Source organism: Helicobacter pylori NQ4053, assembly GCF_000274605.1.
Taxonomy (GTDB): domain Bacteria; phylum Campylobacterota; class Campylobacteria; order Campylobacterales; family Helicobacteraceae; genus Helicobacter; species Helicobacter pylori_CV.
The window spans coordinates 57,672-115,342 of sequence record NZ_AKNV01000004.1 but is presented as its reverse complement, the minus strand read 5'-3'; the positions used below and the strand labels follow the sequence as shown (position 1 = coordinate 115,342).

The following is a 57,671-nucleotide window of genomic DNA, read 5'->3' as shown; positions in this document are numbered from 1 at the left end:
ATGGGTGAATTGTAAAAGAAAACAAGACAAATCGTTAGAAAACTCGTTAAAAAGCTTGATTTAATGAGTTTTTAAAACTTAATTGCTACAATTAAGGAAATTTTCAATAAGGCTTAGAGAAACTTTTTCATGGAACACAGAGTATTTACTATTGCTAATTTTTTTAGCTCCAATCATGATTTTATCACCGGGTTTTTTGTCGTTTTGACAGCGGTTTTGATGTTTTTCATTTCGCTTGGCGCGTCGCGCAAAATGCAGATGGTGCCTATGGGTTTGCAGAATGTGTATGAGAGCATCATTAGCGCGATTTTGAGCGTGGCTAAGGATATTATAGGCGAAGAATTAGCCCGCAAATACTTCCCACTAGCTGGCACGATCGCTTTGTATGTCTTTTTTTCTAACATGATAGGCATCATTCCTGGTTTTGAATCCCCTACAGCTAGCTGGAGTTTTACGCTGGTTTTAGCGCTGATTGTGTTTTTTTATTACCATTTTGAAGGCATTAGAGTGCAGGGCTTTTTTAAGTATTTCGCTCATTTTGCAGGCCCTGTGAAATGGCTCGCCCCTTTCATGTTCCCTATTGAGATCATCTCGCATTTTTCTAGGATCGTGTCTTTATCGTTTCGTTTGTTTGGGAATATCAAGGGCGATGACATGTTCTTACTCATCATGCTTTTATTAGTGCCTTGGGCGGTTCCTGTAGCACCCTTTATGGTTTTGTTTTTTATGGGGATTTTACAAGCTTTTGTTTTTATGATTCTCACTTATGTGTATCTGGCAGGGGCTGTTTTAACCGATGAAGGGCATTAAATAAAGCGTTCTTGTTTGGCTTTGATATGGTGTTTTAAACTTTGTTTTATGGTAAAGCTTTTAAAAGGATAGGGGGGTGGTTTTGAAACCATGTTCCCCTTATTCTTTGATAACGCTTTTTAAAATTTGCTTGTGTAAGTTCTATTTTATTATCAATACCCAATTTTAATAGCTTTTATAATTTTTTAAGCAATCATTAGATAAAATCCACCATACTTCTGTTTTGGATGTGTTTGGGTTTTAGAAGTGTTACTTTTTTATAACTTTTTCATATTCTTATGGGTATGTTGTCATTTTTTTACCGGAGAATTTTATCTTGAAAAACATTTATGTAGGGAATTTGGTTTATAGCGCTACCAGCGAGCAAGTCAAGGAGCTTTTCAGTCAATTTGGCAAAGTTTTTAATGTCAAGCTGATTTATGACAGAGAAACGAAGAAACCTAAAGGTTTTGGCTTTGTAGAGATGCAAGAAGAGGGCGTTAGTGAAGCGATTGCTAAATTGGATAATACGGATTTTATGGGCAGAACGATTAGGGTAACCGAAGCTAATCCTAAAAAGTCTTAATCTTAAAGCATTAGAAAATTAGAAAATAATTTTCTAATGCGTTTCATTCTTTTAATGCGTCTTATTTAGATTGCGCATAGAAGCTAAAAGAGGCTACAAACTCTTTTGAAATCCATTTAAAGATTGTAATCCATTTTTAAAAGCGATTAAAAATCAGTCTTATTTTAATTAAATTATTCCAATCAAATAGGGACAACTAAAGCTTTAAAACGCTCTTTAGTATTTTTTACAATTTTATTATGAGTCATACAAACTACCAATATTTCAAATATTTAAAATGGAGTTCTCTCATTAAGGCGATTTTAGGGCTATAAGGTTCTTCTTTTCGCGCTATCGTAGAGATTTGCTCATCATCAGCGATCACAAAAGGTTGCAACACCAGATTTTTCACGCCATGGATAAAAGTAGCGTCCATTATCGTATCCACAGGAACAACCCATTTTCGGCTGTGTTTCAAAAAAACTTTGGCAATCTTGGGCGTGATCACATAGCCTTGAGTCCCCACCCCATGACTATAAGCTTTAATGATCCCCACACGCTCTTGTATCTCGTAGTTTTTATGGCTCAATGGCTCACTTTTCACACTGGCATCATACAATAAATGCATCAAGCGGATATAACCTAACTCTTGGATGTGTTTTTCTAAAAAATCTAAGCCCTCTTTAAAATCCTCTTTCAAGGTTATATCGTCTTCTAAAATACAGATCGCTTCATTGAGTTCTATGCATTTTTCCCACAAGGAATAATGACTCGCATAGCACCCAAGCTCCCCCAAGCTCATAAACTTCGCATGGTATTTTAAAGCGTAATAAAACTTAGAAACCTCACTGATGAGATTGGTTGTAATCCCCATGTCTTTGATATTTTTCGTGATGAAATAAGGGTGTAAATGCTTTTTCACTAAGGGGTGCAACCCGCCTTCAAAAGTTTTAGAATAAATCGCATCAAAAATTTGCGCTTGGTGGTGGGTGGCATTGATGCTATTGAGTAAAGTCGTGGTGTCTCTAAAAACCAAACCAAATGTATCGCACACTTTTTGATTTAAAGAAATGATAAAAACATGCAAAGCTTAAACTCCCATAATTTTTAATAGAGTATATCGTTTTAAGCTCTGTTTTACAATAAAACTTTTAAGAGAATAGGGGGTATTAAAATAGTTCTCCTCCCTACAACCCCCAACTAAATCCCCACAACCCCCTAAGGAGCGCTTTTCTGATCAAACAAGTTCTTTTATTATATTGATTGTAAAAAATGTTTTGAGCGTTTTTAAATTTTGTGATCAATATTTAATTAAAACAAAGCAAGAGAACGAAATGACATTGTGGCTAAAATAAGATTAAAATAACAAAACCTAAAATACCTTACAAGTTTTGAAGATCCAATGAATGTTTGAAGCGAGAACTTATAACCCTAAAATCTAGGGTTATAAGCTATAATTTTAATGGTGTTCTAAATAAGAAATCACACTTAAGGCTGCCGTAGCGCCATCGCTTGCAGCACAAACCACTTGTTTAGGGGCAAAAATGCGAATATCTCCTGCCGCAAACAAGCCTTGAACGTTCGTTTTCATGGAAAAATCCACGACAATAGATCCGTATTCATCGCATTTGCATAGCATGGAGTTATCTTCTTGTTTCAACACGGCGTTATTCACATCATAACCCACAAAAATAAAAAACCCCGGCACGACCAATTCTCTTGTTTCATTAGTGGCTGTGTTTTTAATGCTTAAAGAAGACACGCCAGAAGCATCGCCCTTGATTTCTTCTACCACATAAGGGGTTAAAAACTCAATCTTATCATTGTTTTTAGCATGCTCTAAAGTGATAGGTGCACACCTAAAACCATCTCTTCTGTGGATAAGATAGACTTTTTTGCAGATGTTGGCTAAATAAATCGCCTCTTCTACGGCGGTATCGCCCCCGCCAAGCACCGCTACTTCCTTATTTTTGTAAAAGAAGCCATCGCATGTCGCGCAAGTGCTAACGCCTTTACCCCAATATTCTGACTCGCCCTTGATTCCTGTGCGTTTAGGACTACCACCGGTAGCGATAATCACGCTCTTAGCTTCAAAAGTCTTGCCATCTTCTGCCAAAATAACAAAATGAGAGTCTTTTTTAGAAACCCTTTGAACAGCGGTCATCTCATGCTTTAAGCCAAAGCGGAAACACTGCTCCTGCCATGGTTGCATGAAATCCAACCCGCTCACCACTTCCTTAACGCCCGGATAGTTTTCAATCTCACTACTGCCAGTGATTTGCCCTCCAGGCATTCCTTTCTCAAATAAAACGGCGTTTTTAACACCGCCTCTAGTGGCATAAAGCCCCGCACTCAAACCTGCAGGACCACCTCCAATAATCGCGCAATCTATCATGCTATTAGCCTAAAAGTTTGTTCAATTGCTCTTTTAAAGCAACTTTAGTTTGCACGCCCACCAACTGATGAACGACTTCGCCATCTTTTGTGAATAAAAGCGTAGGAATGCTTCTAATACCAAATTTCGCGCTCAATTCTTCTTGCTCATCGGTATTGACTTTACAAATCTTAGCCTTACCTTCATATTCGCTAGCTAATTCATCAATCACAGGGGATAGCATCTTACAAGGACCACACCATGGCGCCCAAAAATCCACTAACGCAACCCCTTTTTTAATGGTGCTTTCAAAATTTTCTTCAGTTAATTCAATATAGTGACTCATTAGTTACTCCTAAATATATGATTTTGATTAACGAGAATTATATTAGCTTAAGAATGTTAATGAAAACGCATGGGTTTTGGATAAAAATCTAAAAAGTGATATTTTCTAAAAGCTCAAATTTACCATTTTTCACAATAATAGCGTCAATGCAAAAATCGCTATTGGGATCTTTTTGGGAAAAATAACAGCGGATCGTTTTAATCATCTTTTTTAATTTGCTCGGCGTGATCGCATAAATGGGATCAAAATTTTCCCCGCTTTTGACTTCAATGAAATGCAAAACCCCTTTTTTCAAAGCGATAATATCAATTTCGCCAAATTGTGAAAAGAAGTTCCTTTCCACCATTTCAAAGCCCAGCGTTTTTAAAAATTCGCAAGCCTCTTCTTCAGCCTTCAAGCCCTTTTCTCTATGTTTATTATTGAAAAAACGCATTCAATTTTCCAAACGGATCATTTTAGGGGTATCCAACACGCTTTGTAGATTTTCAAGCTCTTTAAGGGCGTTTAACATAGATTTTTCGTTGGTGGTGTGCGTGGAAAATAAGATTTTAGCCTTGTTGGAATGCGGGATTTCTTTTTGCAAGACATTGTTGAGTGAAATATCATTTTTAGCTAAAATCGCGCTGATTTGAGAAAAAACCCCTTTTTCATCGCTCACTAACAAGCGTGCATAATAAGCACATTGGATTTCTTCTTTGGGTTTTAGGGGGAGTTTTTGAGGGGTTTCAAAGCCTAGCATTAAAGAGCTTTTTTTCCTTGCGATTTCTATAATATCGCTAATGACCGCGCTTGCGGTAGGCTCTCCCCCAGCCCCAGCCCCATAATACAAAGTCTCGCCCACCTTATCCCCTATAACGCTGATAGCGTTCATCACCCCATCCACTTTAGAGAGCATGCATTCATTTTTAATCATGCTTGGATGCACTCTTAATTCAATGCAATCCTGGTGTTTTTTAGCGATGCCTAAAAGTTTAATGCTATAACCAAACTCTTTAGCAAACTCCATGTCGTCTGGCTCTATTTTTTCAATGCCTTCAATCAAGATTTCTTCTAATTTCGCATCAATGCCATACGCTAAAGACGCTAAAATCAACAATTTGTGCGCCGCATCAATGCCCTTAATGTCAAATTCAGGGTTCAATTCCGCATAGCCTAAATGCTGCGCGTCTTTCAGGGCGTCCTTAAAGCTCGCTTGATTTTTAAACATCTGGCTTAAAATGTAATTGCTCGTGCCGTTTAAAATCCCTTTAAAAGAAAGGATGTGATTGGCGCTCAAGCCGTCTTTTAAAGCCTTGATAATAGGGATACCTCCACACACGCTCGCTTCAAAGCCTATGGGGGTGTTTTTAGCGATTTGCTCTAATTCATAGCGGTGGTACGCTAACATGGCTTTATTGGCTGTAACGAAGGCTTTTTGTTTGGCTAAAGTTTTTTTAGCTAAAAGATAAGGCGCTTCCACCCCACCCATAAGCTCCACGATAATATCAATTTCTTCATCTTCTATCAAGCTTTCTAAATCATCACTGATTTCAAAAGCATAGCCTTCGTGCTTTTTCACGTCTCGCACCACCGCTTTTTTAATTTTAATTTCCACGCCGGCCCTGTCTTTAATGATTTCTTGATTTTCTTGTAAGATTTTAGCGACCGCGCTCCCCACACACCCTAAACCCACAAGCCCTATATTCAATCTTTTTTTCATGCCTTTTCCTTTAAATTCGTTTTTTTAAAACGGCGTTTTTTTCCTGCTCGCTCGCTTTTTCTATCGCTTCAAAACTCCCAAAATAATCCAACAATTTTTTCACGCTGGCTTCTCCTATACCCTTTTCTTTTAAAAGAGCGATTTGTTTCATGTTTTTAAGTTTAGTGGATCTATGGAAGTTTATCGCATACCGGTGGCTTTCATCGCGCAATTTTTGCACCCATTGCAAGCGTTTGTCGCTAGGGAGCAATTTAAAAGTATTGCTAGGCGTATGGATGATGTCTTTAGCGCCCCCTTTAGAGCGATAAGCTTTAGAATCCCTTTTTTCTTTAGAAATAGCGATCACTTCTACAAAACTCCCGCTGCTTTTTAAAATTTCTAAAGCGATGTTTAATTGCGCCCTCCCTCCATCTATTACCCACAAATTAGGCGGTGGCTCTTTGGCAAAGTCTAAAGCCCTTCTAGTGAGCAATTCGCTCATTTGATCGTATTCGTTAGAGCCTTTTAAATGGTAGCGCCGATAAGAGTCTTTTTGAAATGCATTGTTTTCATACACGACCATTCCCCCCACGCATTGGCTATTTGAATGGTGGCTTGTGTCAAAGATTTCCACCCTATAAGGCACGCATTCTAAATTGAAAAGCGATCGCGCTTCTTCTAAAATCAGATCTTCATTAGAGGTTTTTTCTTGGCTAAAAATCTCTTGAGCGTTTTTCATAGCGATTTCTATTAAAGCGAGCTTGTCGCCTTTTTTAGGAATGCTAAGAGCGATTTTTTTAGAGTATTGATGGGAGATAAATTCTTGCAATTCTTTAAGCGTTTCATTAGAGCAAGCACTCAATAAGATCTGTTCAGGCATCAAAGGCAAATGCGATTGGTAATGGTTGATAATGGCTTGTTTCATCGCTTCATCGGTGTCAAACCCATTAAGGGAGTGGATTTTTTCAAACGCAGAAGAAATGATTTTACCCCCACGCATAAACATTTTCACTAACACCGCCTTATTGCTTGCGCCATAAAAAGCAAAAATATCCAAATCGTAGAGTTTGGCTAAATCCATGCAAGTGAAGGGGGCGATTTTTTGGATTTTTGCAATTCTGTCTCTGTAAATTAGGGCTTCTTCAAAACGCAAATTGTTAGAAAGGCACTCCATTTTCAATTCAAGCTCTTTGATGAGCCTGTCTTTATTTTCAATCATTTCTAAACATTCTTTAGCGATTTTTGAATACTCTTCTTTGGTGATTTTATCCTCGCATGGGGCTTTGCAACGCTCTATTTGATAAAACATGCATGCCTTTTTATCTTTGATGCAATTTTTCTTTTGAACCAACGGGAGCAATTCATACAAGCTGTCTAAAATATCCTTAGCCCCGCTCGTAAAAGGGCCAAAATATTTAACGCCAGGCTGTTTTAAAATTTTTCGTGTGATTAAAGGGATAGGGAAATCAGTAGAAAAATCCATGTAAATATAAGGGTAAGTTTTATCGTCTCTTAAAAGAATGTTGTATTTGGGCTTGAGCTGCTTGATTAAAGAATTTTCCAAAATCAAAGCGTCTTGCTCGTTTTCCACTAAAATGGTTTCTAAAAAAGCGATTTGTTTGACCATCATTTGGATGCGTAAGCTTGCACGAGGATTGGGCGTGATTTCATTATTACGGATGGAAAAATAGCTTTTGATGCGCTTTTTTAAGTTTTTCGCTTTACCGATATAGAGTAATTGGCGGTTTTTATCAAAATATTGATACACGCCACTGCTATTAGGAAGGTTTTTCAAACTGGACAATAAATCAGCCATTCATTTCTCAAAAAAACTTCGTTGGTAGTGGATCAAAGCGCGCGCTTTTTCAAAACATTCATGCAAACGAGCGTCTTTAATGGGGTTATGGAACAACCCTAAAGCACTAGGGCGAAAAAAACGGGCTTGTTTTTTAATGGGGGCATAAAAATTGGCTTTTTTTAGCGCGTCTTTAGGCACATAACCTAAAATTTCTAACCCATTCAACCCGTCAAACCCATAAGCATGCCCTTGCGTGTTCAAAAAATGGCTGATTTCTTTAGCGAATCGCTGGTTAAATTCTTTAGAAGCCCAAAGATCTTTAAACGCAAAAAGCAATTTAGAGTCTTTTATAAAGATAAAAAGCAAATTTTCTTGTAAACTTAAAGGCATAAAAACCTTAAGCTTTTTGAGTTTCAAAAGAGTTTCAAGCTTTTTATAAGACTTTTTTTGAATGAGTAAGGAGAAAATATTTTGTTCCATAAACTGATCTTAACATGCTTTTTAACGCTTGTGGCGCTAACGATTCAAGCTTGTGGCTATAAAGCCCCTCCATTCAACGAAAAACCCGCTAAAAAAACTTCAAACAGCTCTAATTCTTCTATGCAAACGCCCACCAACAACACCACGCCAGAATTTTTAAATCAGCCTTAAAATCATTGCCCTTATTTAAGGGCTTTGATTTCTAGGGTTTTTGTGGCTAACTTTTGCGCCTCTTCCTCATCATGCGTTACCATAATGAAAGTAGCGCAAGAATTTTGGTGTATCTCTTTGATGAGATCTTGCAAATTCTTACGATTAAAACTATCTAAAGCGCTAAAAGGCTCGTCTAATAAAATGAGTTCTGGCCTGTGGATAATCCCCCTAATAATGCCCACTCTTTGGGCTTGCCCCCCACTCAATTCATTGGGGAATTTATCCATAAGGCTCTCCTCTAACCCCATTTTTAACGCTAAGGCTTTGGCCTCTTTTTGAGCGGCTTGTTTGTTTATGCCTTGTAAATTAAGGCAAAAAGTCATGTTCTGTAGAGCGTTTAAATGAGAAAATAAGGAATTGCCTTGAGCGATATAGCCTATTTTTTGGCGTAAAAAAGCGTTGTTTGAAAGGGTCTCATTAAAGATTTTAACGCTCCCAAGATTAGGTTTTAAAAGCCCTAAAATCAAGCCTAAAAGCGTGCTTTTACCGCTCCCGCTCTCCCCTAAAACGCATAAAAAATCCCCTTTTTCAATGCTTAAATTAAAATCCTTAAAAATAGTGCGATTGTGGTAGTTAAAAGACACATTCTCTATTGTAACGATTTCTTTCATGCTTTATAACCCTAATCTTTCTAAAAAATCTTTAGCTACGATTTTAGGGCTTTTTTTCAACACTTCCACCTGATAGTTTAAATCCTGCATCGTCTCATCGCTAATTTTTGAATCCAATTTTTCTAAGATTTCTAGTGCTTCAGGATACTTTTTTATAGTTTCTTTTCTTATAACAATACCGGCCTGATAATTAGGGAAAAACCCTTTATCGTCCCTAAGCACCTTTAAATCCAATTCTTTGATTTGAGCGTCTGTGGTGAAGACATCTAAAGCGTTGATTTTATGGGATTCAAAACTTTTATAACGCAAATTAATATCCATTTCATGCAAACTTCTAAAATGAAAGCGGTAAGCTTTCACTAAGCCCTTAAAAGCGTCCTCTCTTTCAAAAAAGTCAAACTCCGCTCCAAAATCAAAATTGGGGCTATGAAAGGCTAAATCGCTGAAAGTTTCAATCGCGTATTTTTGAGCGTCTTCTTTAGAAATCGCTAAAGAATAGGTGTTATTAAAGCCCAAAAGCCCCACCCACAAAAGATTAAATTCCTTCTCATAACGCTTTTTAATCGTTTCAAAATCCACTTTTTGAGTCAAAGGGTTTTTGAGCGTGTTCACCCAAGCGGTGCCGGTATATTCCACATACAAATCAAAATCGCCCCTAATCAATGCCGGATGGATATTCATCGTCCCCCCACCAATGCCAAACGCCCGCTTGATAGGAATGTGGTGTTTTTCTAACAAAAGGCTTAAAATTTCGCCCAAAATATACTGCTCGCTGTTAGGTTTTGTCGCCACGACTAAGGGCTTTTCTTCTATGGCGTTTCTAGGAATGAGCCATAAAGCGCTCGCTAGCAATAAAAAAAGAAACACCGCTAAATTAAGATAAACTCTTCTTTTTTGTTTTTGGGTGGCGTTTTGAGAAAATAGGCGTTGCAAGGCGTTTTCATGCTGAAAGACGCTCACAAATTTATCCGCTAAAACACTAAAAAGAGCTATGATCAAACTGCCCGCCACTAAAAGCGTGGTGTTTTGCGTGTTTAGCCCTCTAAAAATCGCCTGCCCCAAACCCCCAGCCCCAATGAGCGCCCCAATCCCAGCCATCGCCACTAACATCACCACCGCAATCCTTAAGCCCGCTAAAATTTGGGGGATAGCGAGCAAGAAGTGCACCCTAAAAAACAACTCTTTGGGGTTACACCCTAGCCCAATAGCGGCCTTAATGACCTCTTCTCGCACTTCTTTTAAAGCGTTATAAGTGCTATGGACAATGGGTAATAAGCCGTATAAGACCAACACTAAAAGCGCGTTTTTTAACCCCACCCCAATCACAGGAATGAATAACGCGAATAACGCCAGCGATGGGATGGTGTAGAGAAAATTCACCACAGGGAGCAAAAAAGCCCTAGCCTTTGAGTTATAAAACACAAAAACCCCAATCAAAACCCCAAACACCAACACGAGAAAACTAGAAAGCGCAACGATGATAAAATGCTGCGCGATCAAGTCTATAAAATAAATGAAGCGATCATGAAATTCTTTTATCAAATATTTTACCACGCTTATTTTTAATACTATGGCAACTAAATGCTGCGTAGCCACATCTACAAAATGGAGCAACCATTCATACAATTCTTTGATCAATTGTTTAAAAACGCCCATGCCTAGCATTATAACCAAACTTTATTTGAATAAAGGGGTTTTAAAATGCTAAAGGCATTCTTTAATGTTGGTTGTAGGTTAAAACTGAAAGGTGCGTTTGCCTAAATTGGTGCTCACTTCTATCCATAGGGGTTGGTTTTCGCATAAAATTTCATAGGCTACGCTTTGATTCCTCACTAAAGAAACGCTTTTAGGCGTGGGGTAGAGCGAGCAAGAACGCCCTTGATTGATGTCAATCTTTAAAATAACCACGCTTTCCACTACAGCGCTCACTTTTAAATAATACGACTCCCTAGCTCCTTGCCATTCTAAATAGGGCGTTTCTTGGGGGACAATCTCTAACGCCACTAAAGGGCTTTGAGCCAGTTTCAAGCGCGTTTTTTGCTCCTGCTCTTTTAGTTCTTGTTCTCTGTTGATCCCTTTATCAATCAAATCAAAAAGGTTTGAAGAAGCGTCCTTCTCTCTAGCAATAAGGCTCGCTAACAACAAAAAGATTAACAAAAAAATTGGTTTCATGCGATTCATTCTTGCTGTTTGTGGGGATTGAATTCTTCATCTAAAATAGAATGGATCTTGCTCAAATCGTTCGCATCGGTTGAAAAAAAGATTTCCACACGATTGTTTTTCATTCTGTTTTCTAGGGAATCATTAGGTGCGATAGGGTTGGTAGAGCCATAAGAAGAAAAAGACAATTGGTTAGGATCCACGCCGTATTGTATAAGGACTTTCATCACCCTATAAGCGCGATTGGCGGCTAATTCATAATGGCTTTTAAAACGGGTTTTAGTTAAAGGCGTGTTGTCTGTAAAACCTCTCACATTAATATGCACCCTTTTAGGGAGTTTTTGAATGATTTTAGCGATCCGTTCAATATAGAGCATCATGTCTTGATTGATAGCGTCTGATGTAGCGTTTTCAAACAACAAACTAGAGGGGAGTTTTAAAACAGAGCCTTGATCAATTTGCTCTAAAACACTGCCTTCGCCTTTGCGAGCGATAGTGGCTTTTGTTTCGGTATTTTGCGAAGCCGGTTTGGAGCTTTCGCTCGCCATTTGCTCTTCTTCTTTTCCTGAATCAGGGGGGATCACTACAACCGGCTGCATCGCCTCTGGCTTGGGGGCGTAATTAAAAATCTTAATAAATTCGGTTTTTAAGGCTTCCACTTTGGATTTATTGACCGCTGAAATGGCATAAAGAGCGATAAAAAGCGCGAGCAACAACGACAAAAAGTCCGCATAAGGAACCGCCCATTTTTCGCCAGCGGGGCATTCGGTGGGTTTGTTTTTCTTAGCCATGTTTAGCCCTCAAATTGAGATTTTTTAGGCTCACCGGGAGCGATATAGTTTAAGAGTTTGTTTTCTAAATCCCTTGGATTTTCCCCATTAGCGATGCCTAAAATCCCCTCTAAAAGAACGGTTTTTTCTTTGATAATGTCTTTAGATTTAGCCTTAAGCTTATGCCCAAAAGGGCCAAAAATTGCATAAGAACACATAATCCCTGTAACAGTAGCCGTAAAAGCCCCAGCGATCCCTGCTGCCATTTCAGCCGGGTTGTCTAGTTTTTGCAAGGCCAACATAAGCCCCATAACCGCCCCCACTAACCCCATAGTAGGAGCGGTCTCACCGGCAGTCTCCCAGTAATGAGCGGCGCCGTGGTAATACTCTTCCATTTCTTCAATGCTGATTTCTAAGCTTTCCTTAACGGATTTTAAATCCTTGCCATCTATGATCATAGACAAGCCGTTACGGGTGAAATCGTCTTCAATTTGCGCCACTCGCCCCTCTAAACTCAACACCCCATCTTTTCTGGCTAAAGTGGCTAATTCCACTAAATTTTTAATGGTTTCGTTCAAATTGATTTTAGGGTTTAAAAAAACAATTTTTATCTCTTTGTAAGCGGCTTTCACGTAACGAGCATGCGTGCCTGTCATGGCGGCAAAAAGCGAAGTAGGCACGATGATAATGACTGAACTCAAATGGATAATGTGCAACGGGTTACCATCTTCTAAAATATCGCCTAACGAAATAGAAGCGACCGCCAATACCAAGCCTAATATGGTTGATAGATCCAAAACTTACCCCTTAATCTAAATTTCATAATCCTGTAAATGCGTGATTTTATGCGTGCCACAAACCCTACATTCAGGGTTTTTGGGTGCTTGAATTTTTTTAAAATCCATCGTTTTAATATCGGCTATAAGTAAAGTATTTATAAGTAAAGTTTCAAACCCTAAAAAATATTTAAGGCATTCGCTCGCTTGGATACACCCTAAAACCCCAGGTAAGACCCCAAAAAGCCCTGAAATAGGATTTAATCCCTTTTTAGGGGGCTTATCAAAAACGCACGCTAAGCATGCGCTATGTGGTAAAACGCTCATGCTTTGCCCCCTGTATTTTAAAACCCCGGCATGCGAATAGGGTTTTTGGGCCAACACGCAAGCGTCATTGATCAAAAATTTAGCGTTAAAATTGTCTGTAGCGTCTATGATAAAATCGTAAGGCTCTATGAGAGGAAGAGCGTTATGGGCCTTAAAGCGTTCTTCAAAGGTTTCTATTTCAATACCAGCATTGAGTTGCTTTAAGCGGGCTTTCGCGCTAGAGGTTTTAGAATGGTTTAAAAAATCCTGTGAATGGATAATTTGGCGTTGCAAATTACTCACATCTACCACATCAAAATCCACAATGCCTATTTTTCCTATCCCAGCAGCGCACAGATACATCAAAACCGCTGATCCAAGCCCTCCGGCTCCAATGACTAAAACGCTAGATTTTAAAAGCTTCAATTGGCCTTCTTCGCCCACATCTTCTAGCATGATATGGCACAAATAACGCTCTTTTTCTAGCCGGCTTAACAATTAAGCCATCCTTGAAACCCAAATTTTAGAATGCTCTCTTTCAGCAAAAAAACTCGTCTTATCCCCATGCCCTGGATAAATCTCTATGTCTTTAGAAAAATCTAAATTTTGAAACCTTAACAGGGACTCTTTCATGTCTTTTTCATTAGAATAAGGGAAATCGTAACGGCCAATGCTGCGATAAAAGATAAAATCCCCGCTAAAAATCACCCCTTCAATTTCTATGATAGAGCAACCGGGCGTGTGTCCGGGAAAATGCCAGTATTTAATGGTGGTGTTTGCTATCTCTAAAGTGGTGCAACTCTTATTGCAAGGCACGCTAAAATTGGGGCTAAAAACCGGCATGCCCAAATGGAAAATATCATTTTCTAACATGAACACATCGTCTTTTGGGGCGTAAATGGGGGTGTCTTTAAGGGCTTTTGACAATTGAGCGCTATCCCATACATGATCATAATGCCCATGCGTGATTAAAATCGCCTTAGGGTTTTTGGCGTTTTCCAACACCCATTCGCTGCTAGAAAATCCGGGATCGATAATAAAATCTATCCCACTAGAAAGCTTCACAATATAAGCGTTTTCTTCCACTGCCCCACACTCTCGCCTTAAAATTTTCACACTCCAAACTCCCTTCAAACTAGCCTAAAAGTCATTATAATTATAATATCATAGCGCAAAAATAAGGCGATTTTGACTAGAATAGCGCTTCTATTATTGTTGGTTTATTGTTGGTTGAGATGAGTTTGAATAAAAGGAAAATCGTGCGATCGTTTGGGAACTACATGCAAGAGTGGCTTTATGGAGAAAAGGGGTATTACAGAAAGGCGCTAATCGGTCCAAAAGGGGATTTTTACACTTCGGTGTCTTTGAGTAAGTTTTTTGGGGGCGCTGTTGCGTTTTATATCATCAAGCTTTTAGAAGAAGAAAAATTATTTTTGCCTTTAAAAATTGTAGAAATTGGCTCTCATCATGGGCATTTTTTGAGCGATATAGCCAGTTTTTTAAACGCTTTGAGCGTGGGCGTAATGGAAAAATGCGAGTTTGTCAGCTGCGAACCTTTAAAGGAATTGCAAAAACTCCAACGAACCATTTTCAAACAAGCCACGCAATTGGATCTGATGATCTGCGATCTGAAAGATCTAGATTTCAAGGGGAATAAAAGCGTGTTTGTTGTCTCTAACGAATTGTTTGACGCGTTCGCTTGCGAGATCATTAAAGACAATCAAATGCTTTTTATCACCCATGATCATCAGGGTGTTTGGGGCGGTATTGATGAACCCACTAAAGAACTTCTTAAAAATTTGAATTTAAAAGAAGGGTGTGTGCCGTTATTTTTAGAGGCTTTTATTAAAAATTTGTTAGAAAAATTGAACGAGGCTTCTTCTTGGGTGTTTTTGAGCTTTGATTATGGCGATGAAATGGAGCGAAAAGACATGCATTTAAGGGCCTTTAAAAACCACCAAGCGCTGGATTTTAAGGATATTTTAAACCATCTAGCTTCTTTGTATCAGCAAAGCGATTTGACTTATGATGTCAATTTTTCTTTAGTGCGCTTTTTGTTTGAAAAACACGATGTGCGATTTTCATTCTTTAAATCGCAGGCTAACGCTTTATTGGATATGGGGCTTATGGGATTGTTGGAAACGTTTTCAAAGAGCGTGAGTTATGAAAGGTATTTGAAAGAAGCGGCTAAAATCAAGCCCCTAATTAGCCCTGGGGGTTTGGGGGAGCGTTTCAAAGCGTTAGAGTTCGTGAAAAAATAAAATATAAAAAATGATCAAAAATATTTTTACAATCTATTATATATTATAATGATAAAGAGTTTGCGTATTTTTAAAGGGGGGATTGGTATCTTAGATTTTTTAGAATATTAAATACTAAGTATTTACTATTAAACGCTACGCTTTTGGGACTCGGTTTGTTTGAAAAGTTGGAGAGGAGCTAACTTGCTTTCTCGATTAAGGTAAGAGCATCAGGACATTTTAATGAAAAAGTTGATTAAAATGCTAAGTTATAGTAAAGAAGGAAGGAATATAATACGCCTTTCGCTCTTACCTTAAGCGGCATTATAACCAAAAAAAAAAAAGATGTTATTTGAGCTTTATTTTTAACATTCTGTTTTTCTTTTTTATAAAATGAAATACTTTTTAAGTTTATTTATTTATTTAATATTGGTGTTTAAAAGAAAGAATTGCTATAATTTTGAAACAATTTAAGCCTATTGATGGGATAAAGGGGGTTTTTTGAAAATTTTTCTTTCTTGCAAGTCTTTGTTGATTCAAAAAAGTTTGGAATTTTATTTGAGCGATTGTCTCTCTCCTATGGGAGTTTGCGATTTTGTTTTAAGCGATGATGAAACGCTAGAGATTAATAAGCCCCTATGCTTTATAGAAGAACGCTTAAGAAAGCCTTTCACCAAGCAGAGCGTGAAAGAAGATATCAAAAATTTTTATCGCGCTTTAAAGGCGAGCGAAAAACCTTGCGAAGAAATCCAATTTTCTAAAGAGCAAAAGATTAAGCAATTACTAGAAGAATACACCCAAAAATTATGCCAAATCATCAGCCAGTAAAAAAATTTAAGATTATTGGGGGGGCTTGTAAGGGATTGGGATTGAATTTGCCTAACGTTTCTAGCACGCGCCCCACCAAAGCGATCGTAAGAGAGTCGTTTTTTAACACCTTGCAAGCAGAAATTATAGGAGCGCATTTTATAGAAGTGTTTTCAGGCAGCGCTTCTATGGGTTTGGAGGCGTTGAGTAGGGGGGCTAAAAGCACGGTGTTTTTTGAGCAAAATAAAGACGCTTATAAAACGCTTTTAGAAAATATTTCCCTTTTTAAAAACCGCTTGAAAAAGGAAATTGAAATCCAAACCTTTTTAGATGACGCTTTCAAGCTTTTGCCCGCTCTGTGTTTAAAAAATGGCGTTTTGAATATTATTTATTTAGATCCTCCTTTTGAAACAAGCGGGTTTTTAGGGGTTTATGAAAAATGTTTTCAAGCTTTAGAAAGGTTATTGAAACGCTTTGATCCAAAAAATCTTTTAGTGGTTTTTGAGCATGAAAGCACGCATGAGATGCCTAAAAGTCTCGCAACTTTAGCTATAATCAAACAGAAAAAATTTGGGAAAACCACTTTAACTTATTTTCAATAGGAATAGGCATGGCAGAAGAACAAGAAAATACCGCGCAACAACCCCCAAAAAAAAGCAAAGCCCTTTTATTTGTCATTATTGGAAGCGTGCTAGTGATGCTTTTATTGGTAGGGGTGATTATCATGCTGCTTATGGGGAATAAGGAAGAATCTAAAGAAAACGCTTCTAAAAACACTCAAGAAGTTCAAGCTAATCCTATGGCGAACAAAAATCAAGAGGCCAAAGAAGGCTCTAATATCCAGCAATACCTGGTGCTTGGGCCTTTGTATGCGATTGATGCGCCTTTTGCGGTGAATTTGGTCTCTCAAAATGGCAGACGCTACCTTAAGGCTTCTATTTCGTTAGAATTGAGTAATGAAAAGCTTTTAAATGAAGTCAAGGTTAAAGACACAGCGATTAAAGACACGATTATAGAAATTCTATCGTCTAAAAGCGTGGAAGAAGTGGTTACTAATAAAGGTAAAAACAAGCTTAAAGATGAAATTAAGAGCCATTTGAATTCGTTCTTGATTGATGGCTTTATTAAAAATGTCTTTTTCACTGATTTCATTATCCAATAGTTTTAAATGATTGGCGTAGATATTGTCTCTATTGCTAGGGTAGAAAAGTGCGTGAAACGCTTTGAAATGAGGTTTTTAGAGCGTTTTTTATCGCCAAGTGAGATTGTTTTATGCAAGGATAAATTTAGCAGTATCGCCGGGTTTTTCGCGCTTAAAGAGGCTTGCTCTAAAGCCCTTCAAGTAGGCATTGGTAAGGAATTGAGCTTTTTGGATATACGCATTTCTAAAAGCCCTAAAAACGCCCCCTTAATCACCCTTTCTAAAGAAAAAATGGACTATTTTAACATCCAAAGCTTGAGCGCGAGCATCAGCCATGACGCTGGTTTTGCGATAGCGGTTGTGATGGTTTCTTCGTCAAATTGATAAATAACGCATTCTAAAACTCCCGTAACATTCTGTTTTAAAAAGCGCTTAACAGCTGTTTGCAAAAAAATAAAAAACACTAAAAAAACCTTTTTCAAATCGTTTTGATAACAAATTGCAAATCAAAAAAATCAAACTTCAGTTCTTAAGCTAATTATAATAATTATTTTTATAATATGCATCGGTTTGAATTAAATGAGAAAGGTTATCATAATGAATGGTTATTTGAGGGTAAAAACCCCATATTTTTTAGCGTCGGTCGTTTTGACTTTTTGGGCTTTTAATTCTTTTATGAGCGCGAAAGATAAGCACCATTTTTTAAAAAAAGTTACAACCACCGAGCAAAAATTCAGTTCCAGCGCGCCGCTTTCATGGCAAAGTGAAGAGGTGCGTAATTCCACAAGCTCTCGCACGGTGATTTCCAACAAAGAACTCAAAAAAACGGGGAATTTGAATATTGAAAACGCCTTGCAAAATGTGCCAGGGATTCAAATCAGAGACGCTACAGGCACGGGCGTGCTGCCTAAAATTTCGGTGCGCGGTTTTGGTGGGGGCGGTAACGGGCATAGCAATACGGGCATGATTTTAGTCAATGGTATCCCCATTTATGGCGCGCCGTATTCCAATATTGAACTGGCGATTTTCCCTGTAACTTTCCAGTCAGTGGATAGGATTGATGTGATTAAAGGGGGCACGAGCGTGCAATACGGCCCTAACACTTTTGGAGGCGTGGTGAATGTTATCACTAAAGAAATCCCAAAAGAGTGGGAAAATCAAGCGGCTGAAAGGATCACTTTTTGGGGGCGCTCCTCTAATGGGAATTTTGTAGATCCCGAGGAAAAAGGCAAGCCTTTAGCCCAAACTTTAGGCAATCAAATGCTGTTTAACACTTATGGGCGAACGGCCGGGATGTTGGGTAAGCATGTAGGCATTAGCATGCAGGGCAATTGGATTAATGGGCAAGGTTTCAGACAAAACAGCCATACAAAGGTGCAAAACTACTTGCTTGATGCGATTTATAAGATCAATGCGACCAACACTTTTAAAGCTTATTACCAATATTATCAATACAACTCTTACCATCCAGGCACTTTGAGCGCGCAAGATTATGCTTATAACCGCTTCATTAACGAGCGCCCTGACAATCAAGATGGAGGGCGAGCCAAGCGCTTTGGGATCGTGTATCAAAACTATTTTGGCGATCCGGATAGGAAAGTGGGGGGAGATTTTAAATTCACTTATTTCACGCATGACATGAGCAGGGATTTTGGCTTTTCTAACCAATACCAAAGCGTGTATATGAGCAGTCAAAACAAGATTTTACCTTTTAAGGGAAAGGGGGAGATTAGCGCGACTAACCCTAATTGCGGTCTGTATTCTTATAGCGATACGAATAGCCCTTGCTGGCAATTTTTTGATCAGATCCGCCGCTTCGTGGTGAATGCCTTTGAGCCAAAACTCAATCTCGTTGTTAATACCGGTAAAGTCAAACAAACTTTTAACATGGGAATGCGGTTTTTAACCGAAGATTTATACCGCCGATCCACCACCAGGAAAAACCCTAGCGTGCCTAATAATAGCAGTGGGTTTGATGCAGGAACTTCACTCAATAATTTCAACAATTATACCGCTGTGTATGCCAGCGATGAAATCAATTTCAATAACGGCATGCTAACGATCACGCCAGGATTGAGATACACTTTTTTAAATTACGAAAAAAAAGACGCTCCTCCTTTTAAAGCAGGCCAAACAGGAAAAACCACGAAAGAGCGTTATAACCAGTGGAATCCGGCAGTCAATGTCGGCTATAAACCCATTAAAGAATTATTGTTTTATTTCAACTATCAAAGAAGCTACATTCCGCCCCAATTCAGCAATATCGGTAATTTTGTAGGCACAAGCACGGATTATTTTCAAATCTTTAATGTCATGGAAGGTGGCTCAAGATATTATTTTAACAATCAAGTGAGTTTTAACGCAAATTATTTTGTGATTTTTGCGAATAACTATTTTACCGGGCGCTATGGGGACAATAAAGAGCCGGTCAATGCGAGATCGCAAGGCGTGGAGCTAGAACTCTACTACACGCCTATTAGAGGGCTTAATTTCCATGCGGCTTACACTTTCATAGACGCTAATATCACCAGCCACACGATGATCACTAACCCTGCTAATCCTAAAGGGCCTAAAAAAGATATTTTTGGCAAAAAACTCCCTTTTGTCAGCCCGCACCAATTCATTTTAGACGCAAGCTACACTTACGCTAAAACCACGATTGGGTTAAGCTCTTTCTTTTATAGCCGCGCTTATAGCGATGTGTTAAACACCGTGCCTTTCACACAATACGCGCCCACGATTAAAAATGGGGCCATTACCACCAAAACAGCGGGCATGACGCCGTGGTATTGGGTGTGGAATTTGCAAATTTCTAGCACTTTGTGGGAGCGTAAAAAGCAAAGCGTTAGTGCGAGCTTGCAAATCAATAACATTTTTAACATGAAATATTGGTTTAGCGGGATAGGCACTAGCCCTAACGGGAAAGAAGCCGCGCCTCCTAGAAGCATCACAGCGTATGTGAGCTATAATTTTTAAGGCTTAATCTTTATGGTTGTAATGGCTTGAGCAGTTGGGTATAAAAAACAACCCTTTGTTTTAAATGATCTCTTAGAGCGCGGTAATTAGGGCAAAAGGTTTTTACGCAACGCCAGAAATTTTGAGAATGGTTTTTGTGGATCGTGTGGGCTAGTTCATGGATGATGACATAATCAATCGCTTCTTTTTGGGTGCAAACCAATAAAAGAGCAAAACTCAAGCGGTTATGATAGGAGCAACTCCCTAAAACTTTAGCGTTATTTCTAATGCTGAAATGGGTGTATGAAGTTTGCATTTTTTGAGCGATCAAGGGGAGTTTTTGCTCCAAATAAGTTTTTAAGATTTTTTTAAGATCTGTTAGGGTGTAATCGTTGGCGTTTTTCACCTCATCAAACACAAGGATTTTGTTTTGATATTTTTCTAGGTTAGCGCGCAAGAGCGAGTGTTTTTCTTGCATGCTTAAAAAGGTTTTTTTTAGCCAAGATTCTTGTTCTTTTAAAAAAGCGCTCGCTCTAGCTTGAGGGCAAGAATCAGGCATTTTGAGAATCACTTCTAAAGAAGGCGTGATATTCAAACTCAGGGTTTTGATTTTTTCACTTTTTTGAATGGTAATAGGAATATCATCTAACATGATGCGTATTTTACTAAAATTTGCGCTAGAATGTAAGTCTGTTTGATATTGATTTTATTTGTATTAAGAATTAAGGCTAACATGCGTGTTTTTATTATTCATTTAAGCCCCAAAACCTGTCAAAATTTTTCTTTAAAAGAAACTCATATAACCCCCCTTTTAGAGAGCCTTAAACTTCAAGGGATCTCTTATGAAATCTTTGATGCGATCTATTCTAAAATCTCTCCCACTCAATTACACCCCTTGATTTTAGAGCATTTGCACCCTTCTTTTATGGTTGAAGATTTATTGGCTTTTTGTAAAAATGAAAAACACCCCCCTTGCGCGTTAAAAAATTTCTTTTACGCGCTCAAGCATTGCGGGAAGAGGATGGGGTTTGGGGAGCTTGGGTGCTATGCGAGCCATTATTCGTTGTGGCAAAAATGCATAGAACTCAATGAAGCGATCTGTATTTTAGAAGATGATATTATTGTAAAAGAGCGTTTTAAAGAGAGCCTAGAGTTTTGTTGCCAACACATCAACGAATTAGGCTATATCCGCTTGATGCATTTAGAAGAAAATGTGGCTAAACAAAAGACTCCCGTTAAAGGGGTTTCTCAAATCTTAAATTTTAAAGATGGCATTGGCACTCAAGGGTATGTTTTAGCCCCCAAAGCCGCGCAAAAATTATTGAAATACAGCGCGAAAGAATGGGTGATGCCTATAGATTGCGTGATGGATAGGCATTATTGGCATGGGGTCAAAAACTATGTGTTAGAAGAATTTGCGATCACTTGCGATGGGATGAACGCTCAAAACTCCAACACAGAAAAACAAAGGCCTAAAAAATTACCTTTAAGCATTAGGATTGGCCGTTTTTTACACAAAAGCACAATTAAAATCTTGGATAAAGTTTTTAGGTATAGCCCAAAAATTAATCAGAATTGGCAAACATTAGAATAAGTCTTTTAGTATTTCTTGCATGATAGGGGGAGTTTCATTCAATTGATTTAAAGGCTTAGCGGTTTGCTAAATGCGGTTTGCTAAATAAAGCAATAAAGTAATAATCGTTATTAAACAAGCTATAACCAACACCACCACCAAAAAACACGCCCAAACCCCAAAAACTCGCACCTGTCTTTTTTAAGTTTTTAGCTTTTTGTCGTCCCTAAAAAACAAATTTTAAAAGAACGCTTAGATTATAATCATCTTTTGCTTTATTTGTCAAGTGCCTTTAAACCGCACGAATAAAGGCTAATGCGTGTTTTTAGCGTGTGGTTTTGTTGGATTTGTGAAATATGCTATATTTCTTTTTTCTATAAAACTAAATATTATTGAATAAAACTAGGGAGTTAGAATGATCTTAAAACGAGTTACTGAAGCTTTAGAAGCGTATAAAAATGGCGAAATGCTTATTGTTATGGACGATGAAGACAGAGAAAATGAGGGGGATTTGGTTTTAGCTGGGATTTTTTCTACCCCTGAGAAAATCAATTTCATGGCCACGCATGCTAGGGGGTTGATTTGCGTGTCTTTGACCAAAGATTTAGCGAAAAAATTTGAATTGCCTCCTATGGTTAGCGTGAATGATTCTAACCATGAGACCGCTTTCACGGTTTCTATTGACGCTAAAGAAGCCAAAACCGGGATTTCTGCTTTTGAAAGGCATTTAACGATTGAATTATTGTGTAAAGACACCACCAAACCGAGCGATTTTGTGCGCCCGGGGCATATTTTCCCTTTAATCGCAAAAGACGGGGGCGTGTTAGCGCGCACGGGCCATACTGAAGCGAGCGTGGATTTGTGCAAATTAGCCGGATTAAAGCCCGTGAGCGTGATTTGTGAAATCATGAAAGAAGACGGCTCTATGGCGAGGAGAGGGGATAAATTTTTGAGCGACTTTGCCCTTAAACACAATCTTAAAACCCTCTATGTTTCTGATTTGATTAGCTATCGTTTGGAAAATGAAAGTTTGCTGAAAATGTTTTGCCAAGAAGAGAGAGAATTTTTAAAACACCAAACGCAATGCTACACTTTTTTAGACCACCAGCAAAAAAACCATTACGCTTTTAAGTTTAAAGGCGCAAAAACCCATGATTTAGCCCCTTTAGTGCGTTTCCACCCTATCAAAGAGGATTTTGATTTTTTAACGACTGGTGCGTTTGAAGCGTTTTTTAAGGCGTTAGAATATTTAAAGCGCGAAGGGGGCTATTTGATCTTTATGAACACGCATTCTAAAGAAAACAATATCGTTAAAGATTTTGGGATCGGGGCGTTGGTGTTAAAAAATTTGGGGATAAAGGATTTCAGGCTCTTAAGCTCTTGTGAAGACAGGCAGTATAAGGCTTTGAGCGGGTTTGGGCTTAAGCTTGTAGAAACGATTAGTCTTTAAGAGGCTTGTTAAGTTTTATTGAATGTGTTGTAATGTTTTTAAGATATAATAAACTCTTTTTAAGTCAAGCAATAAAGTTTGCAACCTGATGAGAGTAATAATAGAGTTTATGCTGATTTCATTAAAAACATTCCTAAAAATATTATTGAAAATGTTCCTAAAAACCTTCCAAAAGATTTGGATGGTTTGCGTTATTATTTGGGGGTTAGGCTGTAGTTTTTTAAACGCTAACAGCGTTCAATTAGAAGAAACGCTCAGACGCCCTTCTAAAAATCTCTCATGGCATTATTTTAAAAAGAAGTTTAAAAAGAGCAACACGATCCCTTATGCCCCAAATAGCCGTTGGAAATATTTAGGCGCAAGTATAGGGATTTTGGGCGTATCGTTGGTGATAGGGATTGTGGGGTTGTATCTCATGCCAGAGAGCGTAACGAATTGGGATAGAGAAAAGTTTGGCGTCAAAAGTTGGTTTGAAAATGTCCGCATGGGGCCAAAACTAGACAATGATAGTTTTATTTTCAATGAAATTTTGCACCCTTATTTTGGGGCTATGTATTATATGCAACCGCGCATGGCTGGGTTTAGTTGGATGGCATCAGCGTTTTTTTCTTTTATCACTTCCACGCTTTTTTGGGAATATGGCTTGGAAGCGTTTGTGGAAGTGCCTAGCTGGCAGGATTTAGTGATCACGCCTTTATTAGGCTCCATTTTAGGGGAAGGTTTTTACCAGCTCACACGCTACATCCAACGCAACGAAGGCAAGCTTTTTGGCTCTTTATTTTTAGGGCGTTTGGTTATCGCTCTTATGGATCCTATCGGTTTTGTGATCAGGGATTTAGGGCTTGGGGAAGCTTTAGGGATTTATAATAAACATGAAATCCGTTCTAGCTTAAGCCCCAATGGTTTGAATTTAACCTACAAATTTTAAAGGAGACCCCGCATCAAGCGATTTTAAAAACATTTTCACCGGTGCGGTTTTTAAAAGATAGGGTTGTTCGCTTAGTAACTTTTTAAGAAAATTATAAAGAGTTTTGATAGAATACCTTTTTTTAAAAGACGCGTTTTAAAACTAATTTTAGGAGTATCCTTGAAACGATTAGAAGTTTCTAACCAAGCCAAATTACCCACTCAATTTGGGGAGTTTTATATCCAGTGTTTTAGAGAAAAGGGTTCTAATGGCTCTAAAGATCATTTAGTCATTTTCACCCCTAATTTTTCTCAAAACCCCTTAGTGCGCCTGCATTCAGAATGCTTAACGGGTGATGCTCTAGGCTCTCAAAAATGCGATTGCGGAGGGGCGTTGCAAATGGCGTTAGAAAGGATTTCTAAAGAAGGGGGGCTAGTGATTTATTTGCGCCAAGAAGGGCGTGGGATAGGGCTATTTAACAAAGTCAATGCCTACGCTTTACAAGATAAGGGCTATGATACCATTCAAGCCAACGAAATGATAGGGTTTAAAGACGATGAAAGGGATTATAGTATTGCGGGTGAGATTTTAGAATATTACCGCATTAAAAAAATGCGCTTGCTCACGAATAACCCTAAAAAAATCGCCGCTTTAGAAAAATACGCTGAAGTAACAAGAGAGAGCTTGATCGTGTGCGCTAATGAGCACAATCAAGGGTATTTGGAAGTTAAAAAGCTCAAAATGGGGCATTTATTGTGAAAATTATGAGCGCTTTAAAGAGGTTTTAAAAATATTAAGATCATGCTTTAAAAGATTGAATATAAGGGTAAATGATGGTAGAAGTGCGATTTTTTGGACCCATAAAAGAAGAAAATTTTTTCATCAAAGCGGGTGATTTAAAGGAATTAAGAGCGATTTTACAAGAAAAAGAGGGCTTAAAAGAGTGGTTGGGCGTTTGCGCGATAGCCCTTAATGATCATTTAATAGACAATTTGGATACGCCTTTAAAAGATGGCGATGTAATAAGTTTGTTGCCACCGGTTTGTGGGGGCTAGGTGTTAAAAATCATTCAAGGGGCATTGGATACTAGTGAGCTTTTGAAAGCCTACCAAGAGGAAGCTTGCATTAAAAACTTTGGAGCGTTTTGTGTGTTTGTGGGGATTGTGAGAAAAGAGGGTAACGTTCAAGGCTTGAGTTTTGATATTTATGAGGCGCTATTAAAGACTTGGTTTGAAAAATGGTGCCATAAAGCCAAAGATTTGGGCGTGGTGTTAAAAATGGCGCACAGCGTGGGCGATGTTTTGATAGGGCAAAGCTCATTTTTATGCGTTTTAATGGGAAAGAATAGAAAAAATGCCTTAGAACTATACGAAAATTTTATTGAAGATTTTAAGCGTAACGCCCCTATTTGGAAATACGATTTGATTGATAATAAACGCATTTACGCTAAAGAAAGAAGCCACCCTTTAAAAGGGAGTGGGCTTTTAGCTTAAAAAGGAGTTCAAATGCAAACGATTCATATAGGCGTTTTGAGCGCAAGCGATAGAGCGTCAAAAGGGGTTTATGAAGATTTAAGCGGGAAAGCGATACAAGAAGTGTTGAGCGAATACCTGCTCAATCCTTTAGAATTCCATTACGAAATTGTCGCTGATGAAAGGGATTTGATTGAAAAAACGCTCATTAAAATGTGCGATGAATACCAATGCGATCTAGTCGTTACTACAGGAGGCACAGGTCCTGCTTTAAGAGACATAACCCCAGAAGCCACAGAAAAAGTGTGCCAAAAAATGCTTCCTGGTTTTGGAGAGCTTATGCGAATGACTAGTTTAAAATACGTGCCTACAGCGATTCTGTCGCGCCAAAGCGCTGGCATTAGGAATAAGAGTTTGATCATTAATCTTCCTGGGAAGCCAAAAAGCATTAGAGAATGCTTAGAGGCGGTTTTTCCAGCGATTCCTTATTGCGTGGATTTGATTTTAGGGAATTATATGCAAGTGAATGAAAAAAACATTCAAGCGTTTCGCCCCAAACAATAAGGTAAAAAATGCCGCTCACTCATTTGAATGAAGAAAATCAGCCTAAAATGGTGGATATAGGGGATAAAGAAACCACTGAAAGAATCGCTCTAGCGAGCGGTCGTATCAGCATGAATAAAGAGGCTTATGACGCTATTATCAATCATGGCGTTAAAAAGGGTCCGGTGTTACAGACTGCTATTATTGCTGGGATTATGGGGGCTAAAAAGACAAGCGAGCTCATTCCCATGTGCCATTCAATCATGCTCAATGGGGTGGATATTGATATTTTAGAAGAAGAAGAGACTTGCAGCTTTAAACTCTATGCGAGAGTCAAAACTCAAGCTAAAACGGGCGTAGAAATGGAAGCGCTAATGAGTGTGAGCATAGGGCTTTTAACCATTTATGACATGGTGAAAGCCATTGATAAGAGCATGACAATTAGCGGTGTGATGTTGGAGCATAAAAGTGGAGGCAAAAGCGGGGATTATAACGCTAAAAAATAGAAAAAAACTGATAATCTAAAGATGTTAGGGTAAAATAACATTTTGACAACAAAAGCGTGTTGGTTGCTTCGGGTTTGTTGTTATAGAAGTCTGAAATATTACAATCAAGGATAGAACGATGAAAGCAAATAATCATTTTAAAGATTTTGCATGGAAAAAATGCCTTTTAGGCGCGAGCGTGGTGGCTTTATTAGTGGGATGCAGCCCGCATATTATTGAAACCAATGAAGTCGCTTTGAAATTGAATTACCATCCAGCTAGCGAGAAAGTTCAAGCGTTAGATGAAAAGATTCTGCTTTTAAGGCCAGCTTTTCAATACAGCGATAATATTGCTAAAGAGTATGAAAACAAATTCAAGAATCAAACCACGCTTAAGGTTGAAGAGATCTTGCAAAATCAGGGCTACAAGGTTATTAATGTAGATAGCAGCGATAAAGACGATCTTTCTTTTTCGCAAAAAAAAGAAGGGTATTTGGCCGTCGCTATGAATGGCGAAATTGTTTTACGCCCCGATCCTAAAAGAACCATACAGAAAAAATCAGAACCCGGGTTGTTATTCTCCACTGGTTTGGATAAAATGGAAGGGGTTTTAATCCCGGCCGGGTTTATTAAGGTTACCATACTAGAGCCTATGAGTGGGGAATCTTTAGATTCCTTTACGATGGATTTGAGCGAGTTAGACATTCAAGAAAAATTCTTAAAAACCACCCATTCAAGCCATAGCGGGGGGTTAGTTAGCACTATGGTTAAGGGAACGGATAATTCTAATGATGCGATCAAGAGCGCTTTGAATAAGATTTTTGCAAATATCATGCAAGAAATAGACAAAAAACTCACTCAAAAGAATTTAGAATCTTATCAAAAAGACGCCAAGGAATTAAAAAACAAGAGAAACCGATAAAGACAAATACGCATAAGATAAAGAACGCTTGAACAAACTGCTTAAAAAAGGGTTTTTGGCGTTCTTTTTGAGCGTGTATTTAAGGGCTGATGATCTGGTTACTTATACGATCGCCAAAGAAGAAGATCTAGGATACCAGCGGTTTTTAGCCAAGAAGTGTTTAAGGGGTAAAACCCACCCCCCATGTTTTACTGAGTCTAAAAAGCCCAAAAGAAAACCTTTTAACATAGACAAAAGCTCCCATTATTATGGCACGAGCGTGGTGCAAATGTCATGGCTACAGAGTAGGGAAAGATTTGAAAACCATTCAAAATACCGAGACATTCCTTTTGCTGAAGTCAGTTTGATTTATGGCTATAAACAATTTTTTCCTAAAAAAGAGCGCTATGGTTTCCGTTTTTATGTTTCTTTGGATTACGCTTATGGGTTTTTTCTTAAAAATAAGGGCGTGTTGGGCGATAGTTTGAGGGAGAGTTCGCAGATCCCTAAAAGCTATAGAGAAAAATTGCAAAGAAAAGAGACTTTTATTAACGCTATTTTTTATGGCACGGGAGCTGACTTTTTATACAAACGCGCTTTTGGGACGCTGATTTTAGGGATGAATTTCGTGGGCGAAACCTGGTTTTATGAAACAAAGATTTTTAAAAAGTGGGCTAAAGATCCTTTGAGCGTTTATCACCCTTACATGTTTCAAGTGATGTTGAATGTGGGGTATCGTTACCGCTTTTCAAGGTATAAGAATTGGGCGATAGAATTTGGCACGCGCATCCCTTTTTTAACCAATGATTATTTTAAAACCCCTTTATACACCCTTCATTTCAAGCGCAATATTTCTGTCTATCTCACTTCAACTTATGATTTTTAGTTTTTTCAATTTTTGAAAACCAGAATTAAAACCGCTTTTTATAAACCGGAATTAAAACAAATTAAGCTATAATGACTATAAAACTTTAATTTTTTAACCATTAAGGAAAGAAATGAATCTTGAAGTGAAAAAGATTGACACCGCTAACGCCCGTTTGGGCGCTAAACCTTCCATTGAAAATTTAGAAAAGCGTTATGATAAAATCGCTCAAAAAATCGCCCAAAAAGTTAAAATTGATGGCTTTAGAAGAGGTAAAGTCCCCCTTAGTTTAGTGAAAACCCGTTATCAAGCCCAAATTGAACAAGACGCTCAAGAAGAGATGATTCAAGAGGTTTTAAAAAACGCTCTTAAGGAATTAGGGATTGAAAATAAGGATTTAATCGGCAGCCCCAATTTCACTAGATTTGAAAAAAAAGACACGCATTTTGAAATAGAAGCGGACATCGGCTTAAAACCCACGATTGTTTTAGACAAGATCCAAGAGTGCGTGCCTAGCGTGGGAGTGGAAATTCCAAATGAAGAAAAAATTAATGAGCGTTTGAAACAGCTCGCTAAAGATTACGCGAAATTTGTGGACGCTGACGCTCAAAGAAAGGCTCAAAACGACGATAAATTAACGATTGATTTTGAAGGCTTTATAGATAATGCGCCTTTTGAAGGGGGCAAGGCTGAGAATTTCAATTTGATTTTAGGCAGTAAGCAAATGCTAGAAGATTTTGAAAAGGCTCTTTTAGGCATGCAAGCGGGCGAAGAAAAAGAATTCCCTTTGACTTTCCCTAGCAAATACCACGCAGAGCATTTAGCCGGCAAAGAAGCCCTTTTTAAAGTGAAATTGCACCAGATTCAAGCGCGTGAAGCGTTAGAAATCAATGATGAACTCGCTAAAATCGTGCTAGCTAATGAAGAGAATGCGACTTTAAAGCTTTTAAAAGAAAGGGTTGAGGGGCAGTTGTTTTTAGAAAATAAAGCCAGGCTCTATAACGAAGAGCTGAAAGAAAAATTGATTGAAAATTTAGATGAAAAGATTGTTTTTGATTTGCCTAAAACGATCATAGAGCAAGAAATGGATTTGTTGTTCAGGAACGCTCTTTATTCCATGCAAGCTGAGGAAGTCAAATCCTTACAAGAAAGTCAAGAAAAAGCCAAAGAAAAGCGTGAGAGCTTTAGGAACGATGCGACAAAAAGCGTGAAAATCACTTTTATCATTGACGCTTTAGCGAAGGAAGAAAAAATTGGCGTGCATGACAATGAAGTCTTTCAAACTCTGTATTATGAAGCGATGATGACAGGGCAAAACCCAGAAAGCCTCATTGAACAATACCGCAAAAATAACATGTTAGCGGCGGTGAAAATGGCGATGATTGAAGATAGGGTGTTAGCTTATTTGTTGGATAAAAACTTGCCTAAAGAGCAACAAGAAATTTTAGAGAAAATGAGGCCTAACGCTCAAAAAACTCAAGTGGGTTGAACGGCTAAAAAGGAGAGATGATGGGATACATTCCTTATGTAATAGAGAATACCGATCGTGGGGAGCGTAGCTATGATATTTACTCGCGCCTTTTAAAGGATCGCATTGTTTTATTGAGTGGTGAAATCAATGACAGCGTGGCGTCTTCTATTGTGGCCCAACTCTTGTTTTTGGAAGCTGAAGACCCTGAAAAAGACATTGGCTTGTATATCAATTCTCCCGGTGGGGTGATAACAAGCGGTCTTAGCATTTATGATACGATGAATTTTATCCGCCCTGATGTTTCCACGATTTGCATCGGTCAAGCGGCTTCTATGGGGGCGTTTTTACTAAGCTGTGGGGCTAAGGGCAAGCGCTTTTCACTGCCCCATTCAAGGATTATGATCCACCAGCCTTTAGGGGGGGCTCAAGGGCAAGCGAGCGATATTGAAATCATTTCTAATGAGATCCTTAGGCTTAAGGGTTTGATGAATTCTATTCTAGCTCAAAACTCAGGGCAGAGTTTGGAACAAATCGCTAAAGACACGGACAGGGATTTTTACATGAGCGCTAAAGAAGCTAAAGAGTATGGCTTGATTGATAAAGTGTTACAGAAAAATGTGAAGTGATTGCATGGCGTTATTAGAGATTATCCATTACCCTTCTAAAATCTTAAGAACGATTTCTAAAGAAGTCGTTTCTTTTGATTCAAAACTCCACCAACAGCTAGACGACATGCATGAGACTATGATCGCTAGTGAGGGGATAGGGCTAGCCGCTATTCAAGTGGGCTTGCCTTTAAGGATGCTCATCATCAACCTCCCACGAGAAGACGGCGTGCAACACAAAGAAGACTGCTTGGAAATCATTAACCCTAAGTTTATAGAAACTAAAGGGTCAATGATGTATAGAGAAGGGTGCTTGTCTGTGCCGGGATTTTATGAAGAAGTGGAGCGCTTTGAAAAGGTTAAAATAGAGTATCAAAACCGCTTCGCTGAAGTGAAAGTTTTAGAAGCGAGCGAGCTTTTAGCGGTAGCCATTCAGCATGAGATCGATCACCTCAATGGCGTGTTATTCGTGGATAAATTATCCATTTTGAAGCGTAAGAAATTTGAAAAAGAACTCAAAGAGCTGCAAAAAAAACAAAAACACAAGTAACAACCATGATTAACACGATATTTTGCGCGACCATGCAAAGGGGAGTGGCAGAAATCGTGGCTGTGGAAGCGACTTTCACAAGGGCTTTGCCGGCGTTTGTGATTTCAGGCTTGGCTAATAACTCTATCCAAGAAGCCAAGCAACGGGTCCAATCGGCTTTACAGAATAACGATTTCACTTTCCCGCCTTTAAAAATCACCATCAACCTTTCTCCCTCAGATTTGCCTAAATCCGGGAGCCATTTTGATTTGCCTATCGCTCTTTTAATCGCTTTGCAAAAACAAGAATTGGCTTTTAAAGAGTGGTTTGCTTTTGGGGAGTTAGGGCTTGATGGCAAGATCAAACCTAATCCTAACATTTTCCCCATGCTTTTAGACATTGCTATTAAGCGCCCCCATGCTAAAGTCATTGCGCCTAAGGCGAATGAGGAGCTTTTTTCGCTTATCCCTAATTTGCAATGCTTTTTTGTGGGGCATTTTAAAGACGCTTTAGAAATCTTGCAAAACCCTGAAATCAAAGCAGACACCCACACGAAAAAACTACCCTTTAAAACGATAGAATTGAACGATAAAGAGTATTATTTTTCAGACGCCTATGCCTTAGATTTTAAAGAAGTTAAGGGGCAAGCTGTCGCTAAAGAAGCCGCTTTGATCGCTAGCGCTGGGTTTCATAATTTGATTTTAGAGGGAAGTCCAGGGTGTGGGAAAAGCATGATCATTAATCGCATGCGTTATATTTTGCCTCCCTTAAGCCTGAATGAAATCCTAGAAGCGACAAAATTACGCATTTTAAGCGAGCAAGACAGCGCCTATTACTCCTTAAGGAGTTTTAGAAACCCTCACCAAAGCGCTTCAAAATCCAGCATTTTAGGCTCAAGCTCTCTAAGAGAGCCAAAACCTGGCGAAATCGCGCTAGCGCATAACGGCATGCTTTTTTTTGATGAATTGCCCCATTTTAAAAAGGATATTTTGGAAGCTTTGAGAGAGCCTTTAGAAAACAATAAATTAGTGATCTCACGAGTGCACAGCAAGATTGAATACGAAACCTCTTTTTTATTTGTGGGGGCTCAAAACCCTTGCTTGTGCGGGAATTTACTCAGCTCAACCAAAGCATGCCGTTGCCAAGACAGAGAAATCACGCAATATAAAAACCGCTTGAGCGAGCCTTTTTTAGACAGGATTGATTTGTTTGTGCAAATGGAAGAGGGGAATTATAAAGACACGCCGTCGCATTCTTGGACTTCAAAAGAGATGCATGAATTAGTATTATTAGCTTTCAAACAGCAAAAGTTAAGGAAACAGAGCGCTTTTAATGGTAAGCTTAACGAAGAGCAGATAGAACGATTTTGCCCTTTAAATTTTGAAGCGCAAAAGTTGTTAGAGCAGGCGGTTGAAAGGTTTAATCTGTCCATGCGTTCTGTCAATAAGGTCAAAAAAGTCGCTAGGACGATTGCGGATTTAAACGCTTGCGAGGATATAGAAAAATCTCACATGCTTAAAGCGCTGAGTTTTAGAAAGATTTCTTAAAAGGATTTTTATAAGGGAGAGAAAATGCAAGAATACCACATTCATAATTTGGATTGCCCTGATTGCGCGTCTAAATTAGAAAGGGATTTAAACAAACTGGACTATGTGAAAAAGGCTCAAATCAATTTCAGCACCAGTAAGTTGTTTTTGGATACGAGCGATTTTGAAAAAGTTAAGGCTTTCATCAAGCAAAACGAACCGCATTTGAGCCTGTCTTTTAAAGAGGCCGCAGAAAAGCCCTTGAGTTTTACCCCACTCATCGCTACGATCGCTGTCTTTTTAGGCGCGATTTTAATCTTACACCTAGATCCTAGTCCTTTGATTGAAAAAGCGGTGTTCGTGGTATTGGCTTTAGTGTATCTAGTGAGCGGTAAAGATGTGATTTTAGGGGCGTTTCGTGGGCTTAGAAAAGGGCAATTTTTTGATGAAAACGCTTTGATGCTCATTGCGACTATTGCGGCTTTTTGCGTGGGGGCTTATGAAGAGAGTGTGTCTATTATGGTGTTTTATTCAGCGGGCGAATTTTTGCAAAAACTCGCTATCGCTCGCTCTAAAAAATCCCTTAAGGCTTTGGTGGATGTCGCTCCTAATCTGGCTTATTTGAAAAAGGGCGATGCATTAGTGAGCGTTGCGCCTGAAGATTTAAGAATTAATGACATCGTGGTGGTGAAAGTCGGCGAAAAAGTGCCTGTGGATGGCGTGGTAGTTAAGGGCGAAAGCTTGCTAGATGAAAGGGCGTTGAGTGGGGAGTCTATGCCTGTTAATGTCAGCGAACGCTCTAAAGTTTTAGGGGGGAGCTTGAATTTAAAAGCGGTCCTTGAAATTCAAGTGGAAAAAATGTATAAAGATTCTTCTATCGCTAAAGTGGTGGATTTAGTCCAGCAAGCCACGAATGAAAAGAGCGAAACGGAGAAATTTATCACTAAATTTTCACGCTACTACACCCCAAGCGTTTTATTTATTGCACTAATGATCGCTATATTACCGCCCTTGTTTTCTATGGGGAGCTTTGATGAGTGGATTTATAGGGGGCTTGTGGCTTTAATGGTGAGCTGTCCTTGCGCGTTAGTGATTTCTGTGCCTTTAGGGTATTTTGGGGGCGTGGGAGCGGCGAGTAGAAAGGGGATTTTAATGAAAGGTGTGCATGTTTTAGAGGTGCTTACCCAAGCTAAAAGCATCGCTTTTGATAAAACCGGCACTTTGACTAAAGGCGTTTTTAAAGTAACAGATATTGTGCCGCAAAACGGGCATTCTAAAGAAGAAGTTTTGCATTACGCTTCTTGTTCGCAGCTTTTATCCACGCACCCTATCGCTCTATCCATTCAAAAAGCATGCGAAGAAATGTTAAAGGACGATAAGCACCAGCATGACATTAAAAATTACGAAGAATTGAGCGGGATGGGGGTTAAAGCGCAATGCCATACGGATCTAATCATCGCAGGGAATGAAAAAATGCTCGATCAATTCCATATCGCGCACAGCCCTTCCAAAGAAAACGGCACGATCGTGCATGTGGCTTTTAACCAAACTTATATCGGCTATATTGTGATTAGCGATGAGATTAAAGACGACGCCATAGAGTGCTTAAGGGATTTAAAAGCGCAAGGGATAGAAAATTTTTGCATTTTGAGCGGGGATAGAAAAAGCGCGACTGAAAGCATCGCTCAAACTCTAGGCTGTGAATATTATGCGAGCTTGTTGCCTGAAGAAAAAACGAGCGTGTTTAAAACCTTTAAAGAACGCTATAAAGCCCCGGCGATTTTTGTAGGCGATGGCATCAATGATGCTCCGACTCTAGCGAGCGCTGATGTGGGGATTGGCATGGGGAAAGGCTCAGAGTTGAGCAAACAAAGCGCGGACATTGTGATCACTAATGACTCCTTAAGCTCTTTGGTGAAAGTTTTAGCGATCGCTAAAAAAACGAAAAGCATTATTTGGCAAAATATCTTGTTCGCTTTGGGGATTAAGGCGGTTTTTATCGTGCTAGGGCTTATGGGGGTAGCGAGCTTGTGGGAAGCGGTCTTTGGCGATGTGGGGGTTACGCTTTTAGCCTTAGCCAATTCCATGCGCGCGATGAGGGCTTAATGATCGTATCATCAGCCATTTAGAAGGGGGGCAAAATGCATAAAATAGAGCAACTACTCCACACTTTAGCGCCTAAGGGGGTGGGGTTTAGGAAGTTGGGGGAGGTGTGTGAAAGTACCAATAAAAAAACACTTAAAATAAGCGAAGTAAGTGAAGTAAAAAATAAGGGAATGTATCCAGTAATAAATTCAGGGAGGGATTTGTATGGTTATTACCATGATTTTAACAATGATGGAGAAAATATAACTATTGCATCTAGGGGAGAATATGCAGGATTTATAAATTATTTTAATGAAAAATTTTTTGCAGGGGGTCTATGTTATCCCTATAAAGTTAAAGATACTAACGAGCTTTTAACAAAATTTTTATACTTTTATCTCAAAACCAATGAAATCCAAATTATGGAAAATCTTGTTTTTCGTGGTAGTATCCCCGCACTCAATAAAGCAGATATTGAAACTTTAACTATCCCCATCCCACCCCTAGAGATCCAACAAGAGATCGTTAAGATTTTGGACGCTTTCACAGAATTAAACACAGAATTAAACACAGAATTAAAAGCGCGAAAAAAGCAATACCAGTATTACCAAAACATGCTTTTAGACTTCAATGACATTAACCAAAACCACAAAGACGCCAAAGAAAAATTATTGCAAAAACCCTACCCCAAACGCTTGAAAACCTTACTCCAAACTCTAGCGCCTAAGGGGGTGGGGTTTAGGAAGTTGGGGGAGGTGTGTGAAATTTTAGATAATCGGCGTATCCCAATTGCGAAAAATAAAAGAAATCCGGGAATTTATCCTTATTATGGAGCAAATGGAATTCAAGATTATATTGATAGCTATATTTTTGATGGGGATTTTGTGCTAGTTGGTGAAGATGGGAGCGTTATCAATAAGGATAATACTCCTGTTGTGAATTGGGCAAGCGGAAAAATATGGGTGAATAATCATGCTCATGTGCTTCAAACAAAAAATGAATTAAAATTAAAGTTTTTGTATTTTTATTTACAAACGATAGATGTTAGCTATTGTGTTGCTGGAACTCCGCCAAAAATCAATCAAGAAAATTTAAAAAAAATAACCATCCCCATCCCACCTCTAGAGATCCAACAAGAGATCGTTAAGATTTTGGATCAATTTTCACTTTTAACCACCGATTTATTAGCCGGTATCCCCGCTGAAATAAAAGCCCGAAAAAAACAATACGAATATTACCGAGAAAAACTACTGACCTTCAAACCCCTAACCCCAAATAAAGAAGTTAAAAAATGCTAAAAGCGTTTTTACAATCAATGATAAAAGAGCTTGCGTAAAAAGAATTTGAAATATTTTTTAAAACAAATTTTAAAATGACAAAAGCAAAAAAAGCCCATTTTTAAAAAGTTTTAGTATCACAGAGCCAAAAATAGCGTAATAAAAAAACTTAAAAATCTAACGCTTTTTTAAAAACAAGCCCTAAAATAGGCGCTAAAGCGGTTTTTAATGGCTGTTTTATGGCTAGGCGTTTTAACAAACCCTTAAAGGGTTGTTATTTAAAGAGGGTTTAAAGCTTCCACACGATCTCGGTAAAAATATGGCTCCTGTCTTGATCGGTGGCGGGTTGGCTGTCTAATTTTGGCCCGTTCCACCCCATTTTATAGCCTTGATGCATCAACACATTATAATATTCAAATTTAATGTCGGCTGAGAAATTTTTAGTGAATTTATAGCCCAAGTTGAGCGATAAGACTTGTTCGTTCGCCCTAGGTCCATAAGTCAAACGCCCCAATAAACCCCAAAGGAATTTCCTATGCACCCCACCGCCAAAGGCAAACACGGTAAAAGCGTTCGCATCCATCATGTAAGACAAAGAGTTAAGGGTGTTTGCATAAACGGTGTTCGTCCAAAAGTCAAAGCCCAAGCGGTTACCATGGTAGCCTATCATCCAGTTAGCGTTCCCAAAGGATTTATAAATCCCAAAACCAAAATTGTATTCATTCCATTCAAACTTTTGTTTGATCATCAAGCTGTGCGCGTTCTTACCGGCTGGCATGCCAAATTGATAGGTGTCCCAAAATCTTTTAGCGTAAAAAGGATTAAGCACGGTAACATCGGTTTGAGAGCGAAACCCTAAGCCAGTAAAAGTGGGGTTGCTATCATAAGTGATCGTAAAGTTAGGGTCGTATTCGTTAAAGGGTGAAAAATAGACAAAAGGCTGAATGCTCCACCCCTTGTAATTCCAAATGATGTAAAAGGCATGCACCCCAGGGTTTATGGTTTGCCCGTTTTTAAGAGTGTAGGTTTTAGGCGAATAGAAATTATAAAGCCACTCGTTATAGGCAAAGCCACGACCAAAAGAGCTAAACCACCAGAATTTGAAATTCCCTAAGTTTAAGGTCATATCCAAGCCTTGGTTGTAACCACTCATGTAATCCGCTGGGGATTCGTATCTCCCGCCCCTAATTTCAAAAATATCTTTGTAGTTGTAGCGCAAGTAAGCGTTATAAATCACATAGTTTCTGGTGTGATCGGCATAACTTTTAGCGCAAGTGGAAGCCGCTAAAGCTTCTTGATTAGACAACTGCGTCATTTCAGCTTGAGTCATCTTATCGTATTGGCCTTGAGTCAAATTCCCTGTGGCTAACCCGCAACTAGCCCATGGTTTTTGCCCCACAAGACCGCCCCAATAGCCCACATAGTTCCAAGTCATAGCCCCATAGGGTTTCCCTGTAACTTCGTTAATAAAATCCTTAGTGGTATCATAAATTACAGCACCTCCCCAACCCCCAAGACTCCCATCTAAATGGTGCCCGTTAGCCGTAGCGCTTTTGGGCAAGAGCTCCGTAAAATCCACTTGCATGTAAGCCATGATCGTCATAAAGGTTTCGGTAGGGTAAAGCCCTTTATTAGTGTTGATAGGTTTGTTATTGAAACCGACTTTAGAGAAACTTTCAGCACCCGCTTTGATTTTAGCGATTTTACCCAAATCAAGAGCTTCACTTTGAGAAGAGAATAAAAAAAGAAGCGTTGCGATATTTTTAGCAGATGCAACTTTATAGTTCATGTTTAACCCTTAGTATAAACCAAAAATTCTAAATAGAGTAAGCCAACACCGTTCAAAGAAAATTTTTTCTTGCAGATCTTAAACATCTAATCAGTCTGTTCATCTTCCGTCCTTTTTTCTACGAAGTCCGACTTGCAAAGTTAATTCTTAACTAAGTCGTGCGTTAATACTAGCATAATATTATGGTTTTTTTTAATTTTGAGAATAAAATTTTTCTTTGTTAATCCAATACAGACACTCAAAGCCTTATTTCATCTCAATATTATTTATTTTTTTAATTTATTCATTCCTTAACACGCTTAAAGCGTCAATAGCAGAAGCTTTTTTAGACGGGTAATAAGAAGAAAGGGCTACGATGATCACAGAGCCTATTAAAGTGAGCGTAAAATCCATTAAAGACAAATCTAAAGGCAAGGTGTTGATGCCATAGACATCCGCCGGGAGCGAGATGATAGGGAACACGCTTAAAAGATACATGCTTATAAACGCTAAAACCACCCCAAGAATCACACCGCCTAAACCAATGATATTGCCCAAATAAAAAAAGGTTTTTTGGATTTCTTTTTGGCTGCTCCCCATGCTAAAAAGCAAAGCAATTTCTTTACGCCTGTTCATCACCACCATTAAAAGCGAGCTGATGATATTCAAAGACGCCATTAAAATAATGAGCATGAGCACAATGAATAACGCTCTTTTTTCTAATTCCATCGCCGAGAAAAAATTCCCGTTTTGTTGCCACCACCCTTCAATGCCTATGCCATGGTGGTTGATGGTTTTTAAAGCGTTGCGTAAATTTTCAATATCCTTCATGGGCGTTTTAGAATAGACATGCACCCCATCATAAAGCCCTAAGGGCAACCTCCTGATCGCACTTATAGCTTGAAGGCTAGTATACATATAGCTCATGTCGTAAGATTTTAGCCCTGAATCAAAATCGCCTTTGATGGTAAAACGCTTCATGATAGGGGAGAGCGTGAGACCGGTTGGCTCTAATTCGGTGAAAAACAAATCGGCTTTTTGATTGAGATCTAAATTCAAGCTGTATCTCAAGCTTTTCCCCACGATCAAATTAAAAGGGCTTTTAAAAAGATCGTTTGTATTGGTGTTTTTTAAAGCGTCGTTTAAAACTCCATTGATGCGCCTTTCTTTAGAAAAATCAACCCCAAACACCACGCCGCCATTCATGGAATGCACGCTTTTAATCAGGCTTTGGGTTTGCAAATAGGGGCTAAAAAGCAAATTGGGGAACTTTTTTTCTAAAGCTTGAACCACTTCTTCGCTGATCCCATAAGGGCTTGTGGTATAGAGCGTTAAGGGGTAGTTCATCACAAAAAGCTTTTTTTCAAATTCCTTACTCATGCCGTTCATGATCGCCATAGCTACAATTAAAACCATCACGCCAACCGCCACGCCAAAAAAGGCTAACAAAGCAGTGATGCTAATAAATGGCTGGCTTTTATCAAAACGCAAATAACGCTTGATAAGGAAAAAGATTAAGGATCTATTTGGCAAATAAGCCCTTTTTAGGCCCGCTTTTAGCGCAACAATCTTTATATTTTTTCCCGCTTTGACAAGGGCAAGGCTCGTTTCTTTTAGGGGTTTTAGAAAAAGCTTTCATGGACATATTCAAATCTTCATCTAAAGCTTCTTCATGGCGGTAAGTTACGCTCTCATGCTCTCTTTCTTCGCTAAAATTATCCAAATAATGCTCGGCATCGCTAGAATCTTGCTCGTTTTCAAACTGGATCTTAGAAAAGGTTTTGATCGCTTCTATTTTAATGTCTTCAATGAGTTCTAAGAAAAGGTTGTAACTCTCTTTTTTGTATTCTACAAGGGGGTCTTTTTGGTTATAGCCTCTCAAATTGATACCGGTTTTGAGATTATCCATCGTGTAAAGGTGCTCTCGCCATGCGTTATCTAAAATCTGCAAATACACGATGCGTTCGATCCGGCTTCTTTGTTCGCTGTCTAAAACTTTCATTTTGTTTTCATAATCGCTTTTTAATTTTTCAGCTACAAACTTTTCAATAGGAGCGGCTTTTTCTAAATCTTCTAATGCAACATGAGCGTTAAAATCTTCTTTTAAAATGTTTTTAAGCCCTAAAAGTTCCTCTTCAGACAGGTTTTGATGGTCAAAGGCTTTGAGTTTAGAAAAGATTTGATTGAGCGCATATTCTCTGTTTTCAGCGATTTTAGCGCCAATATCGTAATTGGAATCCAATAATTCATCTCTAAATTTATACACGCTTTTTCGTTGCTCATTAGCCACATCATCGTATTCTAACAAATGCTTACGGCTTTCAAAATGCAAGTTTTCCACTTTTTTTTGCGCGTTTTCCACCGCTCTTGTTACGAGCTTGGATTCAATGTGTTCGCCGTCTTTAAGCCCTAATTTTTCCATCACCCCCTTAATCCTATCGCTCCCAAAAATGCGCAACAGATTGTCTTCTAAACTCAAATAAAATTGGCTTGTTCCCGGATCGCCTTGGCGCCCGCTTCGCCCCCTTAATTGGTTGTCAATCCTGCGGCTCTCATGCCTTTCAGTGCCAATGATATACAGCCCCCCAAGCTCTTTAATTTCATCGGTGAGTTTAATATCAACGCCTCTGCCTGCCATGTTAGTCGCAATCGTAACCGCTCCTTTAAGCCCGGCGTCTTTGATGATTTCAGCTTCTTTGGTGTGTTGCTTGGCGTTTAAAACGGTGTGAGGGATGCGTTCTTTTTTGAGTAAAGCGTGCAAGGTTTCACTCTTTTCAATGCTGGCCGTGCCGACTAAAACGGGCTGACCTTTATCGTGCAATTCTTTAATTTTAAGGATCACAGCGTCAAATTTTTCTTTTTCACTCTTATAGATGAGATCGTTCAAATCTTTTCGCTTGATCGCTAGATTAGTAGGGATAGACACCACTTCTAAATTGTAGATTTCTAAAAATTCTGTGGCTTCGGTTTGAGCCGTGCCTGTCATGCCTGAAAGTTTAGAAAACATCCTGAAATAATTTTGGAAAGTAATATCGGCTAAGGTTTGGCTCTCTTCTTTAATGCTCACGCCCTCTTTAGCCTCTAAAGCCTGATGCAAGCCTTCACTAAAGCGCCTCCCCTCAGACAAGCGGCCGGTAAATTCATCTACAATCACCACTTCATTATTGGCTACAATATAATCTTTATCAATAAAAAAGAGGTAATTCGCTTTCAAGGCTTGGTCTAAATGGTGCGATAAGGCGGCGTTTTCAATCTTGTATAAATTATCCACGCCAAAGAGGTTTTCGGCTTTTTTAATCCCCTCTTCAGTGATCAAAATCGCGCGGTTTTTTTCATCTATGGTGAAATCGGTTTCCACTTGCATGCTTTTAGCGACTTCATCAGCCTTGTTGTAATTTTCCATGCGCCTATCCACAGGCCCTGAAATGATTAAAGGGGTTCTCGCTTCATCAATTAAAATGGAATCCACCTCATCAACAATGGCGAACGCATGCGATTTTTGCACCTTATGCTCTAAAGAATATTTCATGTTATCCCTTAGATAATCAAAGCCAAATTCATTGTTAGTGCCATAAACAATGTCTTTAGAATAAATTTCTAAGCGCTCATCATCGTCTCGCACGCTCGCAGTGATCGTGCCTACGCTATAACCTAAGAATTGATACAACGGCTCCATTTCTTTAGAATCCCTATGGGCTAGGTAATCATTAACGGTTACCACATACACGCTTTCACCTTTCATAGCGTTCAAAGCCACCGCTAAAGTAGCGACTAAAGTCTTACCCTCTCCGGTTTTCATTTCAGCGATCTTGCCATCGTTTAAGACCATGCCCCCAATGAGTTGCACGTCAAAATGGCGCATCTTTAAGATCCTTTTACTCGCTTCTCTAGTGATAGCAAAACTTTCCGGTAAAACTTCTAAAAGGGTTTTTTCTTGCAAATCTTTTTCTACGGATCGCACTCGTTTTTTTAATTCTTCAAAAGCGTTTTGCAGCTCAACATCGCTCATTTTTTCATAAGTAGGCTCTAAGGCGTTGATAGTTAGGACTTGTTTTTTGTATTGTTTGATCCAGCGATCGTTTCTGGTGCCAATGATTTTTCCAATGATTGCTTTTATCATGGTAGTAGTAACCTTTTAAGAGTGCTTTAATCCCATTTATTTGATTAAAGCGTCAGTTTTTAATCCCATTTTAGCATGGATAAAATAAAAGTCTTGTAAAATAAAGGGTTTTATTAAAGATGAGAGATTGTTTTAAGGTTTGAATAATGAAAGCTTTTTTAAAGATTTTAATGGTTTTGATTTTTATAGGCGTTGCTTGTGCTAAAAATCCTCCAACGCTTTCTAAAGAAGAAGAGGTTTTGCAGCATTTGCAAAGTTTTAGCGCGCATTTCAAGCAGGTTTTAAAAAATGAAAAGCCTTTAGTTTATTATGGGGTTTTAAAGGCTAAAGCCCCTAATTGGGCTTTATGGGTTTATGAAAAGCCTTTAAAAAAAGAAATTTACATGAACGATAAAGAAGTGGTAATTTATGAGCCTAATTTATTCCAAGCGACCATCACGCCCTTAAAAGACAAGACGGATTTTTTCACCATTCTCAAGCGCTTAAAAAAGCAGACTGACGGATCGTTTCAAACGACTATCAACAAAACCACTTATCGTTTGGTTTTTAAAGACGGCAAGCCTTTTTCATTGGAATTTAAAGATGAAATGAATAATCTGGTTACAATCACTTTTTCTCAAGCAGAAATCAACCCCACCATTGCTAATGAAATCTTTGTTTTTAAGCCTAAAGATGAAAATATTGATATTGTGCGCCAATGATTTTTGATGATTCATTGCATTTTGTTAGCAAAAGTTAGCTAAAATAGACAAGCTTTTGAAATCATGGGGCTGACTTGGATTTCGACAGATTTCTTGTCGTGCAGATAGCATGCCAAGCGCTGCTTGTAAAACAGCAACAAAAATAACTGTAAACAACGCAGATTACGCTCCAGCTTACGCTAAAGTTGCGTGAGTTAATCTCCTTTTGGAGCTGGACTGATTAGAATTTCTAGCGTTTTAATCACTCCATAACCTTAAGCTAGACGCTTTTAAAAGGTGGTTCGCCTTTTAAACTAAGAACAAGAACTCTTGAAACTACCTCAAGGTTTTAGAAAGTTGGACCAGAGCTAGTTTTAAGGCTAAAAACTAACCAATTTTCTAAGCATTGTAGAAGTTTGTGTTTAGGACAAGATTTTTGGACTGGGGTTCGATTCCCCACAGCTCCACCATATTAAAAAGTATCATTTTTATAGCGTATTTAAGGAAGGTAAATGCAGAAGTTTTTCTCTCGTTTTAGAAGGTGGGCGTTGCCCTTTTATTTTGTGAGCGCTTTAGCAGCGATTGATATTGATGAAGTGACAGAAGCTCAAGCCAACAGCGTGAAATTAAGCGATCAGTTAGTAAGCCTGAGCGATAAGCTTTTAGAAAAAGCGGTGGATAGGGGGCGCAATACCGATCACTTAAAAGATCTTAGCGATTTGCATGAAAAAATCAAACATTTGCGCTTGATCTTAGAGCCTAAGCCTAAGGATAAAGAAAATAACCCTAACTTAAAAGATCATCAAGGTTCTGAAACGATTGAAATCGGCGAAACGATTAAAAAGGCTTTAGGCGAGCCGGTATTCCCCCAAGACGCACTAGACGCCGCTTTGCAAATTGACAAACAGCTGGATTCTTTCAAGCAAGACAATTTGGTTGATGTTAAGCCCTTAAAAGACATTTTAGCCCAGCTAGAAGCCGAATTGAGAAAAGCCATTAATTTCCAAAAACAATGGCTCAATTCTACCAAGCCTAATTGATAGGGTTTAAAAAAAGAATTTCAAACTCACCAAGAGATTGCTCCTGTCTTGTGTGTTCGCCTTAAAGGCTTTATCAAAAGGGCTAGTGAGATCATTAACCTTATAGCCGTTGTGTATGCTCACCGCATAGTATTGTAAATTCACATCAACGCTAGCAAAAGAACCCCATTTATAGCCCAAGTGCAAGTTAATGGATCTTTCGCTCGCTCTAGTGGCGTAAGTGTATCTGCCTAAAATCCCCCATAAAAACCCTCTATACACCCCCCCACCAAAGACATATCCGCTAACAGAGTCTGCGGTAACAGCGTTACTAAAAACCAAACCATAAATGCTGTTACTTCTTATATCAAAAGGGATCGGGTTACCATACCAGCCAATCCTTGCGTTAGCGTTGCCAAAATTTTGGTAATAACCAAAGCCAAAGTTAAACTCGTTGTAGTCAAAGCGTTGGTGGATCAAAAGCGATGCACCCCACTCGCCAATCTTAGAGTTACGCCAATACACATCGTATAAATCTTTAGCATAAACGGGGAAAATCGCATTGATAAGGGTTTGAGATCGTAATCCTAAACCTCTAAATTTCGGGTTGCTATCAATATGGATTTTAATCCCGGGCGCTTCGTAAGTTTTAGGTGAAAAATAAAAAAAGGGCGTGGCTTGAACATGTTTGCTAGAAAAATAGAGTTGCACCGCATGGATGCCATCATTAACATCTTTTCTGCCGTCTTCAGTAACAATAGGGGCATACCAATCTCGTATCCATTGCCCCGCAGCTAAAGCCCTCCCAAAAGAGCTGAACCATTTTAACGCTATTTTAGAGTTGATTTTATAATCCAGTTCAAAACCCTCTGTATAACCGCTCATAAAATCCATGTTAGAAAGGTAACGCCCTAGTTTTAGGTGGAATTTATCGCCATAAGAATAGAACAAATAGGAATTATACAGCACATAATTACGGGTGTGAGCGTCAGATTCTATGCGGGAGTCTTTCCAAGGAGCATCGCCTAAATACCCCCACCAACGCCCTATGAAGTAAAAAAGTTCTGAACCATAGACTTGATGCGTGGCTTGGTCTATGAGCGTTTTGGTAGAATCGTAAGCGAGCGCTCCTAAAATCCCGCCAACGCCTATTTTTAAGCTGTGTTTTTCAATGTTTTTAGGGAGCAGATTGGAATCCACTTGAAGCTTGATCGTGGCGGTTACAAAAGTGGCTGTAGGGAAAATCCCTTCTTTGGAATTGAGTTTGGAATGGTTAAACCCCACTTTAGAAAAGGATTCCGCTACCCCACTAAACTTATAATCAAAAGCCAACAAAGGGCTTTGATTGTAAAGAATGGAAACAAACAATAAGGGTAATTTTTGAAATTTTAACACAGAATAACCTTTGTTTAATTTTCGCTCGTATCATATTCCAATTTTATTAAAAACCCATTAAAAATAAAAGTATTCAAATAATTATCTAAATATTATTCTTTTTTTGTTCCGCTTTCATTTTTTATCGGCTCAAAAGAATACCCTAAAGCCTGATAAATTTGATTGTGGTAACGGACCTGATTGTCTTCTAAACTTTCTTGAAAAGACTTTTTAAAATGCGGATCCAGCGTGTTTAAAAACACCTCTAGCCCTATCGCGCTAGAATAATTCACCCAATCATGCCTTAAATCGCTCTCCAATAAGGAGGCGTATTCTATAAGCGTTTCATCGCTATTTTGCAAGGCATTGACAATGAATAAATCTTTTCTGTCTTTAGGCTGGGTGAGCAAGAGTAAAGAGGGGTTGAAATTGATTTGTGTGGAAAGGATTTTAAAGGGCTTATACTCTAAAAGTCCTATTTGAGAAAGAATAAGGCCGCTTTTAGTGGTAGGGGTGTTCAAAATCAAAGTAGAATTTTTAAAAAACGCATCATTCTTTCTAAAATTTTTAGAAAAACTGGTCGCTTGTTTGTAAGAAATATTTTCTTGGTGTTTGACTTCAATATTTAAAGACTCCGTGATTTGCCTCAAGCGTTCGCCTATTAAGCCATCGTCATCGTATTCAATCACGGGCGAATTAGGGTTAATGAAAGCCGTGAGCATGCCTAATTGCTCTTTATAATCAATCCCCCCAAAATACAAGCGCTCGCTTAAAGAACGCTCGGTATGATTTGCTAATTGCGCTTTATTCACCGTAGGCACATAAGTAGGGGTGCTAATCGTTGTGTTTTGGAGCAAATTTTCCACGCCCTCTTTAGTCAATAAGGCTATCACAAAAGGGAATTTTTCTTTTTCAATTTCTTTATAGGTTTGCTCTAATTTTTCAGGGCTTTCTTCATCGCTGTCAAAGACTTGGATATTGAAATCGTTGTTTCTGGTGTTCAAATACGCTAAAAGGGTGTTCATCACCGAAATGGCATAACGCCCCACGACCTTTTTAGGCAATAAAATCGCTAATTCAATCTTAGGCTCATAGCTTTCTTTAGCTGGAGTTTGAGAGGCGATGGATACGGGGTTGAGTTTATTGAGTATGTCTTTATAATAAGTTTTAAGGCTCTCATCTTGGTTGTTGTTATCGTATTGAGATACAAAAGAAAAGATTTGATTTTGCAACATCAAGTCTTTCAAGCATTCCAAAGAGCAAGGCTCTGTCTTAATGATTTGCTGGTGTGCTGGGGGCAAAGGGGAAAACAGATAGCTTTTAGCGCTCAAACTTATCGTGCAAAAAGTGGAAACAATCAGCGCAAGGCGTTTGAAAAATCTTTTTCTTAAGGCGTATGGCATTTTTTAATATCTTTAAAATGAATTTCCTAAAATTTTATTATAGAATATTTAACCCTAAAAGGGGACTGATTTTACCCCTACAATCCAACAAGAGGACTTTTTTAAGGCGTGTGGGATCAAACGCACTTTTAAACACTCAAACTCTATAAAATCCTCATTATAGGGATACAGAGCGAGAACCAAACCCCCAACTTTAATTCTTTCAATCATTAAAGGATTGCATCAAAGGATTGAATGGCGTACGCTTTCATGCTTTGATGATCCTCTAGCGCCAATTATAAATATAAGGTCTTAAGCTAATGCAGTAATCCCTGGTGCTTAATATATCCTTACGCATGTCCCCTAATTGCCCAGACAACACTTCTTGCACTTTTCTTAATTGGTTGATCTCCGTGTTTTGCGCGCTGATGATTTTTAAATCCCTTATCTCTTCAATCAAATCCGCATTACTGATCGCTTTATTGGCTTGCGCTGGATCCGCGCTTAAAAAACCTAACGCCACGCATAAACTCACAACGACTTTTTTCATCACCGCTCTCCTCTTTTATCCTCTCCCAACACTCAGCCATAGCCAAATAAAAGGGATCATTCCCTTTTAATGAAAACAAAACTAGAGCCTGAAATTCTCCATTAAGTTAAAGTTCATGTAGCGATAGATCTTGTCTTTTTGGCTCTCTAGCTTTTCGCTCACTAAATTCATGTATTCTTCTTTAGTGGGGATTCTCCCTAGTAAAGCGCACGCCGCCCCAAGCTCCGCACTGCCTAAATACACTTTAGCTCCTCTACCCATGCGATTATCAAAATTGCGCGTGGAAGTGGAAAAGACGACCGCATTATCCCTAACCCTCGCTTGATTGCCCATGCACAAGCTACAGCCTGGGACTTCAGTCCTTGCCCCGGCAGCCCCAAAAATCGCATAATAGCCCTCATTAATAAGCTCTTGTTCGTCCATTTTACTGGGTGGCACTACCCAAAGGCGTGCTTGACTGGGGGGGGCGTTTTTAACGATTTCGCCAAAGGCTCTGAAATGCCCGATATTCGTCATGCAAGAGCCAATAAACACTTCATCAATAGCGTGCGGTCTTTTGCCGGTCGTATCCGCTAAAACTTCGCTCAAAGTAGCGACATCATCAGGGTCATTAGGGCAAGCCAAAATAGGCTCCGTGATTTCTGCCACATCAATTTCAATGACGGCAGCGTATTGAGCGTTACTATCTGGCTCTAACAATACCGGATTATCCACCCAAGCTTGCATCGCATCTCTGCGTTTTTTCAAAGTCTCTTTATCTTCATAACCGCTCGCAATCATCTCATCAATGAGCTTGATATTGGATTTCAAGTATTCAATCATCGGCTCTTTATTCAAACGAACCACACAAGCAGCCGCGCTCCTTTCTGCACTCGCATCGCTTAGTTCAAAAGCCTGCTCCATTTTAATATCAGGCAAGCCTTCAATCTCTAAAATACGCCCGTTAAAGACATTGATTTTACCCTTTTTCTCCACCGTGAGTAACCCTTTTTTAATCGCATAATAAGGGATCGCATTCACCAAATCCCTTAAGGTGATCCCAGGATTCATTTCTCCTTTAAAACGCACTAACACGGATTCTGGCATGTTCAATGGCATCGTGCCTGTAACCGCTGCAAAAGCGACTAGCCCGCTTCCTGCCGGGAAACTAATGCCTAAAGGGAAACGGGTGTGGCTATCCCCTCCTGTGCCTAAAGTGTCAGGCAATCCCATGCGATTCAGCCATGTATGGATCACGCCATCGCCCGGATGCAACGCCACACCGCCTCTTTGAGTGATAAAGCCAGGCAAGGTTGCATGCAAACTCACATCGCTAGGTTTTGGGTAAGCGGCGGTATGGCAAAAACTCTGCAACACAAAAGGCGCATCAAATTTCAAACTCGCCAATTCTTTAACCTCATCTCTAGTCATCGCCCCTGTGGTGTCTTGACTGCCCACGGTGGTAACCTTTGGCTCACAATAAGCGCCGGGTAAGATCCCTTTTACCCCACAAGCATGGCCTACAATTTTTTGGGCTAAAGTGTAGCCTTTAGCGTCGCTTTTGGGAGCGGATGGCTTTTTAAACGCTTCCGATTCGCCTAGCCCTAAAAATTTACGTGCTTTGTTGGTCAAGCCTCTACCAATGATTAAAGGGATACGCCCAGAAGCCCTAACTTCATCTAATAAAGTTTCAGGCTCTAGTTTGAAGGTGCTAACTACCTTATTGTTCAGCGTGATTTCGCCTTTATAAGGATAGATCTTAATCAAATCGCCCTCTTTTAGATCCTTAACATCAGCCACAATGGGTAACGCCCCGCTATCTTCACAAGTCGCAAAGAAAATCGGAGCGATCACCCCTCCAATCACAATGCCCCCACTCCTTTTATTAGGCACAAAAGGAATGTCCTTACCAAAATGCCACATGATAGAGTTAGTCGCGCTTTTTCTAGAGCTTCCTGTGCCAACCACATCGCCCACATACGCTACAGGAACGCCTTTAGTTTTAATGGCTTTGATGCGTTGTTCGTAATTTTCAATCCGGTTTTTTAGCATGGCCTTGGCGTGTAAAGGAATATCGCTTCGTGTGAAAGCATCGCTCGCTGGGCTTAAATCATCGGTATTGGTTTCGCCATCAATCTTAAACACGCACGCTTCAATGCATTCATTCAAAGGCTCTTTATTCAAAAACCATTCGGCGTTCGCCCAAGACTCTAGCACTTCTTTAGCCAAAGCGTTAGTTTTGCTCATTGCCGCAATTTTATCAAACGATCCATAGACTAAAAGAGTGGTTTTTAGAGCTTTCGCGCTCTCTTTAGCGATGTTTTTATCTTGACTTTCTAATCCCATAATCAAAGGCTCTACATTATACCCCCCAAGCATCGTACCTAAAAGAGTGGTCGCTTCTAAAGCGCTAATGTGCACACATTCTAGTTTTTTTTGAGACAATTGGGCTAAAAATTCCGCTTTCACTTTCGCCCCCTCATCAACCCCAGGGCTTACCCTGTGAATGAGTAATTCTTTAGCGAAAGCGGCGTTTGTAGGATCTTTTGTTAAAATCTCAACGACGGCTTGAACTTGTTTAGCACTTAAGGGGAGTGGCGGGATACCCTCACTTTCTCTTTCTGAAACGCTTTTTTTGTAATCTTCTAAAAAATCTTTCATCATTTCTCCTTTTTAAATAGCATTATTTGCTAATGCCCTAATCGTTTGCCCCATGATAACAAAACTCTTTTTACTTTTAGTTAAGTTGTAAGAAACTTTAGCTACCATGCGATACAAAAAAGGATTTTAAGTGCGTTTTGGTAAAATTGATTATTTGAACATGCTCCCTTTTGATGTGTTTATCAAATCCTACCCCACCCCTTGTTATTTCAAACAATTTTTACGGCTTAAAAAAACCTACCCCTCCAAACTCAATCAAAGTTTTTTATTCAGGCGCATTGATGCGGGGTTTATTTCTTCTATCGCCGGCTATTCATTCGCTCTTTATCCTTATTCTCTAGGCATTGTCGCTTATAAAGAAGTTTTAAGCGTGCTGGTTGTGGATGCAAAAAACGCTTTTGACAAAGAAAGCGCTTCTTCAAACGCTCTCTCTAAAGTGTTAGGGTTAAAAGGCGAAGTGTTAATCGGTAATAAAGCGCTGCAGTTTTATTATTCCAACCCTAAAAAAGATTTTATAGATTTAGCCGCTCTGTGGTATGAAAAAAAACGCTTGCCGTTTGTTTTTGGGCGTTTGTGTTACCATAAAAACAAGGATTTTTACAAGTGCTTGTCTTTAGCTTTCAAACATCAAAAAACAAAAATCCCTTACTACATCCTTAAAGAAGCCGCTTTAAAAACCAACTTAAAACGCCAAGATATTTTAAACTACTTGCAAAAAATTTACTACACTTTAGGCAAAAAGGAACAATCAGGCCTTAAAGCGTTCTATCGTGAATTGTTGTTCAAACGCATTCAAAAACCCAAGCGTTTTTAGTGATTCGCTGGGAATGTAGGCTTAAAATTCAGAAAGGGTGTTTTTAAGCAAGATTAGGTTACAATCACAAGTTTTATTAAAATTTTATTAATTAATAAGAAGGGATCATGCAAGCAAAGATAAAAAACAAACGGGTTTTGGTGAAATTTTCTGGGGAAGCGTTAGCTGGGGACAACCAGTTTGGGATTGACATTCATGTGTTAGATCACATCGCTAAAGAGATCAAAAGTTTAGTGGAAAACGATATTGAAGTGGGTATTGTGATTGGTGGAGGTAATATCATTAGGGGGGTTAGTGCGGCTCAAGGGGGGATTATCAGGCGCACCAGTGGGGATTATATGGGCATGTTAGCCACCGTGATTAATGCGGTAGCGATGCAAGAAGCTTTAGAGCATATCGGCTTAGACACAAGAGTGCAGAGCGCGATTGAAATCAAAGAGATTTGTGAAAGTTACATTTACAGAAAAGCGATCAGGCATTTAGAAAAGGGTAGGGTGGTGATTTTTGGCGCTGGCACGGGAAACCCGTTTTTCACTACGGATACGGCGGCCACTTTAAGAGCGATTGAAATTGGATCGGATTTAATCATTAAAGCGACTAAAGTGGATGGCATTTACGATAAAGACCCTAACAAATTTAAAGACGCTAAAAAATTGGACACTCTAAGCTATAACGATGCATTGATAGGGGATATTGAAGTGATGGACGATACCGCTATTTCTTTAGCTAAAGACAATAAGCTCCCCATTGTGGTGTGTAACATGTTCAAAAAAGGGAATTTATTGCAAGTGATTAAGCACCAACAAGGCGTGTTTTCTATGGTAAAATAAGCCCTTTAAAATTGGATAGAACTCAAAATAAAAGGATCATTTTGAAAAAAGAGAGAACAGAGAGTTTAGTCGCTCAAGCCTTAAAAAATATTGGGAACGACCGCTACATGCTAGATAATTTAGTTTTCGCTCGTGTGAAGCAATTAAACGCCGGAGCCAAAACTTTAGTGAATATGGACCCTAAACGCCATAAATTAGTGGATATTGCCATTAGAGAAATCGCTGAAGGGAAAATTGATATAGACAGGATAGATGAACGAAATTGATAAATCCGTTGATATCGGATTCTTACGGATTTTGGATGTTATCAAAAAAGTTACGACCCCAAAGGGTGGCATTGAAATCTTAAGGACTTTAATTGATTCCACGCCCAAAATTGAAAACGCCCTAAATTTAGCGACCAAGAGCCATAAGGGGCAATACCGAAAGAGCGGTGAGCCTTATATTGTCCATCCTATTTGTGTGGCGAGCGTGGTGGCGTTTTGTGGGGGCGATGAGGCGATGGTGTGCGCTGCGCTTTTGCATGATGTGGTGGAAGACACGCCTTGTAAGATTGAAACGATTGAGCGAGAATTTGGGCAAGATGTGGCCAATTTAGTGGATGCGCTCACCAAAATCACTGAAATCAGGAAAGAAGAATTAGGAGTGAGCTCTCAAGATCCCAGAATGGTGGTTTCAGCGCTCACTTTCAGAAAGATCCTTATTAGCGCGATACAAGATCCAAGAGCCTTAGTGGTAAAGATTAGCGACAGGTTGCACAACATGCTCACCTTAGACGCCTTGCCTCATGACAAGCAAGTGCGTATTTCTAAAGAAACTCTAGCGGTGTATGCCCCCATAGCGAGCCGATTGGGCATGTCTTCAATCAAAAATGAATTAGAAGACAAGAGCTTTTATTATATTTATCCGGAAGAATATAAAAATATTAAGGAATATTTGCACAAAAACAAGCAGTCTTTACTCTTAAAACTCAACGCTTTTGCGAGCAAGTTAGAAAAAAAACTTTTTGACAGCGGGTTTAGCCATTCAGATTTTAAACTCGTTACAAGGGTGAAACGCCCTTATTCTATCTATCTTAAGATGCAACGGAAGGGCGCGGTTAATATTGATGAAATTTTGGATTTGTTAGCCATTAGGATTTTATTGAAAAACCCGATTGATTGCTATAAAGTTTTAGGGATTATCCATTTGAATTTCAAACCCATTGTCTCTCGTTTTAAAGATTACATCGCTTTGCCCAAGGAAAATGGTTACAAGACGATACACACGACCATTTTTGATGAATCTTCTGTTTATGAAGTGCAGATCCGCACCTTTGATATGCATATGGGGGCGGAGTATGGTAATTCAGCCCACTGGAAGTATAAAGCTGGGGGCGTGGATCATGAAGATCATCATGAGGGCATGAGGTGGTTGCAAAATTTTAAATACCATGACAGCGATTTGAAAAACGACCCTAAGGAATTTTACGAACTCGCTAAGAACGATTTGTATCGTGAAGATATTGTCGTTTTTTCGCCTCATGGGGACACTTACACCTTACCGGTAGGAGCGATTGCTTTAGATTTTGCTTACATGGTGCATAGCGATTTAGGCGATAAAGCCACGGACGCTTATATCAATAGTAAAAAAGCCTTACTCAATCAGGAATTAAGGAGTGGGGATGTGGTTAAAATCATTAAAGGCGATAAAATAATACCTCGTTTCATTTGGATGGATCAGCTTAAAACTTCTAAGGCTAAAAACCATTTGCGTATCCAAAGAAGAAACCGCTTGAAAGAGATTGACACTAAGAGCATGATCAATATCTTAGCGACTTTTTTTGGGCGATCTGTTTTTGAAGACGTGGATTTAAAAGATTATAAAAACTTTGAAGAAAAATTAACAGATTGTGGGGTGGAGACCACCTTAACAGAAGCGATGAAAAGCTTTGAAAATTTGGCCAAACTCACTGAAGAGATTGAAAATAAAGTGTTTTCTTTAAAAGAAGATGCGATTTTAGAATACAAAGAGATGAGTTTATGGACTCGAGGTTTGAGGTATTTGGGTTTTAAAACCAATGTTTTGAATTTTTTAACCCCCAACCGGCAATGGCAGTGTAAGGAATTGGAGCATTTTAGCGTTTGTTCAAGTAACGCTTTAGAAATCAAACAGGTGTTATTGAATGATTGTTGTTACCCTAAATATGGCGATGAAATCATTGCGATCGTAACGGATTTAAAAGATCCAAAGGCGGTTGCACACCATAAATTTTGCAAAAAAGCGATAGCGGAAGTGGATGCTAAAGCGCCTATGGTTTATATAGAATGGCACAAGCGGGATCGAACGATTTATAAAATGATGTTTTATTTAGGCGAAAAAAAGTCGGTTTTAGCGGGTTTATTAACTTTTTTAAACAGGAACGAATGCAATATTGTGGGCGTGTCTTACCTAGGCTATAAAGACAAGTATTCTAGCCATTGTGAAGTGAGTTTTGAAATAGCCACGGATAAGGCGGATTGGATCAGAGCCTTAATCAATCGCAAATATCAGGATAGGATTGTAGAATTATCCAGTCTGGATGACGCTTATGAATCATAATAAGCCCTAATTAAGGAATAAACATGGAACAAAAAATCGCTATCGCCTTAAAAGAGATCGCTAGAGGCGCTAATGAAATCATTGGATTAGAATACATTGAAAAGCTAGTGAGAAAATATTATGAAACCAATGAACGCTTTATCGTTAAAGCCGGGTTTGATCCTACCGCTCCCGATTTGCATTTAGGGCATACGGTATTGATTCAAAAATTAGCTTTATTGCAGCAATATGGGGCTAGGGTTAAGTTTTTGATTGGGGATTTTACCGCTATGATAGGCGATCCTACAGGGAAAAATGAAACGAGAAAACCCTTAAACCGGGAGCAAGTCTTAGAAAACGCTAAAACTTATGAAGAGCAAATCTATAAGATTTTAGATCAAAAACACACCGAAGTGTGCTTTAATTCCACTTGGTTGGATGCTTTAGGCGCAAAAGGCATGATAGAATTGTGCGCGAAGTTTTCAGTCGCTAGAATGCTAGAAAGGGACGATTTTGCTAAACGCTATAAAGAAAACCGCCCCATTAGCATCGTGGAATTTTTATACCCTTTGTTGCAAGGCTATGATTCAGTGGCGATGGATGCGGATATTGAGCTTGGGGGCAATGATCAAAAGTTTAATTTGCTGGTGGGGCGCTTTTTGCAACGATCTTATGGCTTGAATAAAGAGCAGTCTGTCATTACCATGCCTTTATTAGAGGGGCTTGATGGGGTGCAAAAAATGAGTAAAAGCTTGGGGAATTATGTGGGGATCACTGAAGAGCCTAATGCGATGTTTGGGAAGATCATGAGCGTGAGCGATGATCTCATGTGGCGCTATTACACCCTTTTGAGCGCTAAGACTTTAGAAGAAATTGAAGACTTAAAACATGGTATTTTAAATCAAACCCTGCACCCTAAAGCCGTTAAAGAAGATCTCGCTGGTGAAATCGTGGCTCGTTATTATGATAATGATCAAGCATTCAAGGCTAAAGAGCAATTTTCTAAAGTGTTTAGCGCAAACCTTTTGCCTGAAATTTTATCAGAGAGCGATTTTGATGAGGGGGTTGGGGTTTTAGATGTTTTAAAACAGATTGGCTTTTGCCCATCCACTTCACAAGCCAGGCGCGATATTCAAGGGGGAGGGGTAAAGATTAATCAAGAAGTGGTAAAAGATGAGAGTTATCGTTTTATTAAAGGAAATTATGTTATACAGCTTGGTAAGAAAAGATTTATGAAATTAAATATTAACTAATATTAAGGAAAGAGCTATGGTATCAACACTCAAACCGCTAAAAATCGGTAAGCACACCATAAAATTCCCTATTTTTCAAGGGGGCATGGGTGTGGGGATTAGCTGGGATGAACTAGCTGGAAATGTTGCCAAAGAAGGGGCTTTAGGAGTGATTTCAGCCGTAGGGACTGGTTATTATAAAAACATGCGTTTTGTAGAAAGGATTGTGGCTAAAAAACCCTTCGAAGCCTTGAATTTTTACTCCAAAAAAGCGTTGAATGAGATTTTTGCAAACGCTAGGAAAATTTGCGGGAACAATCCTTTAGGGGCGAATATTTTATACGCTATCAATGACTATGGTCGTGTTTTAAGGGACTCTTGTGAAGCGGGAGCGAACATTATTATTACAGGGGCTGGTTTGCCCACTAACATGCCTGAATTCGCTAAGGATTTTAGCGATGTGGCGCTCATCCCTATTATTTCTTCAGCGAAGGCTTTAAAAATCCTTTGTAAAAGATGGAGCGATCGCTATAAAAGAATCCCGGACGCATTCATTGTGGAAGGGCCGTTGAGTGGGGGGCATCAGGGCTTTAAATACGAAGATTGTTTTAAAGAAGAATTCCGATTAGAAAATTTAGTGCCTAAAGTCGTGGAAGCTTCTAAAGAATGGGGGAATATCCCTATCATTGCTGCTGGGGGGATTTGGGATAGGAAGGATATAGACACCATGTTGAGTCTTGGAGCGAGTGGGGTGCAGATGGCGACTCGTTTTTTAGGCACGAAAGAATGCGACGCTAAAGCGTATGCCGATCTTTTGCCCACGCTCAAAAAAGAAGATATTTTACTCATTAAATCGCCTGTAGGCTATCCGGCTAGGGCTATCAATACGGGGGTGATCAAGCGTATTGAAGAGGGTAACGCGCCTAAAATCGCATGCGTGAGCAATTGTGTAGCGCCCTGTAACAGAGGTGAAGAAGCTAAAAAGGTGGGCTATTGTATCGCTGATGGTTTGGGGCGCAGTTATTTAGGAAACAGAGAAGAGGGGCTTTATTTTACCGGGGCTAATGGCTATAGAGTGGATAAGATTATCAGCGTGCATGAATTGATCAAAGAGCTTACAGAGGGTTAATTTGTAGTGCTTGTGAGGTTAGGGGTTGTTGCATGTCTTTTTTGGTTGCATTTTGCTTGTGCTACAACCCTTAAAATTACCAACATTGTGCCTTTTGGCTCTAGCAGCGTTAAAATGGTGTTCAATCAAGAAATTAAGAAATTCAAAGAAGTTCCGCTCAAAAATTTCAAGAGTTATTTGGAATTAGAAGCCGTTTTAACCATTCCTAAAAAGCATTACCAATTTTCCAAGCAATCTTTCATCACGATCGCGCAATTCAGCCCTAAGTTAGTGCGAGTGGTCATTAGCTACGCTCCTAAGATGACTTATGAGGTTAAAACCCTTAAAGACAAGCTTTATGTTTCTATCGTGGAGAAAAAGCCCTTAGTTAGGCATCAAATGGCGCCAAAGCCACCCAAACACCATGCGCTAAAACACCACACCCCTAAACCTGCCCCTAAATCTATTAAAAAAGAGACCAAAGAAAAAACGCCCATTAAGCATGCGCATTCAAAACATGTGCATTCTCCATTGAACGAAAGGAGCGCTAAAAAAGAAATTCCTAAAAAAGAATTAGAAAATGAGAGTAAGAACCAAGTTTTTATAACAGAAAAAAATGACGCTTTCATCAAAACCAAGCGCAAAAAACACAAAAAGATCGTTTTAGACGCTGGGCATGGGGGGAAAGATTGCGGGGCGATGAGCGCGAATTTGGTGTGTGAAAAAGACATTGTTTTAGAAGTGGTGAAGTTTTTACACAAAGAGCTTAAAAAGAGAGGCTATAGCGTTTTATTGACAAGGGATAAGGACATTTACATTGATTTAGTGGCTCGCACGGAATTAGCCAATAAAAAAAGCGCGGATTTATTCATCTCAGTGCATGCCAATTCCATCCCTAAACGCTCCACCTCTAACGCTCATGGTATAGAGACTTATTTTTTATCCACCGCAAGGAGCGAAAGGGCTAGGAAAGTGGCTGAGCAAGAAAATAAAGACGATGTGAATTTAATGGATTATTTTTCTAAAAGTTTGCTTTTAAATTCATTGAACACGCAGCGATTGATTATTTCTAACAAACTGGCGATTGACGTGCAATACGGCATGCTCCAAAGTGTCCGCAAAAATTACCCTGATGTAGTGGATGGGGGTGTGAGAGAGGGGCCTTTTTGGGTATTGGCCGGGGCTTTAATGCCTTCAATTTTAATAGAAATTGGTTATAATTCCCATGCGATAGAATCTAAACGCATCCAAAGCAAACCGTATCAAAAAATCTTGGCTAAGGGCATTGCTGATGGCATTGATAGTTTCTTCAGCAAGAATGATTAGGCTATAGATGAATTTTTACCAAAAGATATACACGCATAAAGTCGTTTTTTCTTCGTTGTTTTTTTTGTTGTTTTTGTTCAACGTGGAAACTTTGTTGTTTTCGCATTTTAGCAATGATTTTTCGCAATTGTTTTTTTTGTTTGAAAACCATGTTTATGATTTCATTGTCAAATTAGATTACTTGGGGTTAATAGGCGTTTCTTTAATTTATCTGCTTGTGCTTATTCTAAAGCCTTTCACCCTCACGCGCCAAAAATGCGCTTGCGTAGGGATATTATGCCTTTCTTTCTACGCTTGGAATTTTCCTGTTAAACATTCTTTAATCGTGCTTTATCTTTTCTATTTTGCGCTGTTAGCGACTTTATTGTGGCGTTTTTTAGGGGCTAGCATGAAGCAATCTTTCTTGCCGTCTATGAATATTTGCATCGTGTGGATTTTTGCTTCTTCTTTACAGAGTTTTAGATTTTTAAGCGTGTCTGATTGCGTGGATTTTTCCCTTTTTACACTCGCTCTTATTTTATTGATACTGGTTTTAATCTATCACAAACGCCTTTTTGGGTTGTATGAATAC

58 protein-coding genes and 1 other RNA gene (2 of these 59 cut by a window edge) are annotated in these 57,671 nt (G+C 39.1%); 37 read left to right on the top strand and 22 right to left on the bottom strand.

Going from position 1 to position 57,671, the window contains the following annotated elements; translation table 11 throughout:
• The 3 genes from guaB to AYS37_RS03705 form a co-directional block, all read left to right on the top strand.
• A protein-coding gene (guaB, locus tag AYS37_RS03715; RefSeq protein ID WP_001221685.1) for an IMP dehydrogenase crosses the window boundary here: on the top strand, nt 1-8 show its 3' end. 1,438 nt of this gene lie to the left of the window's left edge; 8 of the gene's 1,446 nt are visible here — the last part of the coding sequence; its start codon lies off the left edge, out of view; it ends in the stop codon at nt 6-8.
• A gap of 121 nt (nt 9-129) precedes the next feature.
• A complete protein-coding gene (locus tag AYS37_RS03710; protein ID WP_000401209.1) occupies nt 130-810 on the top strand; it encodes a F0F1 ATP synthase subunit A in 681 nt (226 codons plus the stop codon).
• Nucleotides 811-1,126: 316 nt separating this feature from the next.
• Nucleotides 1,127-1,375 carry an RNA-binding protein gene (locus AYS37_RS03705; RefSeq protein ID WP_000790557.1) on the top strand — a complete coding sequence of 83 codons (249 nt, stop codon included), beginning with the start codon at nt 1,127-1,129 and terminating at the stop codon, nt 1,373-1,375.
• 253 nt (nt 1,376-1,628) lie between these two features.
• Here the strand turns inward: AYS37_RS03705 and AYS37_RS03700 are convergent, their stop codons facing one another.
• The 7 genes from AYS37_RS03700 to AYS37_RS03670 all read right to left on the bottom strand — a co-directional run bounded on the left by AYS37_RS03700 (nt 1,629) and on the right by AYS37_RS03670 (nt 8,030).
• Nucleotides 1,629-2,441 carry a glycosyltransferase family 25 protein gene (locus AYS37_RS03700; RefSeq protein WP_000557933.1) on the bottom strand — a complete coding sequence of 271 codons (813 nt, stop codon included), beginning with the start codon at nt 2,439-2,441 and terminating at the stop codon, nt 1,629-1,631.
• 372 nt (nt 2,442-2,813) lie between these two features.
• Nucleotides 2,814-3,749 (bottom strand): thioredoxin-disulfide reductase, encoded by a 936-nt coding sequence (gene trxB, locus AYS37_RS03695; RefSeq protein ID WP_000564430.1) that lies wholly within the window; start codon nt 3,747-3,749, stop codon nt 2,814-2,816.
• A 4-nt stretch (nt 3,750-3,753) separates the two neighbouring features.
• A complete protein-coding gene (gene trxA / locus AYS37_RS03690) occupies nt 3,754-4,074 on the bottom strand; it encodes a thioredoxin (RefSeq protein ID WP_000020199.1) in 321 nt (106 codons plus the stop codon).
• An 88-nt stretch (nt 4,075-4,162) separates the two neighbouring features.
• A complete protein-coding gene (locus AYS37_RS03685) occupies nt 4,163-4,507 on the bottom strand; it encodes a YraN family protein (protein WP_001210427.1) in 345 nt (114 codons plus the stop codon).
• The gene (locus tag AYS37_RS03680; protein WP_000746738.1) at nt 4,508-5,773 is read right to left on the bottom strand and encodes a homoserine dehydrogenase; all 1,266 of its coding nucleotides are present in this window, start codon (nt 5,771-5,773) and stop codon (nt 4,508-4,510) included.
• A gap of 10 nt (nt 5,774-5,783) precedes the next feature.
• On the bottom strand, nt 5,784-7,568 hold the full coding sequence (gene uvrC / locus AYS37_RS03675) for an excinuclease ABC subunit UvrC (protein ID WP_000774331.1): 1,785 nt from the start codon (nt 7,566-7,568) through the stop codon (nt 5,784-5,786).
• Nucleotides 7,569-8,030 (bottom strand): hypothetical protein, encoded by a 462-nt coding sequence (locus AYS37_RS03670; protein ID WP_000437180.1) that lies wholly within the window; start codon nt 8,028-8,030, stop codon nt 7,569-7,571.
• On the opposite strand from AYS37_RS03670, the gene AYS37_RS03665 reads away from it, so the two are divergent.
• A complete protein-coding gene (locus AYS37_RS03665; protein WP_001874585.1) occupies nt 8,022-8,201 on the top strand; it encodes a hypothetical protein in 180 nt (59 codons plus the stop codon). The genes AYS37_RS03670 and AYS37_RS03665 overlap by 9 nt on opposite strands.
• Nucleotides 8,202-8,212: 11 nt before the next feature.
• On the opposite strand, the gene egtV is transcribed toward AYS37_RS03665, so the two are convergent.
• The 7 genes from egtV to AYS37_RS03630 form a co-directional block, all read right to left on the bottom strand.
• Nucleotides 8,213-8,854 (bottom strand): ergothioneine transport ATP-binding protein EgtV, encoded by a 642-nt coding sequence (gene egtV, locus AYS37_RS03660; protein ID WP_000659457.1) that lies wholly within the window; start codon nt 8,852-8,854, stop codon nt 8,213-8,215.
• 3 nt (nt 8,855-8,857) lie between these two features.
• Complete coding sequence (gene egtU / locus AYS37_RS03655) at nt 8,858-10,519, bottom strand: ergothioneine transport permease/ergothioneine binding protein EgtU (RefSeq protein WP_000901295.1); 1,662 nt, start codon at nt 10,517-10,519, stop codon at nt 8,858-8,860.
• 69 nt (nt 10,520-10,588) lie between these two features.
• Nucleotides 10,589-11,026 (bottom strand): hypothetical protein, encoded by a 438-nt coding sequence (locus AYS37_RS03650; protein WP_000802458.1) that lies wholly within the window; start codon nt 11,024-11,026, stop codon nt 10,589-10,591.
• A 5-nt stretch (nt 11,027-11,031) separates the two neighbouring features.
• The gene (gene motB / locus AYS37_RS03645) at nt 11,032-11,805 is read right to left on the bottom strand and encodes a flagellar motor protein MotB (protein ID WP_001085358.1); all 774 of its coding nucleotides are present in this window, start codon (nt 11,803-11,805) and stop codon (nt 11,032-11,034) included.
• Between the two features lie 2 nt (nt 11,806-11,807).
• Nucleotides 11,808-12,581, bottom strand: a complete 774-nt coding sequence (motA, locus tag AYS37_RS03640; protein WP_000366185.1) for a flagellar motor stator protein MotA — start codon at nt 12,579-12,581, stop codon at nt 11,808-11,810.
• A 15-nt stretch (nt 12,582-12,596) separates the two neighbouring features.
• On the bottom strand, nt 12,597-13,364 hold the full coding sequence (locus tag AYS37_RS03635) for a HesA/MoeB/ThiF family protein (RefSeq protein WP_000952579.1): 768 nt from the start codon (nt 13,362-13,364) through the stop codon (nt 12,597-12,599).
• Nucleotides 13,365-13,982 (bottom strand): MBL fold metallo-hydrolase, encoded by a 618-nt coding sequence (locus AYS37_RS03630; protein ID WP_000698738.1) that lies wholly within the window; start codon nt 13,980-13,982, stop codon nt 13,365-13,367. It lies immediately after the preceding gene.
• A gap of 143 nt (nt 13,983-14,125) precedes the next feature.
• Between AYS37_RS03630 and AYS37_RS03625 the strand changes: the two genes are divergently transcribed.
• From AYS37_RS03625 to AYS37_RS03600, 6 genes are all read left to right on the top strand, one after another.
• A complete protein-coding gene (locus tag AYS37_RS03625) occupies nt 14,126-15,127 on the top strand; it encodes a class I SAM-dependent methyltransferase (protein WP_001256038.1) in 1,002 nt (333 codons plus the stop codon).
• Nucleotides 15,128-15,607: 480 nt separating this feature from the next.
• The gene (locus AYS37_RS03620; protein WP_000688903.1) at nt 15,608-15,934 is read left to right on the top strand and encodes a hypothetical protein; all 327 of its coding nucleotides are present in this window, start codon (nt 15,608-15,610) and stop codon (nt 15,932-15,934) included.
• Nucleotides 15,913-16,515 carry a 16S rRNA (guanine(966)-N(2))-methyltransferase RsmD gene (gene rsmD / locus AYS37_RS03615; protein ID WP_001132781.1) on the top strand — a complete coding sequence of 201 codons (603 nt, stop codon included), beginning with the start codon at nt 15,913-15,915 and terminating at the stop codon, nt 16,513-16,515. Before AYS37_RS03620 ends, rsmD begins: the two co-directional genes overlap by 22 nt.
• Nucleotides 16,516-16,523: 8 nt before the next feature.
• Nucleotides 16,524-17,075 carry a flagellar basal body-associated protein FliL gene (gene fliL / locus AYS37_RS03610; RefSeq protein WP_000797017.1) on the top strand — a complete coding sequence of 184 codons (552 nt, stop codon included), beginning with the start codon at nt 16,524-16,526 and terminating at the stop codon, nt 17,073-17,075.
• A gap of 6 nt (nt 17,076-17,081) precedes the next feature.
• On the top strand, nt 17,082-17,438 hold the full coding sequence (gene acpS, locus AYS37_RS03605) for a holo-ACP synthase (RefSeq protein WP_000580562.1): 357 nt from the start codon (nt 17,082-17,084) through the stop codon (nt 17,436-17,438).
• 213 nt (nt 17,439-17,651) lie between these two features.
• The gene (locus AYS37_RS03600) at nt 17,652-20,030 is read left to right on the top strand and encodes a TonB-dependent receptor family protein (protein ID WP_001014875.1); all 2,379 of its coding nucleotides are present in this window, start codon (nt 17,652-17,654) and stop codon (nt 20,028-20,030) included.
• 10 nt (nt 20,031-20,040) lie between these two features.
• Here AYS37_RS03600 and AYS37_RS03595 read toward each other — a convergent pair whose 3' ends face one another.
• Nucleotides 20,041-20,661, bottom strand: a complete 621-nt coding sequence (locus tag AYS37_RS03595) for a M48 family metallopeptidase (protein WP_000883220.1) — start codon at nt 20,659-20,661, stop codon at nt 20,041-20,043.
• Between the two features lie 81 nt (nt 20,662-20,742).
• Here AYS37_RS03595 and AYS37_RS03590 point away from each other — a divergent pair, with 81 nt between their 5' ends.
• The 16 genes from AYS37_RS03590 to AYS37_RS03515 all read left to right on the top strand — a co-directional run bounded on the left by AYS37_RS03590 (nt 20,743) and on the right by AYS37_RS03515 (nt 35,719).
• Complete coding sequence (locus tag AYS37_RS03590) at nt 20,743-21,603, top strand: glycosyltransferase family 25 protein (RefSeq protein WP_001874583.1); 861 nt, start codon at nt 20,743-20,745, stop codon at nt 21,601-21,603.
• 394 nt (nt 21,604-21,997) lie between these two features.
• Nucleotides 21,998-23,032: a bifunctional 3,4-dihydroxy-2-butanone 4-phosphate synthase/GTP cyclohydrolase II gene (locus AYS37_RS03585; RefSeq protein ID WP_000601445.1), complete on the top strand. Its 1,035-nt coding sequence runs from the start codon at nt 21,998-22,000 to the stop codon at nt 23,030-23,032.
• Between the two features lie 151 nt (nt 23,033-23,183).
• A complete protein-coding gene (locus tag AYS37_RS03580; protein ID WP_241209035.1) occupies nt 23,184-23,960 on the top strand; it encodes a DUF3943 domain-containing protein in 777 nt (258 codons plus the stop codon).
• A 159-nt stretch (nt 23,961-24,119) separates the two neighbouring features.
• Nucleotides 24,120-24,698 (top strand): GTP cyclohydrolase II, encoded by a 579-nt coding sequence (gene ribA / locus AYS37_RS03575; RefSeq protein ID WP_000825058.1) that lies wholly within the window; start codon nt 24,120-24,122, stop codon nt 24,696-24,698.
• Between the two features lie 74 nt (nt 24,699-24,772).
• Nucleotides 24,773-24,994, top strand: a complete 222-nt coding sequence (locus tag AYS37_RS03570; protein ID WP_000230562.1) for a MoaD/ThiS family protein — start codon at nt 24,773-24,775, stop codon at nt 24,992-24,994.
• On the top strand, nt 24,995-25,432 hold the full coding sequence (locus AYS37_RS03565; RefSeq protein ID WP_000912689.1) for a molybdopterin synthase catalytic subunit: 438 nt from the start codon (nt 24,995-24,997) through the stop codon (nt 25,430-25,432).
• Between the two features lie 12 nt (nt 25,433-25,444).
• Nucleotides 25,445-25,975 carry a molybdopterin adenylyltransferase gene (gene mog, locus AYS37_RS03560; RefSeq protein WP_001193340.1) on the top strand — a complete coding sequence of 177 codons (531 nt, stop codon included), beginning with the start codon at nt 25,445-25,447 and terminating at the stop codon, nt 25,973-25,975.
• An 8-nt stretch (nt 25,976-25,983) separates the two neighbouring features.
• On the top strand, nt 25,984-26,460 hold the full coding sequence (gene moaC, locus AYS37_RS03555) for a cyclic pyranopterin monophosphate synthase MoaC (RefSeq protein ID WP_001131542.1): 477 nt from the start codon (nt 25,984-25,986) through the stop codon (nt 26,458-26,460).
• A gap of 118 nt (nt 26,461-26,578) precedes the next feature.
• Nucleotides 26,579-27,361 (top strand): flagellar sheath lipoprotein HpaA, encoded by a 783-nt coding sequence (hpaA, locus tag AYS37_RS03550; RefSeq protein ID WP_000646670.1) that lies wholly within the window; start codon nt 26,579-26,581, stop codon nt 27,359-27,361.
• 28 nt (nt 27,362-27,389) lie between these two features.
• Nucleotides 27,390-28,226 carry an outer membrane protein gene (locus AYS37_RS03545; RefSeq protein WP_001037719.1) on the top strand — a complete coding sequence of 279 codons (837 nt, stop codon included), beginning with the start codon at nt 27,390-27,392 and terminating at the stop codon, nt 28,224-28,226.
• Nucleotides 28,227-28,338: 112 nt separating this feature from the next.
• Entirely contained in the window at nt 28,339-29,694 is a 1,356-nt protein-coding gene (gene tig / locus AYS37_RS03540; protein WP_001047722.1) for a trigger factor, read from the top strand.
• Between the two features lie 20 nt (nt 29,695-29,714).
• Nucleotides 29,715-30,302 carry an ATP-dependent Clp endopeptidase proteolytic subunit ClpP gene (clpP, locus tag AYS37_RS03535; RefSeq protein ID WP_000540573.1) on the top strand — a complete coding sequence of 196 codons (588 nt, stop codon included), beginning with the start codon at nt 29,715-29,717 and terminating at the stop codon, nt 30,300-30,302.
• Between the two features lie 4 nt (nt 30,303-30,306).
• Entirely contained in the window at nt 30,307-30,831 is a 525-nt protein-coding gene (def, locus tag AYS37_RS03530) for a peptide deformylase (RefSeq protein ID WP_001185875.1), read from the top strand.
• Between the two features lie 5 nt (nt 30,832-30,836).
• Complete coding sequence (locus tag AYS37_RS03525; protein WP_000611028.1) at nt 30,837-32,357, top strand: YifB family Mg chelatase-like AAA ATPase; 1,521 nt, start codon at nt 30,837-30,839, stop codon at nt 32,355-32,357.
• Nucleotides 32,358-32,381: 24 nt separating this feature from the next.
• A complete protein-coding gene (locus AYS37_RS03520; protein WP_001158838.1) occupies nt 32,382-34,442 on the top strand; it encodes a heavy metal translocating P-type ATPase in 2,061 nt (686 codons plus the stop codon).
• A gap of 35 nt (nt 34,443-34,477) precedes the next feature.
• On the top strand, nt 34,478-35,719 hold the full coding sequence (locus AYS37_RS03515; RefSeq protein WP_000548800.1) for a restriction endonuclease subunit S: 1,242 nt from the start codon (nt 34,478-34,480) through the stop codon (nt 35,717-35,719).
• 268 nt (nt 35,720-35,987) lie between these two features.
• Here the strand turns inward: AYS37_RS03515 and hofF are convergent, their stop codons facing one another.
• The 3 genes from hofF to secA all read right to left on the bottom strand — a co-directional run bounded on the left by hofF (nt 35,988) and on the right by secA (nt 41,586).
• Nucleotides 35,988-37,487, bottom strand: coding sequence for an outer membrane beta-barrel protein HofF (hofF, locus tag AYS37_RS03510; protein ID WP_001108207.1), 1,500 nt, complete (start codon nt 37,485-37,487; stop codon nt 35,988-35,990).
• 279 nt (nt 37,488-37,766) lie between these two features.
• Nucleotides 37,767-38,999 (bottom strand): ABC transporter permease, encoded by a 1,233-nt coding sequence (locus tag AYS37_RS03505; RefSeq protein ID WP_001133776.1) that lies wholly within the window; start codon nt 38,997-38,999, stop codon nt 37,767-37,769.
• Nucleotides 38,989-41,586 (bottom strand): preprotein translocase subunit SecA, encoded by a 2,598-nt coding sequence (gene secA / locus AYS37_RS03500; RefSeq protein WP_000588188.1) that lies wholly within the window; start codon nt 41,584-41,586, stop codon nt 38,989-38,991. Before secA ends, AYS37_RS03505 begins: the two co-directional genes overlap by 11 nt.
• A 146-nt stretch (nt 41,587-41,732) precedes the next feature.
• Between secA and lolA the strand changes: the two genes are divergently transcribed.
• The 3 genes from lolA to AYS37_RS03485 all read left to right on the top strand — a co-directional run bounded on the left by lolA (nt 41,733) and on the right by AYS37_RS03485 (nt 43,306).
• Nucleotides 41,733-42,287 (top strand): LolA-like outer membrane lipoprotein chaperone, encoded by a 555-nt coding sequence (gene lolA, locus AYS37_RS03495; RefSeq protein ID WP_000643058.1) that lies wholly within the window; start codon nt 41,733-41,735, stop codon nt 42,285-42,287.
• A gap of 65 nt (nt 42,288-42,352) precedes the next feature.
• Nucleotides 42,353-42,736: a transfer-messenger RNA gene (gene ssrA / locus AYS37_RS03490) on the top strand.
• Between the two features lie 42 nt (nt 42,737-42,778).
• Nucleotides 42,779-43,306, top strand: coding sequence for a hypothetical protein (locus AYS37_RS03485; RefSeq protein WP_001168793.1), 528 nt, complete (start codon nt 42,779-42,781; stop codon nt 43,304-43,306).
• Between the two features lie 6 nt (nt 43,307-43,312).
• On the opposite strand, the gene hofE is transcribed toward AYS37_RS03485, so the two are convergent.
• The 4 genes from hofE to acnB form a co-directional block, all read right to left on the bottom strand.
• Nucleotides 43,313-44,680 carry an outer membrane beta-barrel protein HofE gene (gene hofE, locus AYS37_RS03480; RefSeq protein WP_000911488.1) on the bottom strand — a complete coding sequence of 456 codons (1,368 nt, stop codon included), beginning with the start codon at nt 44,678-44,680 and terminating at the stop codon, nt 43,313-43,315.
• Nucleotides 44,681-44,772: 92 nt separating this feature from the next.
• Nucleotides 44,773-46,062, bottom strand: coding sequence for a DDE transposase (locus tag AYS37_RS03475; RefSeq protein ID WP_001146042.1), 1,290 nt, complete (start codon nt 46,060-46,062; stop codon nt 44,773-44,775).
• Nucleotides 46,063-46,327: 265 nt separating this feature from the next.
• Nucleotides 46,328-46,591, bottom strand: a complete 264-nt coding sequence (locus tag AYS37_RS03470) for a hypothetical protein (protein ID WP_000758348.1) — start codon at nt 46,589-46,591, stop codon at nt 46,328-46,330.
• 81 nt (nt 46,592-46,672) lie between these two features.
• Nucleotides 46,673-49,231: a bifunctional aconitate hydratase 2/2-methylisocitrate dehydratase gene (gene acnB, locus AYS37_RS03465; RefSeq protein ID WP_001874580.1), complete on the bottom strand. Its 2,559-nt coding sequence runs from the start codon at nt 49,229-49,231 to the stop codon at nt 46,673-46,675.
• Between the two features lie 130 nt (nt 49,232-49,361).
• On the opposite strand from acnB, the gene AYS37_RS03460 reads away from it, so the two are divergent.
• The 8 genes from AYS37_RS03460 to AYS37_RS03425 all read left to right on the top strand — a co-directional run.
• A complete protein-coding gene (locus AYS37_RS03460; RefSeq protein WP_001210780.1) occupies nt 49,362-50,045 on the top strand; it encodes an MqnA/MqnD/SBP family protein in 684 nt (227 codons plus the stop codon).
• Between the two features lie 107 nt (nt 50,046-50,152).
• On the top strand, nt 50,153-50,875 hold the full coding sequence (gene pyrH, locus AYS37_RS03455; protein ID WP_001148056.1) for a UMP kinase: 723 nt from the start codon (nt 50,153-50,155) through the stop codon (nt 50,873-50,875).
• A gap of 41 nt (nt 50,876-50,916) precedes the next feature.
• Nucleotides 50,917-51,141, top strand: a complete 225-nt coding sequence (locus tag AYS37_RS03450; RefSeq protein ID WP_000712202.1) for a DNA-directed RNA polymerase subunit omega — start codon at nt 50,917-50,919, stop codon at nt 51,139-51,141.
• Nucleotides 51,128-53,455 carry a RelA/SpoT family protein gene (locus tag AYS37_RS03445; RefSeq protein ID WP_001002288.1) on the top strand — a complete coding sequence of 776 codons (2,328 nt, stop codon included), beginning with the start codon at nt 51,128-51,130 and terminating at the stop codon, nt 53,453-53,455. The genes AYS37_RS03450 and AYS37_RS03445 overlap by 14 nt, the downstream gene beginning before the upstream one ends.
• Nucleotides 53,456-53,478: 23 nt before the next feature.
• Nucleotides 53,479-54,687, top strand: coding sequence for a tyrosine--tRNA ligase (tyrS, locus tag AYS37_RS03440; RefSeq protein ID WP_000435625.1), 1,209 nt, complete (start codon nt 53,479-53,481; stop codon nt 54,685-54,687).
• 16 nt (nt 54,688-54,703) lie between these two features.
• Entirely contained in the window at nt 54,704-55,795 is a 1,092-nt protein-coding gene (gene fabX, locus AYS37_RS03435) for a decanoate oxidase/trans-2-decenoyl-[acyl-carrier protein] isomerase FabX (protein ID WP_000255243.1), read from the top strand.
• A 6-nt stretch (nt 55,796-55,801) separates the two neighbouring features.
• On the top strand, nt 55,802-57,100 hold the full coding sequence (locus AYS37_RS03430; protein ID WP_000961051.1) for an N-acetylmuramoyl-L-alanine amidase family protein: 1,299 nt from the start codon (nt 55,802-55,804) through the stop codon (nt 57,098-57,100).
• A gap of 7 nt (nt 57,101-57,107) precedes the next feature.
• Nucleotides 57,108-57,671, top strand: the 5' portion of a protein-coding gene (locus AYS37_RS03425; RefSeq protein ID WP_001012464.1) for a hypothetical protein. 174 nt of this gene lie beyond the right edge of the window; only the first 564 of its 738 coding nucleotides appear in the window; its start codon is at nt 57,108-57,110; its stop codon lies off the right edge, out of view.

Coding starts and splice junctions, on each gene's coding strand:
- AYS37_RS03670 (WP_000437180.1), bottom strand. CDS start 8,030: ATGGAACAAAATATTTTCTCCTTACTCATTCAAAAAAAGTCTTATAAA.
- acnB (WP_001874580.1), bottom strand. CDS start 49,231: ATGAAAGATTTTTTAGAAGATTACAAAAAAAGCGTTTCAGAAAGAGAA.
- AYS37_RS03585 (WP_000601445.1), top strand. CDS start 21,998: ATGATCTTAAAACGAGTTACTGAAGCTTTAGAAGCGTATAAAAATGGC.
- trxB (WP_000564430.1), bottom strand. CDS start 3,749: ATGATAGATTGCGCGATTATTGGAGGTGGTCCTGCAGGTTTGAGTGCG.
- fliL (WP_000797017.1), top strand. CDS start 16,524: ATGGCAGAAGAACAAGAAAATACCGCGCAACAACCCCCAAAAAAAAGC.
- uvrC (WP_000774331.1), bottom strand. CDS start 7,568: ATGGCTGATTTATTGTCCAGTTTGAAAAACCTTCCTAATAGCAGTGGC.
- AYS37_RS03710 (WP_000401209.1), top strand. CDS start 130: ATGGAACACAGAGTATTTACTATTGCTAATTTTTTTAGCTCCAATCAT.
- secA (WP_000588188.1), bottom strand. CDS start 41,586: ATGATAAAAGCAATCATTGGAAAAATCATTGGCACCAGAAACGATCGC.
- hofF (WP_001108207.1), bottom strand. CDS start 37,487: ATGAACTATAAAGTTGCATCTGCTAAAAATATCGCAACGCTTCTTTTT.
- AYS37_RS03600 (WP_001014875.1), top strand. CDS start 17,652: ATGAATGGTTATTTGAGGGTAAAAACCCCATATTTTTTAGCGTCGGTC.
- egtU (WP_000901295.1), bottom strand. CDS start 10,519: ATGCTAGGCATGGGCGTTTTTAAACAATTGATCAAAGAATTGTATGAA.
- fabX (WP_000255243.1), top strand. CDS start 54,704: ATGGTATCAACACTCAAACCGCTAAAAATCGGTAAGCACACCATAAAA.
- AYS37_RS03515 (WP_000548800.1), top strand. CDS start 34,478: ATGCATAAAATAGAGCAACTACTCCACACTTTAGCGCCTAAGGGGGTG.
- AYS37_RS03590 (WP_001874583.1), top strand. CDS start 20,743: ATGCGTGTTTTTATTATTCATTTAAGCCCCAAAACCTGTCAAAATTTT.
- AYS37_RS03520 (WP_001158838.1), top strand. CDS start 32,382: ATGCAAGAATACCACATTCATAATTTGGATTGCCCTGATTGCGCGTCT.
- tyrS (WP_000435625.1), top strand. CDS start 53,479: ATGGAACAAAAAATCGCTATCGCCTTAAAAGAGATCGCTAGAGGCGCT.
- AYS37_RS03680 (WP_000746738.1), bottom strand. CDS start 5,773: ATGAAAAAAAGATTGAATATAGGGCTTGTGGGTTTAGGGTGTGTGGGG.
- moaC (WP_001131542.1), top strand. CDS start 25,984: ATGCCGCTCACTCATTTGAATGAAGAAAATCAGCCTAAAATGGTGGAT.
- AYS37_RS03475 (WP_001146042.1), bottom strand. CDS start 46,062: ATGCCATACGCCTTAAGAAAAAGATTTTTCAAACGCCTTGCGCTGATT.
- clpP (WP_000540573.1), top strand. CDS start 29,715: ATGGGATACATTCCTTATGTAATAGAGAATACCGATCGTGGGGAGCGT.
- motB (WP_001085358.1), bottom strand. CDS start 11,805: ATGGCTAAGAAAAACAAACCCACCGAATGCCCCGCTGGCGAAAAATGG.
- acpS (WP_000580562.1), top strand. CDS start 17,082: ATGATTGGCGTAGATATTGTCTCTATTGCTAGGGTAGAAAAGTGCGTG.
- AYS37_RS03580 (WP_241209035.1), top strand. CDS start 23,184: ATGTTCCTAAAAACCTTCCAAAAGATTTGGATGGTTTGCGTTATTATT.
- AYS37_RS03685 (WP_001210427.1), bottom strand. CDS start 4,507: ATGCGTTTTTTCAATAATAAACATAGAGAAAAGGGCTTGAAGGCTGAA.
- rsmD (WP_001132781.1), top strand. CDS start 15,913: ATGCCAAATCATCAGCCAGTAAAAAAATTTAAGATTATTGGGGGGGCT.
- AYS37_RS03650 (WP_000802458.1), bottom strand. CDS start 11,026: ATGAAACCAATTTTTTTGTTAATCTTTTTGTTGTTAGCGAGCCTTATT.
- AYS37_RS03595 (WP_000883220.1), bottom strand. CDS start 20,661: ATGTTAGATGATATTCCTATTACCATTCAAAAAAGTGAAAAAATCAAA.
- def (WP_001185875.1), top strand. CDS start 30,307: ATGGCGTTATTAGAGATTATCCATTACCCTTCTAAAATCTTAAGAACG.
- AYS37_RS03525 (WP_000611028.1), top strand. CDS start 30,837: ATGATTAACACGATATTTTGCGCGACCATGCAAAGGGGAGTGGCAGAA.
- AYS37_RS03470 (WP_000758348.1), bottom strand. CDS start 46,591: ATGAAAAAAGTCGTTGTGAGTTTATGCGTGGCGTTAGGTTTTTTAAGC.
- mog (WP_001193340.1), top strand. CDS start 25,445: ATGCAAACGATTCATATAGGCGTTTTGAGCGCAAGCGATAGAGCGTCA.
- tig (WP_001047722.1), top strand. CDS start 28,339: ATGAATCTTGAAGTGAAAAAGATTGACACCGCTAACGCCCGTTTGGGC.
- egtV (WP_000659457.1), bottom strand. CDS start 8,854: ATGAAAGAAATCGTTACAATAGAGAATGTGTCTTTTAACTACCACAAT.
- AYS37_RS03485 (WP_001168793.1), top strand. CDS start 42,779: ATGCAGAAGTTTTTCTCTCGTTTTAGAAGGTGGGCGTTGCCCTTTTAT.
- pyrH (WP_001148056.1), top strand. CDS start 50,153: ATGCAAGCAAAGATAAAAAACAAACGGGTTTTGGTGAAATTTTCTGGG.
- AYS37_RS03570 (WP_000230562.1), top strand. CDS start 24,773: ATGGTAGAAGTGCGATTTTTTGGACCCATAAAAGAAGAAAATTTTTTC.
- AYS37_RS03445 (WP_001002288.1), top strand. CDS start 51,128: ATGAACGAAATTGATAAATCCGTTGATATCGGATTCTTACGGATTTTG.
- hpaA (WP_000646670.1), top strand. CDS start 26,579: ATGAAAGCAAATAATCATTTTAAAGATTTTGCATGGAAAAAATGCCTT.
- lolA (WP_000643058.1), top strand. CDS start 41,733: ATGAAAGCTTTTTTAAAGATTTTAATGGTTTTGATTTTTATAGGCGTT.
- trxA (WP_000020199.1), bottom strand. CDS start 4,074: ATGAGTCACTATATTGAATTAACTGAAGAAAATTTTGAAAGCACCATT.